The organism is Pseudomonas sp. B14-6 (assembly GCF_013260315.1).
In the GTDB taxonomy this organism is placed as follows: domain Bacteria; phylum Pseudomonadota; class Gammaproteobacteria; order Pseudomonadales; family Pseudomonadaceae; genus Aquipseudomonas; species Aquipseudomonas mandelii.
Map to the genome: position 1 here is coordinate 4,435,004 of NZ_CP053929.1, position 57,671 is coordinate 4,492,674.

The 57,671-nt window shown below is 60.2% G+C and carries 41 protein-coding genes and 3 pseudogenes (1 of these 44 cut by a window edge); 22 read left to right on the forward strand and 22 right to left on the reverse strand.

Annotation, left to right across the window (positions count from 1 at the left end; all coding sequences use genetic code 11):
- Window positions 1-474: the 3' portion of a 4-hydroxybenzoate octaprenyltransferase gene (gene ubiA / locus HP062_RS20370; RefSeq protein WP_010465303.1), read on the forward strand. 417 nt of this gene lie to the left of the window's left edge; only the last 474 of its 891 coding nucleotides appear in the window; the start codon falls outside the window, past its left edge; its stop codon occupies window positions 472-474.
- A gap of 56 nt (window positions 475-530) precedes the next feature.
- Here the strand turns inward: ubiA and HP062_RS20375 are convergent, their stop codons facing one another.
- Window positions 531-917, reverse strand: a complete 387-nt coding sequence (locus HP062_RS20375) for a hypothetical protein (protein ID WP_145306524.1) — start codon at window positions 915-917, stop codon at window positions 531-533.
- Between the two features lie 152 nt (window positions 918-1,069).
- Here HP062_RS20375 and phoB point away from each other — a divergent pair, with 152 nt between their 5' ends.
- The 3 genes from phoB (at window position 1,070) to HP062_RS20390 (ending at window position 4,591) form a co-directional block, all read left to right on the forward strand.
- Complete coding sequence (phoB, locus tag HP062_RS20380; RefSeq protein WP_008150066.1) at window positions 1,070-1,759, forward strand: phosphate regulon transcriptional regulator PhoB; 690 nt, start codon at window positions 1,070-1,072, stop codon at window positions 1,757-1,759.
- An 81-nt stretch (window positions 1,760-1,840) separates the two neighbouring features.
- Window positions 1,841-3,127, forward strand: coding sequence for a phosphate regulon sensor histidine kinase PhoR (gene phoR, locus HP062_RS20385; RefSeq protein WP_231990966.1), 1,287 nt, complete (start codon window positions 1,841-1,843; stop codon window positions 3,125-3,127).
- Between the two features lie 123 nt (window positions 3,128-3,250).
- Entirely contained in the window at window positions 3,251-4,591 is a 1,341-nt protein-coding gene (locus HP062_RS20390) for a hemolysin family protein (RefSeq protein ID WP_010465310.1), read from the forward strand.
- Between the two features lie 177 nt (window positions 4,592-4,768).
- On the opposite strand, the gene HP062_RS20395 is transcribed toward HP062_RS20390, so the two are convergent.
- The 8 genes from HP062_RS20395 to HP062_RS20430 form a co-directional block, all read right to left on the reverse strand.
- Window positions 4,769-5,665, reverse strand: a complete 897-nt coding sequence (locus HP062_RS20395; RefSeq protein ID WP_010465311.1) for a peptidoglycan DD-metalloendopeptidase family protein — start codon at window positions 5,663-5,665, stop codon at window positions 4,769-4,771.
- A 200-nt stretch (window positions 5,666-5,865) separates the two neighbouring features.
- Window positions 5,866-6,816, reverse strand: coding sequence for a response regulator (locus HP062_RS20400; protein ID WP_010465313.1), 951 nt, complete (start codon window positions 6,814-6,816; stop codon window positions 5,866-5,868).
- 167 nt (window positions 6,817-6,983) lie between these two features.
- Window positions 6,984-7,745, reverse strand: coding sequence for a phosphate signaling complex protein PhoU (gene phoU, locus HP062_RS20405; protein WP_008150055.1), 762 nt, complete (start codon window positions 7,743-7,745; stop codon window positions 6,984-6,986).
- Between the two features lie 120 nt (window positions 7,746-7,865).
- A complete protein-coding gene (gene pstB, locus HP062_RS20410; RefSeq protein WP_010465315.1) occupies window positions 7,866-8,699 on the reverse strand; it encodes a phosphate ABC transporter ATP-binding protein PstB in 834 nt (277 codons plus the stop codon).
- Between the two features lie 95 nt (window positions 8,700-8,794).
- Window positions 8,795-10,465: a phosphate ABC transporter permease PstA gene (gene pstA / locus HP062_RS20415; RefSeq protein ID WP_010465316.1), complete on the reverse strand. Its 1,671-nt coding sequence runs from the start codon at window positions 10,463-10,465 to the stop codon at window positions 8,795-8,797.
- Window positions 10,466-10,480: 15 nt separating this feature from the next.
- Window positions 10,481-12,514 (reverse strand): ABC transporter permease subunit, encoded by a 2,034-nt coding sequence (locus HP062_RS20420; protein WP_169857242.1) that lies wholly within the window; start codon window positions 12,512-12,514, stop codon window positions 10,481-10,483.
- Between the two features lie 485 nt (window positions 12,515-12,999).
- Window positions 13,000-13,998 carry a phosphate ABC transporter substrate-binding protein PstS family protein gene (locus HP062_RS20425; RefSeq protein ID WP_010465320.1) on the reverse strand — a complete coding sequence of 333 codons (999 nt, stop codon included), beginning with the start codon at window positions 13,996-13,998 and terminating at the stop codon, window positions 13,000-13,002.
- A gap of 232 nt (window positions 13,999-14,230) precedes the next feature.
- Window positions 14,231-15,529: an MFS transporter gene (locus HP062_RS20430; RefSeq protein WP_010465323.1), complete on the reverse strand. Its 1,299-nt coding sequence runs from the start codon at window positions 15,527-15,529 to the stop codon at window positions 14,231-14,233.
- 383 nt (window positions 15,530-15,912) lie between these two features.
- Between HP062_RS20430 and HP062_RS20435 the strand changes: the two genes are divergently transcribed.
- A complete protein-coding gene (locus HP062_RS20435) occupies window positions 15,913-16,317 on the forward strand; it encodes an acyl-CoA thioesterase (RefSeq protein WP_007896491.1) in 405 nt (134 codons plus the stop codon).
- A 57-nt stretch (window positions 16,318-16,374) separates the two neighbouring features.
- Window positions 16,375-17,274: a D-hexose-6-phosphate mutarotase gene (locus HP062_RS20440; RefSeq protein WP_172791940.1), complete on the forward strand. Its 900-nt coding sequence runs from the start codon at window positions 16,375-16,377 to the stop codon at window positions 17,272-17,274.
- A 135-nt stretch (window positions 17,275-17,409) separates the two neighbouring features.
- On the opposite strand, the pseudogene HP062_RS20445 reads toward HP062_RS20440, so the two are convergent.
- The 5 genes and pseudogenes from HP062_RS20445 to HP062_RS20465 form a co-directional block, all read right to left on the reverse strand.
- Window positions 17,410-17,945: pseudogene (locus tag HP062_RS20445) on the reverse strand (DUF3299 domain-containing protein).
- Between the two features lie 89 nt (window positions 17,946-18,034).
- Window positions 18,035-18,280, reverse strand: coding sequence for a GlsB/YeaQ/YmgE family stress response membrane protein (locus HP062_RS20450; protein WP_010465333.1), 246 nt, complete (start codon window positions 18,278-18,280; stop codon window positions 18,035-18,037).
- Between the two features lie 110 nt (window positions 18,281-18,390).
- Window positions 18,391-19,473: a 5-(carboxyamino)imidazole ribonucleotide synthase gene (locus HP062_RS20455; protein ID WP_077748549.1), complete on the reverse strand. Its 1,083-nt coding sequence runs from the start codon at window positions 19,471-19,473 to the stop codon at window positions 18,391-18,393.
- Window positions 19,474-19,484: 11 nt separating this feature from the next.
- Window positions 19,485-19,976 carry a 5-(carboxyamino)imidazole ribonucleotide mutase gene (purE, locus tag HP062_RS20460; protein WP_172791941.1) on the reverse strand — a complete coding sequence of 164 codons (492 nt, stop codon included), beginning with the start codon at window positions 19,974-19,976 and terminating at the stop codon, window positions 19,485-19,487.
- Window positions 19,977-20,308: 332 nt separating this feature from the next.
- On the reverse strand, window positions 20,309-21,226 hold the full coding sequence (locus HP062_RS20465; RefSeq protein WP_145306508.1) for a LysR substrate-binding domain-containing protein: 918 nt from the start codon (window positions 21,224-21,226) through the stop codon (window positions 20,309-20,311).
- A gap of 180 nt (window positions 21,227-21,406) precedes the next feature.
- Here HP062_RS20465 and aspA point away from each other — a divergent pair, with 180 nt between their 5' ends.
- From aspA to HP062_RS20500, 7 genes are all read left to right on the forward strand, one after another.
- Window positions 21,407-22,831, forward strand: coding sequence for an aspartate ammonia-lyase (aspA, locus tag HP062_RS20470; protein WP_010465341.1), 1,425 nt, complete (start codon window positions 21,407-21,409; stop codon window positions 22,829-22,831).
- Between the two features lie 521 nt (window positions 22,832-23,352).
- Window positions 23,353-24,804 (forward strand): sodium:alanine symporter family protein, encoded by a 1,452-nt coding sequence (locus HP062_RS20475; protein ID WP_010465343.1) that lies wholly within the window; start codon window positions 23,353-23,355, stop codon window positions 24,802-24,804.
- A gap of 104 nt (window positions 24,805-24,908) precedes the next feature.
- On the forward strand, window positions 24,909-25,913 hold the full coding sequence (locus HP062_RS20480; protein WP_172791942.1) for an asparaginase: 1,005 nt from the start codon (window positions 24,909-24,911) through the stop codon (window positions 25,911-25,913).
- A gap of 147 nt (window positions 25,914-26,060) precedes the next feature.
- Window positions 26,061-27,053: an AraC family transcriptional regulator gene (locus tag HP062_RS20485; protein ID WP_172791943.1), complete on the forward strand. Its 993-nt coding sequence runs from the start codon at window positions 26,061-26,063 to the stop codon at window positions 27,051-27,053.
- Window positions 27,054-27,299: 246 nt separating this feature from the next.
- Window positions 27,300-28,331 (forward strand): histone deacetylase family protein, encoded by a 1,032-nt coding sequence (locus HP062_RS20490; protein ID WP_083375438.1) that lies wholly within the window; start codon window positions 27,300-27,302, stop codon window positions 28,329-28,331.
- A 12-nt stretch (window positions 28,332-28,343) separates the two neighbouring features.
- On the forward strand, window positions 28,344-29,444 hold the full coding sequence (locus tag HP062_RS20495; RefSeq protein WP_010465352.1) for a polyamine ABC transporter substrate-binding protein: 1,101 nt from the start codon (window positions 28,344-28,346) through the stop codon (window positions 29,442-29,444).
- A gap of 151 nt (window positions 29,445-29,595) precedes the next feature.
- Window positions 29,596-34,179, forward strand: coding sequence for a dermonecrotic toxin domain-containing protein (locus tag HP062_RS20500; RefSeq protein ID WP_172791944.1), 4,584 nt, complete (start codon window positions 29,596-29,598; stop codon window positions 34,177-34,179).
- Between the two features lie 132 nt (window positions 34,180-34,311).
- On the opposite strand, the pseudogene HP062_RS20505 reads toward HP062_RS20500, so the two are convergent.
- Window positions 34,312-35,861: pseudogene (locus tag HP062_RS20505) on the reverse strand (PLP-dependent aminotransferase family protein).
- Between the two features lie 90 nt (window positions 35,862-35,951).
- On the opposite strand from HP062_RS20505, the gene HP062_RS20510 reads away from it, so the two are divergent.
- Genes HP062_RS20510 through HP062_RS20520 form a run of 3 tightly spaced genes read left to right on the forward strand, consistent with a single transcriptional unit; the run spans window position 35,952 to window position 37,720 of the window.
- Window positions 35,952-36,575, forward strand: a complete 624-nt coding sequence (locus HP062_RS20510) for an FMN-binding negative transcriptional regulator (RefSeq protein WP_102594424.1) — start codon at window positions 35,952-35,954, stop codon at window positions 36,573-36,575.
- 9 nt (window positions 36,576-36,584) lie between these two features.
- Window positions 36,585-37,031 (forward strand): GNAT family N-acetyltransferase, encoded by a 447-nt coding sequence (locus HP062_RS20515; protein WP_083375434.1) that lies wholly within the window; start codon window positions 36,585-36,587, stop codon window positions 37,029-37,031.
- A gap of 17 nt (window positions 37,032-37,048) precedes the next feature.
- On the forward strand, window positions 37,049-37,720 hold the full coding sequence (locus HP062_RS20520) for a GNAT family N-acetyltransferase (protein ID WP_172791945.1): 672 nt from the start codon (window positions 37,049-37,051) through the stop codon (window positions 37,718-37,720).
- 130 nt (window positions 37,721-37,850) lie between these two features.
- On the opposite strand, the gene HP062_RS20525 is transcribed toward HP062_RS20520, so the two are convergent.
- Window positions 37,851-38,750 carry a homocysteine S-methyltransferase family protein gene (locus HP062_RS20525; protein ID WP_172791946.1) on the reverse strand — a complete coding sequence of 300 codons (900 nt, stop codon included), beginning with the start codon at window positions 38,748-38,750 and terminating at the stop codon, window positions 37,851-37,853.
- A 111-nt stretch (window positions 38,751-38,861) separates the two neighbouring features.
- Here HP062_RS20525 and HP062_RS20530 point away from each other — a divergent pair, with 111 nt between their 5' ends.
- The 3 genes from HP062_RS20530 to HP062_RS20540 all read left to right on the forward strand — a co-directional run bounded on the left by HP062_RS20530 (window position 38,862) and on the right by HP062_RS20540 (window position 43,564).
- A complete protein-coding gene (locus HP062_RS20530) occupies window positions 38,862-39,683 on the forward strand; it encodes an ABC transporter substrate-binding protein (protein WP_077748538.1) in 822 nt (273 codons plus the stop codon).
- Complete coding sequence (locus HP062_RS20535) at window positions 39,680-40,516, forward strand: amino acid ABC transporter permease (RefSeq protein WP_010465367.1); 837 nt, start codon at window positions 39,680-39,682, stop codon at window positions 40,514-40,516. Before HP062_RS20530 ends, HP062_RS20535 begins: the two co-directional genes overlap by 4 nt.
- 84 nt (window positions 40,517-40,600) lie before the next feature.
- Window positions 40,601-43,564, forward strand: coding sequence for an autotransporter domain-containing protein (locus HP062_RS20540; RefSeq protein WP_172791947.1), 2,964 nt, complete (start codon window positions 40,601-40,603; stop codon window positions 43,562-43,564).
- A 197-nt stretch (window positions 43,565-43,761) separates the two neighbouring features.
- Here the strand turns inward: HP062_RS20540 and HP062_RS20545 are convergent, their stop codons facing one another.
- On the reverse strand, window positions 43,762-43,965 hold the full coding sequence (locus tag HP062_RS20545; protein ID WP_144443392.1) for a hypothetical protein: 204 nt from the start codon (window positions 43,963-43,965) through the stop codon (window positions 43,762-43,764).
- Between the two features lie 306 nt (window positions 43,966-44,271).
- On the opposite strand from HP062_RS20545, the gene HP062_RS20550 reads away from it, so the two are divergent.
- Window positions 44,272-46,131 carry an autotransporter domain-containing protein gene (locus HP062_RS20550; RefSeq protein ID WP_172791948.1) on the forward strand — a complete coding sequence of 620 codons (1,860 nt, stop codon included), beginning with the start codon at window positions 44,272-44,274 and terminating at the stop codon, window positions 46,129-46,131.
- A 135-nt stretch (window positions 46,132-46,266) separates the two neighbouring features.
- Here HP062_RS20550 and oadA read toward each other — a convergent pair whose 3' ends face one another.
- A complete protein-coding gene (gene oadA, locus HP062_RS20555) occupies window positions 46,267-48,075 on the reverse strand; it encodes a sodium-extruding oxaloacetate decarboxylase subunit alpha (protein WP_083375428.1) in 1,809 nt (602 codons plus the stop codon).
- Between the two features lie 11 nt (window positions 48,076-48,086).
- On the reverse strand, window positions 48,087-49,502 hold the full coding sequence (locus tag HP062_RS20560; RefSeq protein ID WP_010465373.1) for an acetyl-CoA carboxylase biotin carboxylase subunit: 1,416 nt from the start codon (window positions 49,500-49,502) through the stop codon (window positions 48,087-48,089).
- A 190-nt stretch (window positions 49,503-49,692) separates the two neighbouring features.
- Here HP062_RS20560 and HP062_RS20565 point away from each other — a divergent pair, with 190 nt between their 5' ends.
- The gene (locus HP062_RS20565) at window positions 49,693-50,655 is read left to right on the forward strand and encodes a LysR family transcriptional regulator (protein ID WP_010465374.1); all 963 of its coding nucleotides are present in this window, start codon (window positions 49,693-49,695) and stop codon (window positions 50,653-50,655) included.
- Here HP062_RS20565 and HP062_RS20570 read toward each other — a convergent pair.
- The 3 genes and pseudogenes from HP062_RS20570 to HP062_RS20580 all read right to left on the reverse strand — a co-directional run bounded on the left by HP062_RS20570 (window position 50,597) and on the right by HP062_RS20580 (window position 54,931).
- Window positions 50,597-50,806, reverse strand: a complete 210-nt coding sequence (locus HP062_RS20570; RefSeq protein ID WP_010465375.1) for a PA3496 family putative envelope integrity protein — start codon at window positions 50,804-50,806, stop codon at window positions 50,597-50,599. The two genes, HP062_RS20565 and HP062_RS20570, sit on opposite strands and share 59 nt — an antisense overlap.
- A 251-nt stretch (window positions 50,807-51,057) precedes the next feature.
- On the reverse strand, window positions 51,058-51,924 hold the full coding sequence (gene hexR / locus HP062_RS20575; RefSeq protein ID WP_008027445.1) for a transcriptional regulator HexR: 867 nt from the start codon (window positions 51,922-51,924) through the stop codon (window positions 51,058-51,060).
- Between the two features lie 134 nt (window positions 51,925-52,058).
- Window positions 52,059-54,931, reverse strand: a pseudogene (locus HP062_RS20580) (EAL domain-containing protein).
- A 258-nt stretch (window positions 54,932-55,189) separates the two neighbouring features.
- On the opposite strand from HP062_RS20580, the gene uvrD reads away from it, so the two are divergent.
- Window positions 55,190-57,373, forward strand: a complete 2,184-nt coding sequence (gene uvrD, locus HP062_RS20585; protein WP_010465377.1) for a DNA helicase II — start codon at window positions 55,190-55,192, stop codon at window positions 57,371-57,373.
- Window positions 57,374-57,671 lie beyond the last annotated feature (298 nt).

Sequence of the window (57,671 nt, forward strand, 5' to 3'; positions counted from 1 at the left end):
TTCATGAAGCGCTACACCTATTACCCGCAAGTGGTACTGGGCGCGGCGTTCTCTTGGGGCATGCCGATGGCGTTCACCGCCGAAACCGGCGAGCTGCCGGCAGCGGCATGGTTGCTGTGGATCGCCAACCTGCTGTGGACCGTGGGCTACGACACTTACTACGCGATGACCGACCGCGACGACGACTTGAAGATTGGCGTGAAATCCACCGCCATTCTGTTCGGCGATGCGGATCGGGTGATCATTTTGACGTTGCAAGGCTTGGCGCTGGGGTGTCTGTTGCTGGCAGGATCGAAATTCGAGCTCGGGGGCTGGTTCCACTTGGGATTGCTGGCGGCGGCGGGCTGTTTCGCGTGGGAATTCTGGTACACCCGCGGCAAGGACCGGATGCGTTGCTTCAAGGCGTTTTTGCACAACCACTGGGCCGGGTTGGCGATTTTTGTCGGGATTGTGCTGGATTACGCCACTCGCTGACCGCCCAAGCCGTTGCCGACGCTATGTGTCGGCAACGGCTACAGGCGTTGAGTCGTCTATTTTTGCGACTCGTGAACAACGTGCCAGACGTCTTTCATTTTGTCGCCCACCATGTCGCCGGGTTTTTTGTCCTTCACGAACGTGTAAAGAGGTTTACCGTCGTAGGCATATTGGCTCGTGCCGTCATCGCGCTTGATGACGCTCCACTTGCCTGCGGCCGTGGCACCCGCCGGTGCCATCATGGGTGGCCAGTTTTTGGCGCAATCGTCATTACACATCGACTTGCCGCCGCTGTCCTTGTCAAACGTGTACAAGGTCATGCCCTTGTGGTCGACCATCATCCCGTCCTTCATCATCGCCGGGTCGGCGGCGAAGGCCATGGTCGGCAGCGTTAGAGCTGCAGTCACTAACAATGCCTTCCAGGATTGAGCAATATGATTCATGGAAACCTTCCTTTTGTGGTTGTCAGGATTCGGACTTAGAGCTTAGTTCAGGATCATGACCACCGCCGACCTGCTAAATTGCTGTCACACGACTGCAATAATTCCGTTATCTAATGCGGCGCAAGACAGTTAAATGACAAGAGGATTAAGGCATGGTTGGCAGGAGCATTCTGATCGTCGACGACGAAGCGCCCATTCGCGAAATGATCGCCGTTGCGTTGGAAATGGCCGGCTATGACTGCCTGGAGGCCGAGAACTCCCAACAGGCCCATGCCATCATCGTCGACCGCAAACCGGACCTGATCCTGCTCGACTGGATGCTGCCCGGCACGTCCGGTATCGAGCTGGCTCGCCGTCTCAAGCGCGATGAGCTGACCGGGGACATCCCGATCATCATGCTCACCGCCAAGGGCGAAGAGGACAACAAGATCCAGGGGCTGGAAGTCGGCGCTGATGATTACATCACCAAACCGTTTTCCCCCCGTGAACTGGTGGCGCGCCTCAAAGCCGTGCTGCGCCGTGCCGGTCCTACCGATGGCGAGACACCGATCGAAGTCGGCGGCCTGCTGCTGGACCCGATCAGCCACCGTGTGACCATCGACGGCAAACCCGCCGAGATGGGCCCGACCGAATATCGTCTGCTGCAGTTTTTCATGACTCACCAGGAACGGGCCTACACCCGTGGCCAGTTGCTGGATCAGGTCTGGGGCGGCAACGTGTATGTCGAAGAGCGCACCGTCGACGTGCACATCCGCCGTCTGCGCAAAGCCCTCGGTGATGCCTATGAGAATCTGGTACAAACCGTGCGCGGCACCGGTTACCGCTTTTCTACCAAAGCCTGACCAAGAGCTTTCCCGCCCGACAAGCTGACAAGGACGCGTGTTCAATTGAACCAAAACTGGCATGGCACCCTGATCCGCCACATGCTGTTGCTGGTGACCGGGTGTCTGGTGATCGGCCTGATTACCGGCTACTACGGCTGGAGCCTCGCCGCGGGCCTGGGCCTTTACCTGGCCTGGACCCTCAAGCAATTGCTGCGGCTGCACGAATGGCTGCGGCTGCACAAACCCGACGAGGCACCACCCGACGGCTATGGCCTGTGGGGCGAAGTGTTCGACAGCATCTACCACTTGCAACGTCGCGACCAACGCGTGCGCGGACGCCTGCAAGCGGTGATCGATCGGGTCCAGGAATCCACTGCCGCGCTGAAAGACGCCGTCATCATGCTCGACAGCGAGGGCAACCTTGAGTGGTGGAACCGCGCCGCCGAAACACTGCTTGGCCTCAAGACGCCGCAAGACAGCGGCCAGCCGGTCACCAACCTGGTGCGCCATCCGCGCTTCAAGGAATATTTCGAGCAGGACAGCTACGCCGAACCGCTGGAAATCCCTTCGCCGATCAACGATCGTCTGCGCATTCAGCTGTACATCACCCGCTACGGCAACAACGAACACTTGATGCTGGTGCGCGATGTGACGCGTATCCATCAGCTGGAACAGATGCGCAAAGACTTCATCGCCAACGTCTCCCATGAACTGCGCACACCGTTGACGGTCATCTGCGGTTACCTGGAAACCTTGCTGGATAACGCCGAGGAAGTGAACCCGCGCTGGACCCGTGCCTTGCAGCAAATGCAGCAGCAAGGCGGGCGCATGCAGACCTTGCTCAACGATTTGTTGCTGCTGGCCAAACTGGAAGCCACCGATTACCCCTCGGACAACCAGCCCGTGGCCATCGACGGCTTGCTGCAATCGATCACGAGCGACGCTCAGCAGTTGTCCGGCCAGAAAAACCAGCGCATCACCCTGGAAGCCGATCCGACGATTTTGCTCAAGGGCAGCGAAGCCGAGTTGCGCAGCGCGTTTTCCAACCTGGTGTTCAACGCAGTGAAATACACGCCGGCCGAAGGCAATATCCGCATTCGCTGGTGGGGCGATGAGCAAGGCGCGCACCTGAGCGTGCAGGATTCCGGGATCGGCATCGACAGCAAACACCTGCCGCGCCTGACTGAACGTTTCTACCGCGTCGACTCCAGCCGCAATTCCAACACCGGCGGCACCGGCCTCGGCCTGGCAATCGTCAAACACGTGCTGCTGCGCCACCGCGCACGGATGGAAATCAGCAGCGTGCCGGGCCACGGCAGCACCTTTACCTGCCATTTCGCGCCCGCTCAGGTCACAAAAACCCGGGTCATCAGCACCGCCGACTGATACCGGCCAGCACTCGCCACTAGGCAATCGCCCGGTCAGCCGCTACATTGGCTGACTTGTGCCTGCCCTTCAGGCACCGCATTGACCCCCTATTCGAATACACGGAACCCGCAAAACTCCATCATGGACCCTTCCCCTGGCTTGACCCTTGCGACACTCTTCGCCGATTTCGGCATGATTCTTTTTGCTCTGATCCTGGTTTTGCTCAACGGCTTTTTCGTTGCGGCGGAATTCGCCATGGTCAAATTGCGCTCGACCCGGGTCGAGGCCATCGCTGAGAAAAACGGCTGGCGCGGACACATCCTGCGCACCGTTCACAGTCAGCTCGATGCGTACCTCTCAGCGTGCCAATTGGGTATCACCCTCGCCTCCCTGGGCCTGGGCTGGGTCGGTGAACCGGCGTTCGCACACATTCTGGAGCCGCTGCTTGAAGCCGTCGGCGTGCAGTCGCCCGAAGTGGTCAAAGGCGTATCGTTCTTCGCTGCGTTCTTCGTCATCTCGTACCTGCACATTGTGGTCGGTGAGCTGGCCCCGAAATCCTGGGCCATTCGCAAACCCGAGTTGCTATCGCTCTGGACCGCAGTGCCGCTGTACCTGTTCTACTGGGCCATGTACCCGGCGATCTACCTGCTCAACGCCAGCGCCAACACCATCCTGCGGATCGCCGGCCAGGGTGAACCCGGCCCGCATCACGAACACCATTACAGCCGTGAAGAACTGAAACTGATCCTGCACTCCAGCCGTGGCCAGGACCCGAGCGACCAAGGCATGCGTGTGTTGGCTTCCGCCGTGGAAATGGGCGAGCTGGAGGTGGTCGACTGGGCTAACTCCCGTGAAGACCTGGTGACGTTGGAGTTCAATGCGCCGCTCAAGGAAATCCTGGCGATGTTCCGTCGCCACAAGTTCAGCCGCTATCCGGTGTACGACAGCGATCGCCAAGAGTTCGTCGGCTTGCTGCACATCAAGGATCTGCTGCTGGAACTGGCGGCCCTGGACCACATTCCCGAGTCATTCAACCTCGCCGAACTGACCCGGCCGCTGGAACGCGTGTCGCGGCACATGCCGCTGTCGCAGTTGCTGGAGCAGTTCCGCAAGGGTGGCTCGCACTTCGCCCTGGTCGAAGAAGCCGATGGCAACATCATCGGCTACCTGACCATGGAAGACGTGCTTGAGGTGCTGGTCGGCGACATTCAGGACGAACACCGCAAGGCTGAGCGCGGCATTCTCGCGTACCAGCCGGGCAAGCTGCTGGTGCGCGGTGATACGCCGTTGTTCAAGGTCGAACGCCTGCTGGGCATCGACCTGGACCACATCGAAGCCGAAACCCTCGCCGGGCTGATCTACGAAACCCTGAAACGGGTGCCGGAAGAGGAAGAAGTGCTGGAAGTCGAAGGCTTGCGAATCATCATCAAGAAGATGAAAGGGCCGAAGATCATTCTGGCCAAGGTGTTGATGCTCGATTAAGCGCGACACCGGCGGCGAGCGAGCTCTTGTGGCGAGAGAGCTTGCTCCCGCCGGCCGATCCGCGCCAGGGCGTAGCAGTCGTAAACCGATGAATGCGGTGTGCGGTTGCAGGCGTTGGGGCCGCTTCGCAGCCCAGCGGGAGCAAGCTCCCTCGCCACAGTAATCGTGCTGATCCGGCTATTGCTTGCCCAACGCAAAGTTGGGCAACGCACCCACTGGCTGATTGAACTGATACGGAATCGACACCAACCCAAGCCCCGTATTGCGCTGCACCACGAAGTGCAAATGCGGCCCGCTGCTGTTGCCGGTGTTGCCCGACAGGGCCAGCGCACTCCCCACCGCTACCCGTTGCCCCTCGCGAACGCCCACCGAACCTTGCTTGAGGTGCAGGTACACGCCCATCGTCCCGTCATCGTGCAGCACCCGCACGAAATTGCCTGAAGGATCGGTGCCACGTCCGGTCTGGGCATTTTCGGTTTTCACCACCACCCCGCCCCGCGCCGCAATGATCGGCGTGCCTTCGGGCATGGCGATGTCCATGGCGTAACGGTTTTTGGCGCCGAAATGGCTGTATTGGCCGTTGGCACCCTGACTCAAGCGAAACGGCCCACCACGCCAGGGCAGCGGATACCGATAGGCCATGGCAGCCCCTGAAGGGTCGCCCAGGGAATATTCGAACCTTGGGGTGTACGTCAGCGGCCTTCCGGCCTTAGTCGCCGTGAGCAGCGCCAGACGGATGTTGCTGCGGGCCGGCATCACCCGGCGGATCGGTCGGCTCGGCGCGCCGCTGACATTGCTCAGCCCGGCAAAACTCAGCTCGATCTCGACCGGCGCATACAGGTCGTTGCGCACGTACACGTTGTCCACGCCCTTCTGCTTCTTGATCTCCAGGTACACCTGGCGCTCAAGGTGCTCGACCATGCGATCACGAAAAACGAACACCTGGGAGCCTTTCGTGGGGCGGTCGCTGTAGGAGACCACGCCATTGGCGTCTTTGGACTTGTAGATCGTCATGGCCACAGCCGAGGTGGAGGCCATGAAAAGACCACAGAAAAACAGCAGGCGCGCGAGCATGGGCAAGAGTCTGTCGAGTAAGGCCTGGGAAGGAGCCTAGCAGCTGCAATGGACCCGGGTAGTCGGCAGATGTTTCAAAATGGGCAGCAAAGGGGATGTGCGGTGAGTTTGATGGCCCCTTCGCGGGCAAGCCTCGCTCCTACAGGTCGGTGTGATCTGTCGAGGCTTGCCCGCGAAGACGGACTCTCAGGCGATGAAGATTACGCGCCAGGTACGAAATGCTTCTGCGCCGTGCCACGTGCGATCAATCGGGAGATGTAGTCGAGCTTCTGCGCATCCTGATCCACAAAGCGGAAGGTCAGTTGCAGCCAGTCGCTGTCAGGTTTCGGCTCAAACGCGACAATGGCGTGCAAGTAGCCATTGAGGCGGGCGACTTCAGCGTTGTCGCCCTGCTCCAGGTCCAGCACGGCGCTGTCGAGGACTTGCGGCAGCGTGTCGGTGCGCTTTACCACCAGCAGCGCTTCCTTGATGCTCAAGGCTTTGATCACGCACTGCTGAATGCCGCTTGGCAAACGCAGCTGGCCTTGACCCCGACCGCTGGCGGGAGCGGAAGCAGCGCCCGGCGCCTTGACCGGCGGGCTATTGAGCAAACCGCGAGACGCAGCCGGGGCAGGGGTCGGCGCGGCGGCAGCAGGTTTGGCGAACGGGTTGACTGGCGCCGCTGCAGGTGCGACCACGGCCGCCTTGCCGCCGGTCAATGCGCTCAGGGAATCGTTGCCGAAAGCCGAGTTCATTTTGGTCGGCGCACCGTTCATCAAGGCGTCGAGCTTGCCGACCTTGTTCAGCGCTTGCTTGACCTTGGTCAGCAGTTGTTCGTTGGTGAAGGGCTTGCTGACGTAGCCGGAAACGCCGGCCTGAATCGCCTGGACCACGTTCTCTTTATCGCCACGGCTGGTCACCATCACGAAGGGCATGGTCTTGAGATTGTCCTGCTCGCGGCACCAGGTCAGCAGTTCCAGGCCAGACATTTCCGGCATTTCCCAGTCGCACAGCACCAGGTCGAACGCTTCCTTGGCCAGCATGGCCTGAGCTTTTTTGCCGTTGATGGCATCTTCGGTCCGGATACCCGGGAAGTAGTTACGCAGGCACTTCTTTACCAGGTCACGAATGAACGCTGCATCGTCCACCACCAACACACTGATCTTGCTCATCCATCACCCCTCGAAAAAATCCCGGCAAGCATACCGTTTTGCTGATGGCACATTGCCAAAAACCTTCAGTCACGCCGGGACTTTTCGTTCGCGGGTGCTGCTTTTGAAGTCGAAAGCCACACACAAAAACGCCCGGCCAAAGGACCGGGCGTTTTTCTTGGGCAGTCTTACTTATCGTCAGCTTTGCCCGGAACATTAGCGGTTTCGCCACTTGTGCCTTCAACTTCTTCTTTCATGCGCTTGAGGCCCAGGTGACGCACGTCCGTACCGCGCACAAGGTAAATCACCAGTTCCGAGATATTGCGCGCGTGGTCGCCGATCCGCTCCAGCGAACGCAGCACCCAGATAATGCTCAAGACCCGCGAGATAGAGCGCGGGTCTTCCATCATGTAGGTCGCCAGCTCACGCAGTGCGGTCTTGTATTCGCGGTCGATGATCTTGTCGTACTGGGCCACCGACAACGCCAGGTCGGCGTCGAAGCGGGCAAAGGCGTCCAGCGCGTCACGCACCATGTTGCGCACCTGGTCGCCGATGTGGCGAACCTCCACGTAGCCGCGCGGGGCCTCGCCTTCTTCGCACAACTGAATGGCGCGGCGGGCGATCTTGGTCGCTTCGTCACCGATGCGCTCCAGGTCGATCACCGATTTGGAGATGCTGATGATCAGACGCAAGTCGGATGCTGCCGGCTGACGACGGGCCAGAATGCGCAGGCATTCTTCGTCGATGTTGCGTTCCATCTGGTTGATCTGGTCGTCGATCTCGCGAACCTGCTGGGCCAGGCCGGAGTCGGCCTCGATCAGCGCGGTCACCGCGTCATTGACCTGCTTTTCCACCAGACCGCCCATGGCCAGGAGGTGGCTGCGAACTTCCTCCAGCTCAGCGTTGAACTGCGCGGAGATGTGATGGGTAAGGCCTTCTTTACTAATCATTCGGTTCGCTCCGCGAAAGTTGCCAGCTTCAAGCTGCAAGCTTCAAGCAGTTATGTATAAGTCCTGATATCGCACCGCTTCCTACTTGCCGCTTGAAACTTGCGGCTTGCAGCTGTACGGCTAGCCGTAGCGACCAGTGATGTAGTCTTCGGTCTGCTTCTTCGCCGGATTGGTGAACAGCGTATCGGTGTCGCCGAATTCCACCAGTTTGCCCATGTACATGAACGCCGTGTAGTCGGAAACCCGCGCGGCCTGTTGCATGTTGTGGGTCACGATGACAATGGTGAATTTCGATTTCAGTTCGTAGATCAGTTCTTCGACTTTCAGCGTGGAGATCGGGTCGAGTGCCGAGCATGGTTCGTCGAGCAGCAGCACTTCCGGCTCTACAGCGATGGTGCGCGCGATGACCAGACGTTGCTGCTGACCACCGGACAGGCCGAGTGCCGATTCATGCAGACGGTCTTTGACTTCGTCCCACAGCGCCGCGCCTTTCAACGCCCACTCGACCGCTTCGTCGAGAACGCGCTTTTTGTTGATGCCTTGGATGCGCAGGCCGTACACCACGTTTTCGTAGATGGTTTTCGGGAACGGGTTCGGCTTCTGGAACACCATGCCGACGCGACGACGCAGTTCGGCCACGTCTTCGCCCTTGCGGTAGATGTTGTGGCCGTACAGGTTGATTTCACCTTCTACGCGGCAACCGTCGACCAGGTCGTTCATGCGGTTGAAGGTACGCAGTAGCGTGGACTTGCCGCAGCCGGACGGGCCGATGAAGGCGGTCACACGCTGTTTCGGAATGTTCAGGCTGACGTCGTACAGCGCTTGTTTGTCGCCGTAGAACAGGTTCAGGCCCGGCACTTCGATGGCCACGGTTTCCTGTTCAAGGCTCAAGCTCTGTTTGTCGCGGCCCAGGGCAGACATGTTGATGCCGTGGGTATGTGCTTCGTGCTGCATGGGGTCTCACTCCGTTCGTAGCTGCAAGCTTCTAGCTGCAAGCTGCAAGTTTTGAGCAAAAGCGGCTTATAGCTTGCCGCTTGTGGCTAATGGCTTTAGCTGTCTAGAGCTTTGTATTTTTCGCGCAGATGGTTACGGATATAAACGGCCGACAGGTTCAACGTGGCGATCACCAGCACCAGCAGCAGCGCCGTGGCGTACACCAGCGGCCGCGCGGCCTCGACGTTCGGGCTTTGGAAGCCGACGTCATAGATATGGAAGCCCAAGTGCATGATCTTCTGGTCCAGGTGGAGGTACGGGTAGTTGCCGTCCAGTGGCAGCGACGGCGCCAGTTTCACCACACCCACCAGCATCAGCGGCGCCACTTCACCGGCGGCGCGCGCCACGGCGAGGATCATGCCGGTCATCATTGCCGGGCTGGCCATTGGCAGCACGATCTTCCACAAGGTTTCAGCCTTGGTCGCGCCGAGGGCCAACGAGCCTTCACGCACGGTGCGAGGAATCCGCGCCAGGCCTTCTTCCGTGGCCACGATCACCACCGGCACCGCCAGCAGCGCCAGGGTCAGGGACGCCCAAAGCAAACCCGGTGTACCGAAGGTCGGCGCCGGCAACGCTTCCGGGAAGAACAACCGGTCAACCGAACCGCCAAGTACGTAGACGAAGAAGCCCAGGCCGAACACGCCGTAGACAATCGCCGGAACGCCCGCCAGGTTGTTCACCGCGATGCGGATAATCCGGGTCAACGCGTTCTGCTTGGCGTATTCACGCAGGTAAACCGCCGCCAACACGCCGAACGGCGTCACGATCATCGCCATGATCAAGGTCATCATGACGGTGCCGAAAATGGCCGGGAAGATCCCGCCCTCAGTGTTCGCTTCACGCGGGTCATCGCTGAGAAATTCCCAGACCTTGCTGACGTAGAAGCCGATCTTGGTGAAGGTGCCCATGGCGTTCGGCTGATAGGCGCGGACCACTTTGCCGATGCCGATCTCGATCTCTTTGCCGTTGGCATCGCGGGCGGTCAGGCTGTCGCGGTTGAACTGGGCGTGCAGGTCATTCAGGCGGGCTTCGATGTCCTGATAACGAGCATTGAGCTCAGCGCGCTCGGATTCCATGTCCGCTTGCGCGGCGGCGTCGAGCTGGCCGGCCAGTTCCAGTTTGCGACCGTGCAGACGCACACGTTCCAGACCGGCGTTGATCGCGCCAATGTCGACTTTTTCCAGGGTCTTGAGCTGTGCAGCAAGCTTGTTCACGCGATCGACACGGGCCTGCAACTCGGGCCATGCGGCTTCGCCCTCAGCAATGACTTTGCCGTCCTGCTTGACGTTGACCAGGTAGCCGTAGAAGTTGCCCCACTCGCGACGCTCGACGGCCATCAGCTCCGGCGGCGTCTTCTGGTTGGTCAGCCACTCGCCGACGATCCAGGTGAAGTCGTTGCCGTTCAGGTCGCGGTTGCCGACCTTGATCAGCTCACGGGTCATGAACTCCGGGCCCTGATCGGGCACCGGCAGACCAGCGCTTTTCAGGCGCTCGCGCGGCACTTCTTCTTTCTGCACCACTTCGCCGATGACGAGGTGGTTGGCCTGGCCCGGCACGTCATAACTGGCGTGCACCAGGTCTGCCGGCCAGAAGTGGCCCAGACCGCGCACGGCAATCACCGCCAGCAAGCCAATGGTCATGATGACCGCGATGGACACCGCGCCACCGCTGATCCAGACGCCTGGGGCGCCGCTCTTGAACCATCCTTTCAGGGAGTTCTGTTTCACAGACTTCTACCTTTCTTAAAGCGACGAGTATTTCTTGCGCAGACGCTGACGAATCAGTTCCGCGAGGGTGTTCATGACGAAGGTGAACAACAGCAGCACCAGTGCCGAGAGGAACAGCACGCGATAGTGGCTGCCGCCGACTTCCGACTCGGGCATTTCCACCGCGACGTTGGCGGCCAGCGTTCGCAGACCTTCGAACAGGTTCATTTCCATGACCGGGGTGTTACCGGTGGCCATCAGCACGATCATGGTTTCACCGACCGCACGGCCCATGCCGATCATCAGTGCCGAGAAGATGCCCGGGCTGGCGGTGAGGATCACCACACGGGTCATGGTCTGCCATGGCGTCGCACCGAGGGCCAGGGAACCGAGGGTCAGGCCGCGGGGCACGCTGAACACGGCGTCTTCGGCGATGGAGTAAATGTTCGGGATGACCGCGAAGCCCATGGCCAGACCGACTACCAGAGCGTTGCGTTGGTCGTAGGTAATGCCCAGGTCGTGGGAGATCCACATGCGCATGTCGCCGCCGAAGAACCAGGTTTCCATGTACGGGCTCATGTACAGCGACAACCAGCCCACAAACAGAATCACCGGGATCAGGATCGCGCTTTCCCAGCCGTCCGGCACTTTCAGGCGGATGGACTCAGGCAGGCGGCTGAAGACGAAACCGGCGACCAGGATGCCGATCGGCAGGAGCATCAGCAGGCTGAAGATGCCCGGCAAATGCCCTTCCACATAAGGCGCGAGGAACAGGCCGGCGAAGAAGCCGAGGATCACCGTCGGCATCGCTTCCATCAGCTCGATCACCGGCTTGACCTTGCGGCGCATGCCCGGGGCCATGAAATACGCGGTGTAGATCGCGGCAGCGACGGCCAGAGGAGCGGCCAGCAGCATGGCGTAGAACGCGGCTTTCAGGGTGCCGAAGGTCAGTGGCGACAGGCTCAGCTTGGGTTCGAAGTCGGTGTTGGCGGCGGTCGATTGCCAGACGTATTTAGGCTCGTCGTAGTTCTCGTACCAGACCTTGCTCCACAACGCGCTCCACGACACTTCCGGGTGCGGGTTGTCGAGCAGCAGCGGCTGAATCTTGCCGCCCGCTTCGACGATCACACGGTTGGCCCGTGGCGACAGGCCGAAGACACCTTGGCCGTCGACCACCTGGTCCACCAGCAAGGTGCGGTGGGCGGTGCTGTGGAACACGCCAAGCTTGCCGGAGGCGTCGAGGGCCACGAAGCCTTTGCGACGTTCTTCAGCGGTGATTTCAACGATCGGCGTAGTGCCCATCTGGAAAGTGCGGATCTGCTTCAGGCGCAACTCGCCATCCGGGTCACGGGCCATGAACCACTGGGCCAAGCCGCCTTTGGAGTCGCCGAGGATCAGCGAGATACCGCCCACCAGTTGAGTACTGGCAGTGATTTCGGCGTCACCGTTTTCCAGCAATTTGTAGCGACCGTTGAGGCTCTTGTCGCGCAGGCTGAACACGTCGGCTTGCGCACGACCGTTAATCACATACAGCCACTGCTGACGCGGGTCGACAAAGATGTTCTTCACCGGCTCGGTCATCTGCGGCAGCTCGATACGCTTCTGCTCGTTGGTCACTTCGCCGGTCATCATGTTTTCTTCGCTGGTCAGCGAGAGCACATTGAGTTGCGAACCGGTGGAGCCAACCAGCATCAGAGTGGTGTCGGTGGCGTTGAGGCTGACGTGCTCAAGCGCACCGCCCGCCTCGTTCAGCGCAATCGGAGTTTCGCCGTACGGGTATTCGACAGCTGGCGAGATGGTTTTCTTGCCGTCCGGGTAGCTGACCTTATACGTGTGGCGGAACACCAGCGCCTGGCCATTGGACAAACCTACAGCCACCAAGGGATGGCCCGGTTGGTCTTCGCCGATGGAAGTCACGGTAGTGCCGGCCGGGATCGGCAGATCGACGCGCTTGAGTTCGGCGCCACTGTCGATATCGAAGAACAGCGCCTGCCCTTTGTCGGAAACCCGCATGGCGACCTGATTCTGTTCTTCCAGGGAGATCATCAAAGGCTTGCCGGCGTCTTGCATCCAGGCAGGCGTGATGGCGTCCTTGGCAGTCAGGTCGGCCCCCTGGAACAGCGGCGCGACGACGTAGGCGAGGAAGAAAAAGATCAGCGTGATCGCGCCGAGAACGGCAAGGCCGCCCACGAGGACGTACCAGCGGGTCAGGCGATCTTTGAGCGCGCGGATGCGGCGCTTGCGTTGCAGCTCAGGCGTATTGAAATCAATTCGCTTGGGGGGATTAGTAGTCATGGTGGAATTGGCCAGATCATTCATGCGCACACCCTAGCGATCCTGTATGACAGAAAGATGACAATGCAGTGACGCAACAAATCCGCCGCCAGCGGGAACTGGCAGTGGACCGGAAATTTGGGGGCCGGCGTACCGGCATTTGCAGGATCGAAGCTTGCTCGCGAAGGCGTCATTACATTCAACGTCACGCTGACTGAACCACCGCTTTCGCGGGCAAGCCTCGCTCCTGCAGAGCCCGGGATTACCCCGGGCTCAGGGTTTTACTTTTTTGCTACGTTGCCGCCTTCTTGCAGACCCAGGTCAGCCAGTGCTTTTGCAGCAACCTTGGCCGGCAGTGGGATGTAACCGTCTTTCACTACAACTTCCTGACCCTGTTTGGACAGAATCAGTTTCACGAACTCAGCTTCCAGCGGGGCCAGAGGCTTGTTCGGGGCTTTGTTGACGTAAACGTAGAGGAAACGCGACAGTGGGTACTTGCCGTTCAGGGCGTTTTCTTCGCTGTCTTCGATGAACTCAGTGCTGCCTTTCTTGGCAAGAGCCACTGTCTTCACGCTAGCGGTCTTGTAGCCGATGCCCGAGTAACCCACGCCGTTCAGCGAGGAGCTGATCGACTGCACAACCGAAGCCGAACCTGGTTGTTCGTTGACGTTTGGCTTGTAGTCGCCTTTGCACAGGGCTTCTTCTTTGAAGTAGCCGTAGGTGCCGGATACCGAGTTACGACCGAACAGCTGAACCGGCTTGTTGGCCAGGTCGCCCGTCACGCCCAGATCACCCCAGGTTTTCACGTCGGTTTTAGCACCGCACAGACGAGTCGAGGAGAAGATCGCGTCGACTTGCTCCATGGTCATGTGCTGGATCGGGTTGTCTTTGTGTACGAAGACAGCCAGGGCGTCCACGGCAACCGGGATAGCGGTTGGCTTGTAGCCGTATTTGGTTTCGAAGGCTTGCAGCTCGTTGTCCTTCATCTTGCGGCTCATCGGGCCCAGGTTAGCGGTGCCTTCAGTCAGCGCAGGTGGCGCGGTAGAGGAGCCAGCAGCCTGAATCTGGATGTTGACGTTCGGGTATTCTTTTTTGTAGTTCTCAGCCCACAGGGTCATGAGGTTGGCCAGGGTATCGGAGCCGACGCTGGACAGGTTGCCCGACACACCAGTGGTCTTGGTGTAGCTCGGGATAGCAGGGTCAACAGCGGCAACCGCGTTGGCAGTCGCAACGCCAGCAGCGACAAAAGTCATTGCCGCCATCAAACGCTTCAGTTTCATGCCTTACTCCTAGCAGATAGGGTGTGTTAGTCGGGGCCAAGTATCAGCAGGCCGTGTGAACACTCTATGGCTGAAATATGACAATTGGATGAAAGGCCAGCATTCGAGTTTTTTGCCGGATAATTCATGCGCCCCAAATCGCTAGCAGGCTAGCCCCACATTGCAATGCAATTCAATGTGGGCGCTAGCCTGCTAGCGATAGGGCCGGTACAGCTACAGACAGTTTCGGGGATCAGCGACCCTTCTTCCAAAGATACGCACCCACCAGAATCCCGACCCCGCAAATGATCGCCACGTAGTAGGCAGGTCCCATCGGGCTTTCCTTGAGCAACAGCGTCACCACCATCGGCGTCAAACCACCGAAAATCGCATAGGCCAGGTTGTAGGAGAACGACAACCCGCTGAAGCGCACCACCGCTGGAAAGGCTTTGACCATCACGTAGGGCACTGCACCGATGGTCCCGACCAGGAAACCGGTCAAGGCGTACATCGGGAACAGCCAGTCCGGGTGGTTGAACAGGCTGTGATAGAACGTCCACGAGCTGATCAACAGCGCGGCGCTGCCAAACACAAACACTCGGCCAGCGCCGAAACGGTCAGCCAGGGCACCGGAAGCCACGCAACCTACACTCAGGAACACGATCGCCAGGCTGTTGGCCTGCAACGCGGTAGTTGGCGAGAAGTGGTAAACGGTCTGCAGCACGGTCGGCGTCATCAGAATGACCACGATGATGCCGGCGGACAGCAGCCAGGTCAGCAACATGGAAATCAGGATCGCACCGCGATGGTCACGCAGCACCGCGCGCAGCGGCACTTCTTCGGCCAGGGCCTTGCGCAGTTGCAGTTCGGCAAACACTGGGGTCTCGTGCAACCAGCGGCGCAGGTAGACCGAGAACAGACCGAACACGCCACCCAGCAGGAACGGGATCCGCCAGGCGTAATCGGACACTTCCAGTGGGGTGTAAATGCTGTTGATCGCCGTGGCGACCAATGAACCCAGGAGGATGCCAGCCGTCAGACCGCTCGTCAGGGTGCCGCAGGCATAACCGATATGTCGCTGCGGCACGTGTTCGGAAACGAATACCCACGCGCCCGGCACTTCACCGCCAATCGCCGCGCCTTGAATCACCCGCATCAACAGCAACAGGATCGGCGCCCACATGCCGATCTGCGCATAAGTCGGCAGCAGACCCATGATCAGGGTCGGCACCGCCATCATGAAAATGCTCAGGGTGAACATCTTTTTGCGGCCAAGCAGGTCGCCAAAATGGGCCATCACAATGCCGCCCAACGGACGAGCGAGGTAGCCGGCGGCGAAAATGCCGAACGTCTGCATCAGGCGCAGCCACTCGGGCATGTCCGCCGGGAAGAACAGTTTGCCCACCACCGTGGCGAAGAACACGAAGATGATGAAGTCGTAAAACTCCAGTGCGCCGCCCAGGGCAGACAGCGATAACGTCTTGTAGTCGCTACGGGTTAACGGGCGTGCGGGCTGGGTCGGCTGCGCGATGCTAGAGGGCGCTGTGGTCATGGCAAGGGCTTCTCTTATAGTCGGATCTGCAACCCCAACAACGCTGGCGAGGGCTTGGGCAGGTCCGGCACGATAGCAAATTGTTCGAAAAAGCACATAGAGGTGCGTATTTGACGGTCAAAATGAGAACCGGACGGTCGTCTCGGAGTCTACCGATCGATATACTCGCTGCGTTGCAGCATTTGTAAGGGGTTGCTGTGCGAAAACGCGCTGGATGACTGGCAAGGTCATTGCGTGGCTCAGTCGGTTTCGCAGAGTTTCCCTTTAGGCGCCTTTCGAAAAACGTGACGAACGTAGTATGTTCGGGGCTGAATCGTTTTTTCTTGAGACGGCTATTCACCTGAAGTACCAATGAAGAGTCACGGGTCAGAGGCACCCCCGGCATGATAGAGCTCGAACAAGAAGATCCAATTCCGCAAGGCGACCTTGCCCTGCAAATCACCGCGCTTCCGCGTGAAACCAACGGCTTTGGCGATATTTTCGGCGGCTGGCTGGTGGCACAGATGGATTTGGCCGGCACCGCAATGGCCAGCAAAGTTGCGGGTGGGCGCGTAGCAACCGTGGCGATTGATCGCATGGCGTTCCTGGTCCCGGTGGCGGTGGGCGCTCAGCTTTCCTTCTATACCCAGGCGCTGGAAATCGGCCGCAGCTCGATTCAGATGATGGTCGAAGTCTGGAGCGACGATCCGCTGTCCAGCGAGTGGCGTAAAGTGACTGAAGCCGTGTTTGTGTTTGTCGCGATTGATGGCAGCGGCCGTACTCGTTCGGTTCCTCCACGCGCGCGTTAAACACGGCGACCTTTCTGCGGTCCATTGCAGTCATTGTTCCTGATCGAGAGTTGCCCCATGAGCACGCCCAACGTTGAAGCCGTGAAACTGGATGAACTGAACTGCTGGCGCATCCGCCACGGTCAGGCCGAATTGCTGGTTGCCCAGCAAGGCGCGCACATCCTCAGTTATCAATTGGCCGGCCAACCGCCGCTGATCTGGCTTAACGATGAGGCCGTGTTCAAGACTGGCAAGAGCATCCGCGCCGGCGTGCCGGTGTGCTGGCCGTGGTTCGGCAATTTCAAGCGCAACCCGCAAAGCGTCCAGGCGATGCGCGTCAGCAACGAACCGCCGACTGCCCACGGTTTTGTCCGGGCGATGGATTGGGAATTGGGCGGCATAGAAACCGAGGGCGAGAGCCTGAAGGTGGAATTCGTCCTGCCCTACCCCGAAGGCGGCTTTCCTGGCTGGCCACATCAGGTGGATCTGAAGTTGAGCATCCGTCTGGATGAGCAACTGCACATCAGCTTGACCAGCCACAATCAGGGCACCGATACCGTCACCATCAGCCAGGCGTTGCACAGTTACTTCGCTGTCAGCGATGTGCGCACGGTGCATGTCGAAGGGCTGAATGGCTTGAGCTATATCGAAACGCTGGACGACTGGAAAACCGTGACCCAGACCGGCGATCTGCGCTTTACCGGCGAAACCGACCGTATCTACCTCAATACCCCGGCGAAGCTGAGCATTGTCGACCCGGCCTGGAAACGGCGCATTGAGCTGACCAGCAGTGGTTCGCGCTCGGCGGTGATCTGGAACCCGTGGATCGAACGCGCGGTGGCATTCAGCGACATGGCCGACGATGGCTGGCAGAAGATGCTGTGCATCGAGACGGCGAATGTGATGGATGATGTGGTGACGCTGAAACCCGGCGCCACCCACACTCTTGAAGTGAGCATCGCCAGCAACCCTTTATAAGCAACACCACAAAACCAATGTGGGAGCGAGGCTGCTCGCGATGACGTCATAACATCCAACATCAATATTGGCTGTTACACCGCTATCGCGAGCAGGCTCGCACACAGTGGATCTTTGCCAGTCTGGTTGGCGCTGTTACAAATCCGACTCCTGCACCACCCGCACCTTCGCCGCATCCAGCGCATACGCCGCGTCAGCCAAATCATTGTTGACCTTCTCGACCTTCAGCGTGCCGGTCACCCACAGCGGTGTGTAGATATCGTCCAGCTTCAAACCCTTCGGATAACGCACCAACACCAATTGGTTAGGTGGCGGTGGCGGCACGTGGATGCAGGCGCCCGGGTACGGGACAAGGAAGAACAGCGTGCTGTGGCCCTTGGCGTCGGACTCCAACGGTACCGGATAACCGCCGATGCGGATGTTCTTGTCGTTCATCGACGGCACGGTTTTGGTCGAATACATCACCGCCGGCAAGCCCTTGCTCTGCTTCATGCCACCTTTTTCAGTAAAGGTGCCATCGCCTTCGGGGAGTTGTGGTCGATTTCGGGCATGGCCTCGAGGGCTTTCTGGTCCGACTTGGGCATCAGTTCGAGCCAGTCGGTTTCCGGCAGTTCGCCGGCATGGGCAAGGCCCGTACCCAGTAAAAGAAAAGTCAGCAGAAAACGGCGCATGAAGGTGCTCGGCATAAGGAGAGGTCTGTGCAACGCCGAGCATTCTAGCCCTCCCCGCGTGCGGCGCGGAGAGGACTTCGTCGCTTGAATCAGTTCTTTCTGATCAAACCGTAGATCACCAGCAGCACCACCGCGCCGACCAGCGCACCGATGAAGCCTGCACCTTCGCCTGCGTGATAGATGCCCAGAGCCTGGCCGCCGTAAGTGGCCGCCAGCGAACCGCCGATACCGAGCAGGATGGTCATGATCCAGCCCATGCTGTCATCACCCGGTTTCAGGAACCGAGCCAGCAGGCCGACGATCAAGCCGATAAAGATGGTTCCGATAATTCCCATGGCACTTCCCTCTGATTGAATGGCAATGCAGAAGCCTAGTCAGACTTTCGCATCCTGCCATGAGAGAACGGCGGACCTAGAATGGTTCCGCCGCTGCCACATGAAACTGTTTATTCGGCGATGAGCGCTTCAACCTTGAGGATCTGCGCGGCCAGTGTTTCGCGGTTTGCACAACGCAGGTTGGCGTGACCGACCTTGCGGCCAGCCTTGAACGCTTTGCCATAGTGATGCAGATGGCAATCGGCGATGGCCAGGACCTTTTCAGTCTCCGGGACTTTGCCGATGAAGTTGAGCATCGCGCTCTCGCCGACCTTGGCCGTCGAACCCAGCGGCAGGCCAGCAACAGCCCGCAGGTGATTTTCGAACTGGCTGCACTCGGCGCCTTCAGTGGTCCAGTGACCCGAGTTATGCACGCGCGGGGCGATTTCGTTGGCCTTGAGGCCACCGTCGACTTCAAAGAACTCGAACGCCATAACGCCGACGTAATTCAGCTGCTTGAGCACGCGGCTGGAATAGTCTTCCGCCAAGGCTTGCAGCGGATGGTCGGTGCTGGCCACGGACAGTTTGAGGATGCCGCTGTCGTGGGTGTTGTGAACCAGCGGATAGAACCTGGTTTCACCATCGCGAGCACGCACAGCGATCAGCGAGACTTCGCCGGTGAACGGCACGAAGCCTTCCAGCAGGCAGGCTACGCTGCCCAGTTCGGCGAAGGTGCCGACCACGTCTTCCGGTTTGCGCAGGACTTTCTGGCCCTTGCCGTCGTAACCCAGGGTGCGGGTTTTCAGCACGGCCGGCAGACCGATCGACGCCACGGCAGCGTCCAGATCGGCTTGCGATTGAATGTCGGCGAACGCGGGGGTGGGAATCCCCAGGTCCTTGAACATGCTCTTCTCGAACCAGCGATCGCGGGCGATGCGCAGGGCTTCGGCGCTCGGGTAGACCGGGACGAATTGCGACAGGAAAGCCACGGTTTCAGCCGGGACACTTTCGAACTCGAAGGTCACCAGATCGACTTCATCAGCCAGCTGACGCAGGTGGTCCTGATCGCCATAATCGGCCCGCAGGTGTTCGCCCAACGCGGCTGCGCAAGCATCCGGTGCCGGGTCCAGGAAAGCGAAGTTCATGCCCAGCGGGGTGCCCGCCAACGCCAACATGCGGCCCAACTGGCCGCCACCGATTACACCGATCTTCATCGTCAACAACCTCAGGCGATGCGTGGGTCTGGATTTTCCAGGACCCTGTCTGTCTGCTCAGCGCGGAATTTTTTCAGCACCGCGTGGAACTGCGGGTGCTTGGCGCCGAGGATACTCGCCGACAGCAGGGCTGCGTTGATCGCGCCGGCCTTGCCGATGGCCAGGGTGGCAACCGGAATGCCCGCTGGCATCTGCACGATCGAGAGCAGCGAATCGACGCCCGAGAGCATCGACGACTGCACCGGCACGCCCAGCACCGGCAGATGGGTCTTGGCCGCACACATGCCAGGCAAGTGGGCCGCGCCGCCGGCACCGGCGATGATCACCTCGATGCCACGCGCCTCCGCCTCTTCGGCGTACTGGAACAGCAGGTCCGGGGTGCGGTGGGCAGAGACCACTTTCACCTCGTAAGGGATGCCGAGCTTTTCCAGCATATCGGCGGTGTGGCTAAGGGTGGACCAATCGGACTTGGAGCCCATGATCACGCCAACCAGTGCACTCATCGTCGTGCCTCTTCTCTCTGGGCGCCCGCAGGCGCGTCAAAAAACAACAAGCCACGCAAAATGCGTGGCTTGATTGTACGAATTATGGCCAGTCAAGCCGGCCGAAGGCCGCGCAGTATACCTCAATGAAGCAGATAAACAGCCCCTGAAACGACCATCTGTCATACGGCGCAAAGTGCCGGTTTTATTGACTTGAAGGTCAGCGAAAGAACACCACAAATCCCCTGTGGGAGCGAGCCTGCTCGCGAATGCAATGTGCCAGTCGCCGACACTGTTGACTGAACCACCGCATTCGCGAGCAAGCTCGCTCCCACTTTTGATCTTCAGTGGTTTCAGGAACCCGTCGTGCCTTGGGCGGCGCCACCTTCCAGTTTGCGCCACAGCAAACGAACGTTCGCCTTGCGCACCAGCGCGCAGCGATACAGTCGGATCTCCAGCGGCACATGCCATTGCGGGCCGCCGCAGACCACCAGTTCACCGCGCGCCAGTTCGGCACGCACGCTCAATTGCGGCACCCAGGCAATCCCCAACCCCTCGAGCGCCATGCTTTTCAGGCTGTCGGCCATGGCGGTCTCATAGATGGTGGTGAAGCGCAGCGCACGCTGGCGCAGCAGCATATTGACCGAACGCCCGAGAAACGCACCGGCGCTGTAAGCGAGCAGCGGCACACTGGCCTCGCCTTCCAGATCGAACAAGGGTTTGCCGTCGGCATCCGCCGCGCACACCGGCAACATCTCGGTGTGGCCAAGGTGCAGCGACGGGAAGATTTCCGGGTCCATCTGCAAGGCCGCGTCCGGGTCATAGAACGCCAGCATCAAGTCGCAACCGCCCTCGCGCAGCGCATGCACCGCGTCGCCGACGTTGGTCGCCACCAACCGCGTGGCAATGTTCAGGCCTTCATTGCGCAACTGCGCGATCCAGCGCGGAAAGAAACCCAAGGCCAAAGAGTGAGCGGCAGCCACTTGCATCACTTCGCCCTGCCCGCCTTCCAGGTGATGAAGGTGGCGCAGCACTTCGCCGAGCTGTTCAACCACGGTCCGCGCGGTCACCAAAAACAACTGCCCCGCCGCCGTCAGTTCGACCGGCGTGCGCGAGCGGTTGACCAACGTCAGCCCCAGCGCGGCTTCCAGGCTGCGGATTCGGCGGCTGAACGCGGGCTGCGTCACGAAGCGGCGTTCCGCAGCCTGGGAGAAGCTGCGGGTGGCGGCCAAGGCGCTGAAGTCCTCGAGCCATTTACTTTCCAGATTCATCACGTCCTCCCGGACACGCACCAATTTAGGTCACACGCTCGCCGCACACACGGCGTCACACCGGCATTATGCCGAATGTGCATAGGCCAGTGTTTAACAGCATTGGCCGAAAATTCTCTACAAGCCTAGCATTTGCAGCGTTCCGGCACAGACCGGGTCCTTATCGAGATGATTTCTATCATGTCCTCCGCTGCATCTTTCCGCACAGAAAAAGACCTGCTTGGCGTACTCGAAGTACCTGCTCAAGCGTATTACGGCATCCAGACCCTGCGAGCGGTGAACAACTTCCGTCTCTCCGGCGTTCCGATTTCGCATTACCCGAAGCTGGTTGTCGGCCTGGCGATGGTCAAACAGGCCGCCGCTGACGCCAACCGCGAGCTGGGTCACCTGAGCGAAGCCAAGCACGCGGCCATCAGCGAAGCCTGTGCCCGTCTGATCCGCGGCGATTTCCACGAAGAGTTCGTGGTGGACATGATTCAAGGCGGCGCTGGCACTTCGACCAACATGAATGCCAACGAAGTCATCGCCAACATCGCGCTGGAGGCCATGGGTCACCAGAAGGGCGAATATCAATACCTGCACCCGAACAACGACGTGAACATGGCGCAGTCGACCAACGACGCCTACCCGACCGCGATCCGCCTGGGTCTGCTGCTGGGTCACGACGCGCTGCTGGCCAGCCTCGACAGCCTGATCCAGGCGTTCGCTGCCAAGGGTGTTGAGTTCAGCCACGTCTTGAAGATGGGCCGTACCCAGCTGCAAGACGCCGTGCCGATGACCCTGGGTCAAGAATTCCGCGCCTTCGCCACCACGTTGAGCGAAGACCTGGCACGCCTGAAAACACTGGCCCCTGAACTGCTGACCGAAGTGAACCTGGGCGGCACCGCGATCGGTACCGGTATCAACGCCGACCCGCGTTACCAGCACCTGGCCGTTCAGCGCCTGGCCCTGATCAGCGGTCAACCGCTGGTTCCGGCGGCCGACCTGATCGAAGCCACCTCCGACATGGGCGCCTTCGTGCTGTTCTCCGGCATGCTCAAGCGCACCGCGGTCAAGCTGTCGAAGATCTGCAACGACCTGCGCCTGCTGTCCAGCGGCCCGCGCACCGGCATCAACGAAATCAACCTGCCGGCGCGTCAGCCAGGCAGCTCGATCATGCCCGGCAAGGTCAACCCGGTAATCCCGGAAGCGGTTAACCAGGTAGCGTTCCAGATCATCGGCAACGACCTGGCCCTGACCATCGCTGCCGAAGGCGGCCAGTTGCAACTGAACGTGATGGAGCCGCTGATCGCCTTCAAGATTTTCGACTCGATCCGCCTGCTGCAACGCGCCATGGACATGCTGCGCGAGCACTGCATCGTCGGCATCACCGCCAACGAAGAGCGTTGCCGTGAGCTGGTCGAGCACTCGATCGGCCTGGTCACCGCGCTGAACCCGTACATCGGCTATGAAAACGCCACCCGCATCGCCCGTATCGCCCTCGAAAGCGGCCGCGGCGTGCTGGAACTGGTGCGCGAAGAAGGCTTGCTCGACGACGAAATGCTCGCCGACATCCTGCGCCCGGAAAACATGATTGCTCCGCGTCTGGTGCCTTTGAAGGCTTGACCGAACGCAGACTCATGCTCTTTTAACGAAGAGCACCAGGAGCCACACGCTCACCAGGTCGAGGGACTAGACACCTCTCACCTTTTGAGGGCTTGGGGATTTATTCCCCAAGCCCTTTTTTTTAACTTTTGTAAGGAAAACCGTCTTCTGTAGGAGTGAGCCTGCTCGCGATGAACGATAACGCGGTGTAACTGAAATACCGCGGTGCCTGCATCGCGAGCAGGCTCACGCCTACAAAGGCCTGGCTCAAAAAGTCAGGTGTTTCAAAGGCTTCGTTTCGTCGCTTGCACCACAACCGTGCAGACGGACGGCACTCTCCTAGGTATAGTGCCGCCCCTCTTCGCGTGAGCGGTCGTCGGTAACGAGGCCCAAACCCATGCGAAACCCGAACTAATAACAAACCTGCGATATGGGCCCGGGACGAACACTCGCCTCACTGTTGTGCCACGTGCACACCGGTGTAACGCGATGTTTCTGCCTGCCCAACATTTGCCTACACAAAAAACAGCGAGGAATAATCCATGCTCGAAGTCATTAACGACTTCCTCTCAGGGAAAGTACTGATCGTGCTCATTGTCGGGCTCGGTAGCTACTTCACGATCCGCTCGCGTTTCGTTCAATTGCGCCATTTCTTCCACATGTTCGCGGTGTTCCGCGACAGCCTGAAAAGCAGCGCCGGCCAACTCAGTTCGTTCCAGGCCTTGATGCTCAGCCTCGCCGGCCGTGTCGGCGCGGGTAACATCGCCGGTGTCGGCATCGCCGTTACCCTGGGTGGCCCGGGGGCGGTGTTCTGGATGTGGGTGACCGCACTGGTCGGCATGTCCAGCAGCTTCTTCGAATGTTCCCTCGGCCAGCTCTACAAGCGCTGCGATGCCGACGGCACCTACCGTGGCGGCCCGTCCTATTACATCCAGCACGGCCTGCAGAAACGCTGGCTGGGCATGATCATGGCGTTCCTGTTGCTGGTGACCTTCGGGTTTGCCTTCAACGGCCTGCAATCCCACGCCGTGACTCACTCGCTGAACAACGCGTTCGGCCTCGACACCACCTACACAGGCCTGGCCCTGGCGGTGCTGCTCGGCCTGGTGTTCATCGGCGGGATCAAGCGCATCGCCAAGGTCGCTGACCTGCTGGTGCCGGTGAAAACCCTGGTGTACATCGGCGTGACCATCTATGTGATCGTGCTGCAGTTCGACCAGGTTCCGGGCATGCTGATGACCATCGTCAAAAGTGCTTTCGGTCTGGACCAGGCCTTCGGCGGCCTGATCGGCAGCGCAATCGTCATGGGCGTGAAACGTGGCGTTTTCGCCAACGAAGCGGGCCTGGGCAGTGCGCCGAACGTGGCGGCCGTGGCTTCCGTCGAGCACCCGGTGGCACAAGGCGTGGTTCAGGCGTTCAGCGTGTTCCTCGATACTTTCGTGATCTGCACCTGCACCGCGTTGCTGATCCTGCTCTCGGGTTTCTACACCCCAGGCTTCGAAGGCGACGGCATTGCCCTGACCCAGAACTCGCTGGCCGCCGTGGTCGGTGACTGGGGCCGTAGCTTCATTTCCGTGGCGTTGTCGTTGTTCGTGTTCACCTCGATCCTCTACAACTACTACCTGGGCGAGAGCAACCTGCGCTTCCTGATCGGTGAAAACCGCAAGGCGCTGATTGGCTACCGCGCGCTGGTGCTGGTGTTGATTTTCTGGGGCGCCATCGAAAACCTCGGCACGGTGTTCGCCTTCGCCGACATCACCATGACCATGCTCGCGTTCGTAAACCTGATCGCGCTGTTCCTGCTGTTCAAGGTCGGCATGCGCATCCTGCGTGACTATGATGACCAGCGTGCCGCCGGGATCAAGACGCCGGTGTTCGATTCGAGCAAATTCCCGGATCTGGACCTGGACTTGAACGCCTGGCCAGCCAATCCGCCGGCCGCGGCTCCAAAGGCTGAAGCCGAACTGCAAGGCGTACCCGCAGCGCAACGCTGATGGGTAAACGACGGGCGCATCCTCTGCGCCCGTCAGTTAAAGTGCACAACTTGTGGGAGCGGGCAGGCTCGCTCCCACATGTCATCTCTTGCGGAGACTTTCCCATGGTTCCCAACTCCTACCCAGCCGCCCAGCACGTCATGGTGCTCTACACCGGTGGCACCATCGGCATGCAAGCCAGCGCCAATGGCCTGGCCCCGGCGTCCGGTTTCGAAGCGCGGATGCGTGAATATCTGCACAGCCAGCCCGACGTGGTCGCGCCGCAGTGGCGCTTTCGCGAAATGTCGCCGCTGATCGACAGCGCCAACATGAGCCCGACGTACTGGCAGCAACTGCGTGAAGCGGTGGTCGACGCCGTTGATGTCCAAGGCTGCGACAGCGTGCTGATCCTGCACGGCACCGACACCCTCGCCTACAGCGCCGCCGCGATGAGTTTTCAGTTGCTCGGCCTGAATGCCCCCGTGGTGTTCACCGGCTCGATGCTGCCGGCCGGCGTGACCGACAGCGATGCCTGGGAAAACCTCAGCGGTGCGCTGGTTGCCCTGGGCCATGGCCTGGCGCCGGGCGTTCATCTGTATTTCCACGGCGAACTGCTGGACCCGACTCATTGCGCGAAGGTTCGTAGTTTCGGTCGCCATCCGTTCAAGCGCCTGGAGCGTCAGGGCGGTGGTGTGAAGGCCACGTCGCTGCCGGCTCAATTGAATTACAACCAGAGCAAGCAACTGGCGAAAGTCGCGGTGCTGCCGTTGTTCCCAGGAATCGGCGCCGAGCAGCTTGATGGCGTGCTGAACAGCGGCATCCAAGGCTTGGTGCTGGAATGCTACGGCAGTGGCACCGGGCCGAGCGATAACCCTGAGTTTCTCGCCGCTCTGGAGCGGGCACGGGACAATGGTGTGGTTATCGTCGCCGTCACCCAATGCCATGAAGGTGGCGTTGAGCTGGATGTCTACGAGGCCGGTAGCCGGTTGCGAGGCGTGGGTGTGCTTTCGGGCGGCGGCATGACCCGTGAGGCGGCGTTGGGCAAGTTGCATGGGTTGCTGGGTGCCGGGCTGGACACCTCTGAAGTCCGGCGTCTGGTCGAGCTCGACCTTTGCGGTGAACTGGTCTGATACACCGCAGGACCTGTAGGAGCGAGGCTAGCCCGCGAAGACGTCCTTGAAGGCGCCAAAAGCTTCGCGGGCAAGCCTCGCTCCTGCAAGTATTCATTCGCGGCATACAACTTGCTCGATTCCAGCATCCAATCGCTGGAACTTCCCATGCTCCACTCCCACCTCACCACCCTCAACGCCGTTTCCCTGGTGCTCAACACCTTCAAGGCCGAAGGCTTGTCCAGCGAAGCACTGCTGGCGGGAAGTGGCATCAGCGCGGCGGATCTGAGCCGGGCGGACACGCGCATCACCACCAACCAGGAGATGCAGGTGTGCGCCAACGCGGTCGCGCTCAAGCGTGATATCGGCCTGGAACTGGGCCGGCGGATGCACGTTTCGTCCTACGGCATACTCGGTTATGCACTGCTCACCTCTGCCACCTTCGGTGACGCTTTGCGCCTGGCGATGCATTATCCGGCGCTGTTGGGAACACTTTTCGAGTTGAGCCTGGAAGTCGACGGCGAGCGTGTGTGGTTCGTCGCTGCCGATTATCGAGAGAACCCGGCGCTGGCCGTGTTCAACGCCGAGTTCTGCCTGGTGTCGTTAAAAGTCATTTGCGATGACCTGCTCGGACATCCGCTGCCATTGCTCGCCGCTCGCCTGGAACATATGGCGCCGGATTATCGGGCGAGCTACGCCGAACACTTCGACTGCCCGCTGCACTTCGACGCGCGAGATAACGCCTTCGCATTCGACAAGCGCTGGCTCGACCAGCCCTTGCCGCTGGCCGATGTCATCACCCATCAGGCCATGGTCGACCGCTGCCGCAAGCAGAACACCGAATTCACCGGGCGTCAGGCGTGGTTGGGGCGGATTCGGCAGTTGCTTCGTGCGCAACTGAATGCAGCCCCGGGGCTGGAAGGTTTGGCGTTGCAGATGAATTGCTCGGCGCGCACCTTGCGCCGCCATCTCAAGGACCTGGGGTGCAGCTATCAGGAATTGCTCGATGAACTGCGCTTCGAGCAGGCCAAGCAGATGCTCTGTGAGGATCAGCTGCCGATCTACCGGATCGCCGAGGCGCTGGGCTTCAGCGAAACCGCGAGTTTCCGCCATGCGTTCGTGCGCTGGAGTGGTGTGGCACCGAGTCAGTTCCGGCCTTGACCCCCAACTCTCTGTAGGAGCGAGGCTTGCCCGCGAAGGCGTCTTCAAGTACGCCAAACGCTTCGCGGGCAAGTCTCGCGCCTACAGGTGGGTGCCCAACACCGGGGCACTTGCGCGCCAATAAAGGGCGAATTCCGGTCAGATCTTTTGGCCATATCGATCCCCTTTTGGCCTTTCCTGCCGTTCTCCGAATCGCGCTGCGCCGCAAGACTGTGTTCAACCGAATCAGCCTGCGGAGAACAAGAAATGCTGACGATCTACTCGGACGATCACCACCTGCACCACGGCCGTTGTGAATTGATGGACGGGCAACTGATGCCCTGCTTCGAAATGCCCTCGCGTGCCGACCATGTGCTGCAACGCGTACAAACGCAGAACCTCGGCCCTGTCGAAGCGCCGAAGGATTTCGGCCTCGACCCGATCGCGCGCATCCACAGCCGCGACTACCTCGACTTCTTCAAAGGTGCCTGGGCACGCTGGACCGAATTCAAAACCGACGGCGACTTGCTGCCCTACACCTGGCCAGCCCGCACCTTGCGCCGGATCATCCCCACCAGCCTGCACGGCCAGCTCGGCTATTACAGCTTCGACGGCGGCGCGCCGATCACCGCCGGCACTTGGCAAGCGGCATACAGCGCAGCGCAAGTGGCCCTCACCGCGCAAGCCGCCATCCAGCGCGGCGCTCGCAGTGCCTTTGCCCTGTGCCGTCCACCGGGACACCACGCCGCCAGCGACTTGATGGGCGGTTATTGCTACCTCAACAACGCCGCCATCGCCGCTCAAGCGTTCCTCGATCAAGGCCACAAAAAGATCGCGATCCTCGACGTCGACTACCACCACGGCAACGGCACCCAATCGATTTTCTACGAACGCAGCGATGTGCTGTTCACCTCGATCCACGGCCACCCGGAAGCCGAGTTCCCGTTCTTCCTCGGCTATGAAGACGAGCTCGGCGAAGGGGCCGGTGAAGGCTTCAACTTCAACTACCCTTTGCCGGCTGGCAGCGGCTGGGACCGTTGGAGTGCAGCGCTGGAGCAAGCCTGCAACGAGATCGAAACATACGGCGCCGACATCGTCGTCGTGTCCTTGGGCGTCGATACGTTCAAGGACGATCCCATCTCCCAGTTCAAGCTCGACAGCCCCGATTACCTGGCCATGGGCGCGCGCATCGCGAAGCTCGGCAAGCCGACGCTGTTCGTGATGGAAGGCGGCTACGCGGTAGAAGAAATCGGCATCAATGCCGTGAACGTTCTCGAAGGTTTTGAAAGCGCCCAATGAGGAATTAGAACAATGAACAGACTCACGCGTTTTATCGCACCGGTACTGTGCGCCACAGTACTCGGTGGCGCCGCCCACGCTGAAGAGCGAACGTTGCGCGTCTACAACTGGTTCGACTACATCACTCCCAAGGCGCTGGAAGACTTCAAGGCGCAGAACACCCAGACCAAACTGGTCTACGACATCTTCGACACCAACGAAGCACTTGAGGCCAAGCTGCTGACCGGTAACTCCGGCTACGACGTGGTGGTGCCGTCCAACGTGTTCCTCGCCAAGCAGATCGAAGCCGGCGTGTTCCAGCCCCTGGACCGTAGCAAGTTGCCGAACTGGAACCACCTCGATCCGAAGCTGATGAAGCTGCTCGAAGGCAACGACCCGGGCAACAAATTCGCCGTGCCGTACATGTACGGGACCATCCTGATCGGCTTCAACCCGGACAAAGTCAAAGCCGCGCTGGGCGACAAGGCGCCGGTGGACAGCTGGGACCTGATCTTCAAGGAAGAGAACATCAGCAAGCTCAAGCAGTGCGGCGTCGCCCTGCTCGACTCGCCGTCGGAAATCCTGCCCCTGGCCCTGCAACACCTCGGCCTGGACCCTAACAGCAAGAAGCCGGCGGACTACGAAAAGGCTGAAGCGCTGTTGATGAAAATCCGTCCGTACATCACCTACTTCCACTCCTCCAAATACATGGCGGACATTGCCAACGGCGACATCTGCGTCGCGGTCGGTTATTCCGGCAGCTTCTCCCAGGCTGCCAACCGCGCCAAGGAAGCCAAGAATGGTGTGGTCGTCGACATGCGCCTGCCCAAGGAAGGCGCGCCGATCTGGTTCGACATGCTCGCAATCCCCAAAGGCGCGAAGAACCCGGAAGACGCCTACACCTTCATCAACTACCTGCTGCAACCCCAGGTGATTGCACCCGTCAGCGATTTCGTCGGCTACCCGAACCCGAACAAGGACGCCACGGAACTGGTCGACCCGGCGATCCGCAACAACCCGAACCTGTACCCGACCGAAACCGCGATGGGTACGCTGTACACCCTGCAACCGTTGCCGCGCGATGCCGAACGCGCGCGGACCCGGGCCTGGACCAAGATCAAGTCCGGGACCTGATACCCGACTGAAAACCGAAGACCCGCGGCGACGCGGGTCTTTTTTTGCCTGCGATATTTATGTACCACCCGACACGGGTGGCCACCCGATACCTTCTCCCGATTCCGCGCTGCGCAATCAGCAGCGGCGCGCTCTCAGTCAGGAGACGACCATGTCCGAAACCGTTGCCCCGAGTGCAGAAGAGCTACTGACCCAACTGGTCACCGGCCCCTCGATCAGAGAAGTCGCAGCGGCCGCGCTGAGTCCTGCGCTCAACGCGCTGTATCCGCAGTTGAGGATTGACCCGACACTCGCCACGGTCGTCACCCCGACCTGGGTCGATACCGGCACCGAGGTAGTGCCCGGCCCTAACGTGTTTGAATCGCTCACCGATGTGTTGGTACGACTCGGTTTGTCAGGATCGACGGTGACGCTCATTGATGGAGAACACTTCCTGACCCTGCAACCGGGCGCGGAACCGCAGGCTCAACTGCCGGTGAAAATCGATGCCATCGGCTGCCTGCTCAATGCGCTCGCACCGCAGTTGTTTATCGCCTATCAGCAACAGCAGCTTGATTACTGGAACCAGGAGACAAGCCCTTCGACGCCGCGCTGGCATTCGCTCGCGAAATCGCTGCAGGACATCTGGAGCCCCGATCCCGCCTTGGACTGGGACGCGGATGAAAAAGCCATGGCCCAGGCCATCTTCGATCATCCGGATCGCGCAACTCGGACACAGGACAAGTACCTGACCAAGGCCTGCCTGATCGACACCGATCGGCTTGAGAACGCCGTCAGCGAACACCTGCGCGTTCTGGATATCGCCGTGTTCGTGGGCACATCGGGCGCGCGCACCCTGGTGCTGACGCACTCGATAGCCGAAGGGTTCAAGCGTTATGACTCGGTTGCCGCGCTGGGTGAAGCCGTGTTCAAACACCCTGGAACGTCAAGCGCCGAGCAGACCCTGCAATGGCGTCTGTATGAGCCCGAGGGCAATTTCTTTCACCACCAGGCCTGCGCGCTGATTGCGCTCGAGGTCGAAGCCATCGGTGCATTCGGTGCGGTCCAGCGCGCGTCAGCCACACCTCTTTCGCCACAAATCAGTGCGGCGGCAAAAAGCTTCACTGAATTTGAAGCCCTGCCGTCGTCACGCTTCAACAGGGTTCAAGGGTTGCTGACCGACTGGCTGAAAAACGCTTCGTCGGCGGACCTCTCCCGCTACAGCCGACACTTGATGGACCTGGCACAGCTGCGGGAACAGGACGCTGGAAAAACCTTCGACGAGGACATCGCGTCACTGCCGGCGTTTGCGCTGCAGACCCTGCGAGAGCAGATGATCAAGGATCATCCCGCGGCAGCGGACCTGGACCTGCAAGACATTGAAATCAGCATCACCAGCGTCGTGGTGCTCGGCGCTGTCGTGATACCCGGCAAGACGCAGACCACCACGCTGTCGCTGATGGAGCTGGCGCTGCAAAACCTGATTGCCATTCCGCTGGGAAACAAGACGGTGAACTGCAAAAACGGCGACGCAGTGCCCATCTGGATGACCCCTGCCTATCTTGAAAAGCTCGTCACACAGGTCAATATCGGTGGGGTTTACCCGGCGCTGATCAAGCGCAAGTTGCTTGACGACCCGGCAGAAACGTTGCGACGACAGACGCTCTACACCCGCCATCTGCGTATCCAGCTGCCCTTGCAGGCGCTGCAACAGAAGATGCGCGGCGAGGCGGGTATTGATGAACGTGGTTACCAGTACGTCAATGCCGTCATGCTGGAAAACGCTGCCGACCGCAGGGTAAACGGGCAGGAGATTGTCATTCGACCGCTGGCCTTTATGACCGGTGATCGCGCCAGCAGCCAAGGCGATGAAGTCGCCAACATGTTCGTCATCGGCCCCAGGCTCACCGATCAAGGACCGTGCCTGCTCTACCGACCATTGCTCACCCCCTCGTTGATGCAATACCCGAGCGAGGCCAATCTGCTGTATGCCATCAAACACGAAAAATCACTTCGCCAATCGATCCTGGCCTGGCTGGCCGACGATGTTCGGTTCAACTATTCCCAGTATGTGTTCTCGGGTGAGTTGCCATCGGTCTGGACGTTGACCCAATTGCTGGTCGATCCCACGTCAGCCCTGGGCAAGATGGGCACGGTGACGCTCAGTGCAGCAGCCCTTGATGACACGCCGCTGGCCGCCCTGTTCAAGGCCAACGCCAACGCCATGATTACCTTGGCGGACCAACAATCGGTGTCCAATGCGCAAGCCCGCTGGGCAACACTCAAGCAAGGCACATGGATGCTGTTCAATGTCGCGCTGCCCTTTCTTGGTCGCACCGCCGGGGTGGCTGCGTGGATCTGGCAGATCATGGACGACTTGCAGGACATTACCGAGGCCGCTGAGAACGATGACAGCTCACTCGCCTGGTCCGCCCTGACCGATCTGCTGTTGACCCTTGGCATGGTGCTGGCTCATCGCGCCGCCACTCGCAACAAACCCGTCTCGCGGTTGCCCGAGAAGGTCGAGCCGCCACGCGTCATACCCGAAAGCAAGCCTGCGCACACCATCACGGTGAGTCATCTGCCCGACCTCAATCAGCCTCCACCCTCCCATGAGGTAGCGATGCACGCCATCGCCACGCTGCCGCCTTCATCCCTGGGCGTCTTGCTTGATGAACTGGCCGTCGCCGAACCTAAAGGGATGGCCGCCGCCTCCAGCGAGCCCGGCCTTCGCCAACACCTCGGTTCGCTCAAGGGAAAATGGTATGCGAAGGTTGGCCAGCGATGGTTCGAGGTCACCCTCAACGACAATGACGATGTGCAGATCATTGATTCACGCCGGTCTCCCGCACGCACGGGGCCGTTGCTGATCAAGAACGCCAGGGGTGAATGGTTTATCGATACGCGGCTGAGGCTCAAGGCCGGAGGCAAGGAGAAACAACGGCTGGAGCAACAAAACCGGCAACGCCAGGCTGAACTGAAACAGCAAATGATCGCGTTCGAAAGCCAGACCCAAAGCCGCGAAACAGAGCTCAAGGAAGCTCAAAAAAACGCCCAGGCGACGACCGCCACCGACACCCATCGCCGCGTGTACCTTGAAATGCTCGACGCGCAGATGTCACTCCTCAGCATCAACATGGAACAGATGAAAGCCTTCAATGCTCGCGAGGCGATTCCCAATTACCGAAAAGCAATGATCAGTCGCCTGGATTTCCAGCTATCGCTGCTGCAAAGATGGTTCGTTCAACAGCAGTCGGTTTTCGGCAATCAAATGCGCTTTTCCCTCGATCTTCTCGACAACCCGTCAACGGAAAATACACAGACCACCCGGCAAATCCATCAACTCACCGGCGAGTTGACCGCCAGCTACATCAATAAAATCGAGTCGGCACAGGCGTGCTTCGAGCAACTGAACCTGCTCGGCAAAGAAGCCATCGAAGTTATCCGCGACGTTAAAGCCAACATGCCGTCGTTCGATTTAAAGGACCTCAAACTGTTTCAGATCACACTCGGCCAGGAGTTGTGCCTCGACAACAGCGTTGAGCCCGCACCTGAAGCGCGCCAGGCACTGGAGAGCGTTGTCGAAAATGCAGGCCTTGCGATTCAGGCCTCACTGGACCTGATCGCTGACGAAGAAGTGCTGCACTTGCCGGATCGGATCGACGGGCTCAGCGATCTGGTGGAGCAACTGACGATCACCGACCAGCGCATCGTCGATCTGCCCACGGAGTTTCCCGGTCAATTCCTGCAACCAGCCCTCGACGTGATGCGCCTACGTCTCGACGGTTTTCAACAGCGCACCGTGAAACACCTGGCGAGCTTGCTGCGGGAGCGCCAGGCACTCGAGCCGCTACCCGGCCCTTCCCGTCCACCGACCGCGCCCGCCAAGCGAATCATCAAGACCCGCTACAAAGGTACTGTGGTGGGCCAGCCTCGTGCCGACTCCATGACACACGGTTCAGAACTGATCGACGTGACCTCGGCGTTGACCGGTAAAGTCATCTCGACTTTTCATGAGAAAACCCCGGGGGTCTGGGTTGAAAGAGTGGCCCCGCCACCGGTTTCCGCCGTCGTTCTCCAACCCGACTTGAGTGCAAGCACCACTCAAGGGCAGGCGTTGCTGGAGGGATTGGAAGCGTTCATTCGTCGAACGCAAGCCCATTCAAAAGGGATGCGTCGAATCCCCGTGGAAATCGAGGAGATGTTTCATCAGCAGGCTCACCGGCTGCAGGACGCCGCCAGCGCAATCGACGCAGCGTTGGTCGCGACCAATGCCACCGAGGGCGGTCCGGGATCCGTCGTCGTTTTGGTCAAGCAGCTAAACGACGCGGCGACCAAGCTGTATAACCAGGGACGCGTCACGCGAATCAGCATGACCAAACTACAGCCGCCGACAGCGGAGCGCGTCCGCTGGCTGCAAAGCGAAGGTCAGGTCGACATCGTCAAGAATCCAGGCCGACGCTTGCTCAAAAGCCGTAAACGAGACTATCTCGAGGAATATGAGGTCCGCGATCACAGCAACCAAAGTGTTCTGTGGTATGCCCACTTCCACTATGCGGAGCCCGCTTCACCTGCACAAACCTTCACCGCGGCACACCTGAAAACCGTGCAACAACGACTGCTGGGTGGCGCATCCGAGTCCCGCCACGCCAACGACGACCTCCAGGCGATCTCGATCTACCGCAGCGAGATCAGCCCGCAACTGGCGACGTCCCTGTTCTTCGCAAAAGTACCGGCCTCGGCCTCAGGGTCATAAACCGTGCTGAACCCGAGACCTGCATTCGCGGGTCTTTTTTTACCCGCGATATCTATCTACCACCTCCAGTGGCCGACGCCTGATTACCGTCGATGCACCAAGAGGCTTTCCCGGCCTTGTCATTGCCCCCATCTAAGGACGCCAGACCTTTTCCAGTCGCCCGAGCGCGGCGCTGATGGCCGCCTCGGGCACCGCCGCGAAACCCAGGACCAGCCCCGCGCGCTGGTCCATAGGTGTTGTCGAATCCGGCAACCAATAACCGCTCAGGGCATTGATCTCGACGTCGACACTCGCCGCCTGCTCTACCAGCTCGCGCTCGCGGGCCTGTGAGTCGACCGCCACGGTCAGATGCAGCCCTGCCGCGACACTCGGCAGGCTGCCGACGCCGGGAATATTCCGCGGCCAACCGGCCAGCAAGGTATTGCGCCGGCTCAGGGCCGCGCGACGCATGCGGCGGATATGCCGCTGGAAATGCCCGGCAGCCATGAACTCGGCCATGACCGCTTGGGTACTGACCTCGGAGTGCCGGACGTCCACCGCTCGACGTTGCGAAAACGCCTGCACCAGCGTTGGTGGCAACACCAGGTAACCCAGGCGCAGCGCCGGGAAGGCAACTTTGCCAAACGTCCCGACGTACAAAACCCGGCCCTGCCGGTCGAGTGCGGCCAACGGGGCCAGTGGCGCGCCGCTGTAGCGGTATTCGCCATCGTAGTCGTCCTCGACGATCCAGCCTTGGGTACGTTCGGCCCAGGCCAGTAACTCAAGACGTCGCGCCAGGCTCATCACCACCCCGGTCGGGTATTGATGCGACGGCGTGACATACGCCAGTCGACAATCGCTGAGGCCATTCAATTCCTGGCAGTCGATGCCCTCACTGTCCACCGCCACGCCATGCAATCGCGCACCGGCCACGGCGAAGGCATGACCTGCCGCCCGATACCCCGGATTCTCGATCGCCACCCCATCGCCCGGTTCCACCAGCAGCTGTGCACAAAGGCTAATCCCCTGCTGCGCGCCGCTGGTGATCACTATTTGCTCAGCCGAACACTGCATCCCTCGTGAACTGCGCAAATACGCGGCGATCATGCCGCGCAAACGCTCGTCCCCCGCCGGATCGCCATAACACAGTTGCTGTAAATCCGGTTTACGCCAGAAAGCGGCATTCAGCTTGGCCCAGACCTCGAAAGGAAACAGATCGAACGCCGGAACACCCACCCGAAAAGCCCGCGGCGGACCGCTCGGCGGCAGGGCCAAATGGTTCTTTTCTACGCGCCCCAACGCGCCACTGTGGATAACTTTACTGGATGAAATCACAGGTAAATCCAGCCAATTTGTGGATAAGGCTGTGGGTAACCCTGTTGACAACCCTGTGGATACTTTTGTGGATAATTTTTTCCCGGATGCCGCGGTTTGAGGCAATTGCGCGACGTAAGTCCCGTCACCCACCCGCCCCTCAATAAACCCTCGGCATAGAGCTGGTCGTAGGCCCGCACCACACTGTTGCGGGAAATTGCCAACGCCGCCGCCAGATCCCGGGTGGCCGGCAATCGCGTGCCACTGGCCAGTCGTCCGTCGAGTACCCGCAGGCGCAAGGCCTGATAGAGCTGGCGACTCAGACCTTGGCGACGGTCAAGTTCGATACCCGCGGGGTTGAAGGACAATGAAAGCGACGTCTCGCTCATGACAATGGACCTATGAAATTGGTCATTAATGGCTCTTACAACAGACCAATAGCCTGCCTAGGATGGATGCATTCGCCAAGGAATATTTCCATGTACAACCCCAGCGGCTTTGCCATCAAAGATTTGCATGAACTGCAGCAGCAGATAATCGACACGCGTCTCGCCATGGTGGTCACCCACGGCGAGCAAGGTTTGCAAGCCAGTCATCTGCCGCTGTTATTCAATCCTGAGCAGGGCCCGAATGGCACCCTCTACGGCCACTTCGCCCGGGGCAATCCCCAGTGGAAGGAACTGCAGAACGGCGCCGAAGCCCTGGTGATTTTTGCCGGTGCCGACGCTTATGTCAGCCCGGGGTTTTACCCGAGCAAAGCCGAGCACGGCAAAGTCGTGCCGACCTGGAACTACGTCGCCGTGCACGCTTACGGAACCGCCGACGTGTTCACCGAGGCCGATCGCCTGCTCAACCTGGTGAGTGCGCTGACCGATCGTCACGAAGCGAGTCGCCAGCAGTCGTGGAAAGTCACCGACGCGCCCGCCGACTACATCGACGGCATGCTCAAAGCCATCGTCGGGTTTGCCCTGCCGATCCAGCGCCTGGAAGGCAAGCGCAAGCTCAGTCAGAACCGCAGCGCTGCAGACATCGCCGGTGTGCGCGAGGGGCTCGCCGCCAGCCCTGATGTGCATGACCAGGCCCTCGCCCACTTGATGCGTTAAGGAATGAACATGAGTCAGATTGAAATTCGCCCGGTCAGCGCAGACGATCACGCCGCCTGGCTGCCGCTGTGGCAAGCCTACCTGCGCTTCTACAACACCGAATTGCCCGAGGCGGTCACGGACAGCACCTGGCAGCGCATGCTCGACCCGAATGAACCGACTCACTCGGCGTTGGCCTGGGTCGATGGCAAAGCGGTCGGCATGGTGAACTTCATCTACCATCGCTCGAACTGGAGTATCGAAAACTCCTGCTACCTTCAAGACTTGTTGGTAACCCCGCAAACCCGGGGCACCGGCATCGGCCGCAAGCTCATTGAATTCGTGTATGCCACCGCCAAAGCGGATGGTTGCTGCAAGGTCCACTGGCTGACCCACGAAACCAACGCCACCGCGATCCAGCTCTACGAGCGCATCGCCGAACGCCCCGGTTTCATCCAGTTTCGCAAAGCCCTTTAAGGTTCAAGGAGAACACTATGTCGACTTCACTCGCAGACTGGAAAGGCGCCCCGGCGCCGTCGGTTCAAACCATCGAAGGGCGTTTCATCCGCCTGGAAAAACTCGACCCGTCGCGTCACGCCGAGGGTTTATGGAAAGCCCTGCAAGGCCCTGGATCAGACCCGAAACTCTGGGACTATCTGCCTTACGGCCCTTTCCCGGAGCGTAGCGCTTTCAATGATTGGCTGAACAACCATGCAGCCAACAGCGACCCGTATTTCTTCAGCGTGATCGACCGTGCCAGCGGTGATGTACAGGGCCTCCTGAGTCTGATGTCGATCGTCCCCGCCCAAGGTCGCATCGAAATCGGCCACGTCACCTTCGGCGCGCCGATGCAGCGTTCGCCGAAAAGCACCGAGGCCGTTTACTTGCTGGCCAAGGAATCCTTTGCACTGGGCTACCGGCGCCTGGAGTGGAAATGCAATAACGGCAACGCCCGCTCCAAGTACGCGGCCGAGCGGCTGGGGTTCAGCTTTGAAGGCGTGTTCCGTCAGCACATGGTGGTCAAGGGACAGAACCGGGATACGGCGTGGTATTCGATTCTGGATTCAGAATGGCCGGCGATTGGTGCGGGGTTTGAGCGGTGGCTATCCGATGAAAACCAGACGGAGTCCGGGCAGGTGAAAACACTGGCTGAATGCCGCGGTTAATTCGTCGACTGTACTGACGTTTTCGCGAGCGAGCCCGTTCCCACAGGTTCTCGGTTGACCACACTTTTGTGATCAACACATAACCCATGTGGGAGCGGGCTCGCTCCGGGCGGCGTTCCGGCGAATGGCTTCACGCCAATTTTTGCGCAAGCACCGCTATATGCTCAGGCCCAATCCCGCAGCATCCGCCCAAATGACTGGCGCCGCGCGCTTTCCAGTCCGCCGCCCACTGCAGATACCCCGGCGGGTCGAGATCCTCGCGCAACGGGTCCAGACCGTCATTGGCCGTGGCCTCTTTCGGTTGTGGCGGGAACGCATTGGCGTACGCGCCGATTTGAATCTTCACCCCCAAACGCTGAAAGGTTTCCCGCGCCGCATCGATCGCAGCGCCGATCACTTCCGGCTGACTGCAGTTGAACAGCAACACCTCGATGCCCAGTTCAACCGCCACCGCAGCGGCCTCAGCGACGGGCTCACCGGAACGTAAACGCGGCACTTCGTCCGTGTCCTCATCCTTCAAGGTAAACGAAAGCCAGAACGGCTTTCCGTCCTTGGGCAGGCCGGCGTGTATGGCCCGCGCCTCGACGATGGAGCTCTGTGTTTCGGCTAGCCACAGGTCGACATGAGGTGCCAGCCCCTTGACCAGCGGCGTCAGCAACCCAGTCACCCGAGCAGCGTCAAAAAGGTCTGGGCGATAGGAGCCGAACAACGGTGGCAACGAACCGGCCACACGCACAGCCTTGCCCGAAGCCTCCACCGCCCGCCGCGCCAACTCACCGGCCAGCGCCGCGAGAGCCTGCCCTTCCGCTGCAAAACGCTCTTCGCCGATGTGAAACGGCACCACCGCGTAACTGTTGCTGGTGATCACGCTGGCACCACTTTCGATATAAGCCGCGTGCACCGCCTCTACTGCCTGCGGCGCTTCACTCAAGGCCAGCGCCGACCATTCGGGCTGCCTGAAGGGCGCTCCAGCGCGCTGCAGTTCACGACCCATACCGCCATCCAGAATTACCGTGCTTCCTGCGCTCATATGCTTTTCACTCATATGCTTATGAAAATAACTCACTACCAAGGTAGTTCTTATAACTATTTAATACGCACCATTCGGTTAATCACAACCACTTTTTTTCAGGGATCGACTGTGAAATTTAAACCACTCCTGGCCCTGGGCCTGACGATTCTGGCTGCCTCCACCCAAGCCTTTGGCGGAGCAACGCTGGACCGCATCGAACAGAAGAAAGAACTGGTGGGCGTGTTGATGGAAAGCTATCCACCGTTCTCATTCCTCAACGACCAGAACCAACTCGACGGATTTGACGTCGATGTGGCCAAAGCCGTGGCGGACAAACTGGGCGTCAAACTGCGTCTGGAAACGCCGTCCTGGGACGTCATCGCTGCCGGTCGCTGGAGCGGCCGTTACGACATCTGCGTCTGCTCGATGACGCCGAGCAAGGCACGGGCCGAAGTCTTCGATTTCCCGGTCGAGTACTACGCTTCGCCAGCCGTGATCGTGGTCAATGCCAAGGATGATCGCATTCACAGCGCCAAGGACCTCAGCGGCAAGAAAGTCGGCCTCACCAGCGCCTCCAGCTACGAAAGTTATCTGAACAAAAACCTGGTGATCGAAGGCGCAGAAGACACCCAGTTGCAGTACCCGTTCGAGGATGTGCAAATCGCGCCGTATGACACCGATAACGTGGCGTTCCAGGACCTGGGGCTCGGGGCCGGCGTGCGACTGGATGCGATCCTCACCAACCTCGTCACCGCGCAACCGCGTCTGACCGAAGACAAGCGCTTCAAGCTGGCCGGCGAGCCGCTGTACTCGGAGCCGAACTCGGTGGCCATCGAGAAAGGTGACGCGCAGTGGGACGCCAAGGTGCGTGAGGTCTTTGCGCAACTGAAGCAGGACGGCACCCTGAGCAAGCTCTCGCAAAAATGGATCGGTGCCGACATCAGCCAATGACTTCTTTCCCGACACCTCCTCAGCCACCGCAACCGGTGGCTGAGTCGCGGCTGCAACGAATTTTCGGTTTCCGCACGCGGCTGTATCTGACGTGGGCGGCGATGTTTGGTTTGTTCGCCAGTTTCTTCCTGAGCTTCGACCTGAAGTTCTCGATCATCCTCGACAAACTGCCCAACCTGATCGGCCTGCACCTGGCACCGAACGGCTTCTTGCAAGGCGCGGCGCTGACGCTGTTTCTGTGCCTGGCCTCAATTGTGACGTCGTCGCTGCTGGGTTTCGTCACCGCTCTGGCTCGGCTGTCGAAAAGCGCCGTGGCCTTCGGCATCGCCAGTTTCTACGCCTCGTTCTTTCGCGGCACGCCGCTGCTGATCCAGATCCTGCTGATCTACCTCGGCCTGCCGCAACTGGGCGTCGTTCCAGGCGCAGTCACCGCCGGCATCATCGCCTTGTCGCTTAACTACGGCGCCTACCTGAGCGAAATCTTTCGCGCTGGCATCCTCGGTGTCGCCCATGGACAACGCGAAGCCTCCCTGGCACTGGGCATGCGCGAAACCGTGATCTTCTGGCGCGTCACCCTGCCCCAAGCCATGCGCACCATCATCCCGCCGACCACCAACCAATTCATCTCGATGCTCAAAGACTCGTCGCTGATCTCGGTGATGGGGGTTTGGGAAGTGATGTTCCTGGCGCAATCGTATGGACGGTCGAGCTATCGGTATATCGAGATGCTGACGACGGCGGCGATTATTTACTGGGTGATGTCGATTGGGCTGGAGCTGATTCAGGCAAGGATGGAGCGGCATTACGGGAAGGCGTATTTGAGTCGGAGTTAGGCTGAAGGTGCACACGCAGACATCATTCTGTAAAAACCCTCCGCTATACCAGACTGCCCGCTTATAACAAAAAGGCCGTCTCACATGCCCTTCTCCCCCCAGCGCCTGGCACTCAGCATCGCGTTGTTGATCAGCACCGGCGCCCACGCCGCACCCTTCAAGAATGTGCAGATCGACACGCCGACCACCGCTGCGCAAACCCTCGGCGGCGCAGACACGCTGACGATTTCGGCGCCGGGCAGCATCACCAACGCTGGCAAGGCAGTGAGCCTGAAAGACAGCACCAGCGGCGTGGGTGTGGTGATCGATAACTCGGGCAGGATCATCTCGACCGGCGGCCGGGCGATCGACAGCAGCGGTGACCTGACCCAGGCACGCAACTACAGCATTTATAACCGCGCGGGTGGGCAGATTCTCGGTTTCAACGACGCGTTGCGCATCGACAGCAACTTCGCCAGCGGCAGCTTGCTGATCGACAACAGCGGCATTATCCGCTCGACCACCGGCCAAGGGCTGGACCTGGATGCGCTGCGCAGTGCCGGGGTCAAAACGACGATCATCAACCGCGCAGGCGGGTTGATTCGCGGGGACGCCAGCGATGGCATGAAGACCGGCGCCAACGCGATAATCACCAACTATGGCGAGATCTCTACCGGCGACGCTCGAATCGCTGACAACAAATTCGACGGTATCGACATCGACACCGCGACCGGCGTGACGGTGACCAACTACGGCAGCATTTCCGGTGGCCGCCATGGCATCACCACTGACCTGGGCGCGACACTCACCAACTACGGTCAAATCACCGGCCGCAATGGCTCGGGCTTCGGCTCCGATGGCGACGGCACCGTCATCAACCACGGCACGATTACCGGTGCTTATTCGGGCCTGCAACCCAATGGCGACGGTGATGGCGTGGACATCGACAAGCTCGCCCACATCGAAAACTACGGCACCATTCAAGGTGTCGGTGCCGGCGGTGTCGATAAAGGGGGGTTCGCCAACGGCAGCGAAGGCATCGCGTTGGGTGGCGGCTATGTATTGAACGCCAACGGGGCGCTGATCAGCGGCGCCAACAGCGCCATTTTGGTGGACGACGGCAGCGGCGGTTCGGGCGTGGCCGCGACCACGCTGGAAAACTTCGGCACCATTCAGGGCCTCGACGGATTCGGCGTGAAGTTCGTCGGCGGGTTCGATGACAGCGTGATCAACGGCGGCACGATCAGCGGCAGCAATGGCCTGGCGCTGGACTTGGGTGGCGGCAACGACAACCTGACAGTGCGCAATGGCAGCCGCTTCGTCGGCATGGTCGACGGCGGCAGCGGTGACGACCACGTGGTGATGGACGACGCGGCGGGCGGCCATTTCGGTGCGAGTCGCAACTTCGAATGGCTGGAGGTCAGGCACGGGGCCTGGACGCTGACCGGCAGCGGTGATTTCAGCGAGGGCGGCGCGGTGCGCAATGGTGCAACGCTGATCAACCAGGGCGGCATCGCTGGCACTTTGACCGTCGATGCGGGCGGTGTATACGCAGGTGGTGGTTCGGTCGGCAACTTGCTGGTCAACGGGACGTTACGGACCAACACTCAACTCGGCACAGCAACCATCACCCACGACTTGACCATGGGCAGCGGCGCGACCCTGGCCTACGGCGTCAATGCCGATGGCAGCAGCGCGCCGATCCAGGTCGGCGGCTTAGCCAACCTGAACGGCTCAACCCTGGCGGTGAACCCTGGCAGCGGCACTTATCCGTGGCAGAGCCACTACACCGTCCTGCAAGCCGCGAGCATCAACGGCACCTTCGGCAAGGTCACCAGCGACTACGCGTTCATCACGCCGACCCTCGCTTACACCCCGACACAAGTCGACCTGACCTACACGCGCAACGATGTCGCCTTCAACCAATTCGCGGTCACGGGTAACGGCAGCAACGCCGCCAACAGCCTGGCCTCGATGGGCAAAAACAACGCGCTCTACAACGCACTGCTGAACACCACCAGCGCCACGGCCGGCGCGGCGATCGAGCAACTCGCCGGCGCCAGCAACGCTAACCTGACCAGCGCCACCCTCAGCGCCAGCAGCCAGATCGGCAGCAGCATGCTGTCGGCGATGCAGCAAATGGGCGGTGGTCCAGGATTGCTGGTCGGCCTGGATCAGCGCGACACCCCAGTACTCGCCGCCGCTGGCGTTCCCTCTGAAGCCCGCAACCTCAATGACCCGAACGCCCAAGGCCGACTCTGGCTGCAAGCCATCGGTGGCTACGGCAAGCTCGATGGCGAGCATGGCAGCAGCGGCCTGGAGCAGCGCACCAAAGGCAGCGTGCTCGGGGCCGACTGGGCGCTCAATCCGCAATGGCGATTGGGTGTTCTGGGCGGTTATTCGAAAACAGATCTGGATGCCACGGGAGTCGATGGCAATGTCGAGAGCTGGCACGCCGGCGTCTATGCCTTGCGCCAAAGCGGTCCCTTCGCTTTGCGCCTCGGCGCCGCGTACAGCGGTCATCAGGGTGAAAGCAAACGCACGGTGGCCTTCAACGGCTTCAGCGACCGCCCAAAAGGCGATTACGACGCCGACAGCCAACAGGCCTTCGCCGAACTGGGCTACGCAATGGGCAGCGGTCGACTCAGTGCCGAGCCGTTTGCCAACCTCGGCTACCAGCGTTATCACCGCGACCGCTACCAGGAAAAAGGCGACGCCGCCGCCCTTCAAGTCGATAAACAAACCCAGGACAACTTCAGCAGCACCTTCGGCCTGCGCCTGGCGCACCTGAGTTCACTGGATAACGGCATGAGCCTGACGCCCCGTATGACCGCAGGCTGGAAGCACACCTATGGCGATGTCAGCAACTCGACGCGTCAGGCTTTTGTGGTCGGGGGAACGGCGTTTAGCGTTGATGGCAGTTCACTGGACCGTGACAGTCTGGTGCTGGAAGCCGGGCTGGACCTGGGCATTTCGGCGCGGCATTCGGTGGGGATTGGGTACAGCGGAGAGATGGGGAGCAACAGCCGCAATCATGGGGTGATTGGGCAGTGGCAGATGAGTTTCTGATCCGTAAAAAACAGACCAGTCCGGAAAGGTTGTAGGCAAATACTCCACCGTGTGAAGGCCAATGCACACGTAATCTGCGGAGTAGGATTTTTGCTACAACCGAACTTCCATGGCCCTTCAAAAATGCCGGAAACGCCCGGCATTCAAGGACCAGCGCTCCCTCCTAGAGTTTGACCTTCTCAAAAACAAGGTCAAATTCAATGCCCACGCCGTCCACTTATCGCCCGCATCGACTCGCCCTGGCGATCGCCCTCTCCCTTGGCTGCATCGATGTATCGATGGCTCAGCAACCAGAGATTGATGCGGCTGTCGAAGCACCCGACAAAAAAGCTCGAACAACCGCTTGGCGAAAAAGTGATGATCTTTTGGCGATCAGGAACTTCATTGGTCCGATGCAGCATGCCGTCAAACCCGCTTCACTAAAGCCACAAGAACCGGTAATTCAGCCGCCAACTGATTCGGCTGCCCCGGAACCTGTAGATCTCGCAGCGCATCTTTACGACTTTCGCGAAACTGCCGACGATTCGCTCCCACCACCATCGCCCGCAACACCGGAAGGCGAACCCGGCCCGGTTTCGGCTGAGGTGCCAGCGAATCCTGCTCCACCTGTAGCCGCTACCACGGAACCCATCGATCCAGCGGAGCCTCTTTACGAGTTACCCGGGAACAATGATGCCCCGTTCGAAACGGTAGATAACGATTTACCGATGACGTTCGACGAATTCTCAAATGCCGATGGCGTCAAGCGCACCACTGCAGCAGGGCGGTACGAAAACATCGACGGCGTCTCACTGACACTGGGGATGGGAGATGACCTTCTTATCATCGGTAGCGGAGTCAGCTTTGCAGGAGAAATTCAGGGCGGTGGCGGGAAAAACGCAATACTGCTCGACTCCCCCGAGGGCGGCGTACTCGACAAAACCAGTAACTTTTCCGGGTTGCGAGTCGCGCAAGGCGCTTGGTCTTTGACGGGTAAAGACGACTTCGACCGCGGAGCCGAGGTATTGGACGGCGCAACGCTGTTCAACATGGGCAGCATCGCGGGTGATGCCATTGTTCGCGAAGGGGGTCGCTACGGTGGCCAAGGTGAAGTTCGCAATCTTTATGTAGACGGTACATTGCAGGTCAGCGAGCGGCTTGGCGCTCCACGCATCAAAGGAGACCTGATATTCACAGAGGGTGCCACACTCTCCTACGGCGTAACGGCTACCGGCAAGCCTCCCACCATCATCGTCGAAGGTATTGCAGCGCTTGAAAATGCCTCACTGGAGGTTGCTGCACTGCCGGGCAACTATCCCGACAGCAGTGATTACACAGTGCTGAAAGCCGGCCTGGTGGAAGGCAAATTCGGTAGCGTCACGAGCAATCTGGCGTACATGACGCCGAAGCTGTCTTACTCCAAGACTGATGTGGTGCTCAACTACGCTCGCAATGAAGTACCGATAGAGGATTTCGCCGCAGACGACAATGCTCGAGCGTTTGGCCAAAGCGTGGCCGAGCCGACGGCTAAAACAAGTGAGTCCAATGCGGCCGTCACCGCCCTGCTCACCACCGACAAATCCACCGCCACCTACGCTCTTGAGCAACTGGCCGGTGACAGCAATGCCAACCTCGCCAAGGCAACCCTCAACAGCGACAGCCCCGTCAGCGCCTCCTTGCTCTCGACCATGCGCCAACTGGACCGCGCCAGCGCGTACAACCCACGCGGCAACCGTTCCAACTCGCCACGACTCGCCGCCGGCAGCCCGGAAAACGGCAGGGTCTGGCTGCAAGCCTTGGGACACGGTGGAACGCTGGATCGCGACCACTACGCTCTGCAAACGTCGACCAAAGGCCTCGTTCTGGGCGCAGATTGGGGTGTCGATGAGGAATGGCGTGTCGGTGTGATGGGTGGCAAGTCTGAGACTCGCCTGGACAGCCGCGAACTAGACGGCGATCTCGACAGCTGGCACTTGGGCGCCTATGCCCTGCGCCAGAGCGGCCCCATGTCGCTGCGCCTGGGCGCGACCTACAGCAATCACGACGCCAGCACTAAACGTCGGGTTGCCTTCAACGGTTTCAGCGACCGCCCCGAAGGCCGTTATGCTGCCAGCACCCAGCAGGCCTTCGCGGAAGTGGGTTACAACCTGGGTCGAGCCAATGTCAGCATCGAACCCTTTGCCAGCCTTGGCTACCAACGCTATCAGCGCGACGGTTACACGGAAAAAGGTGGCGCGGCAGCGTTGAAAGTCCACGGCCAGACCCAGAACAACCTCAACAGCACGTTCGGCCTGCGACTGGCGAAGATCAACACCCTGGATAACGGCATGCAACTGACCCCGCGGTTCAGTGCCGGCTGGAAACACACCTACGGGGATATCGACATCGACACCCGTCAGCGACTGGCAACGGGCGGAAAGAACTTCACCGTTTCCGGTGCGCCGCTGGACCGTGACAGCTTGCTGGTTGATGCAGGTCTGGACCTTGGCTTGTCAGCGAAACATACGTTGGGGGTCGGCCTTAACGGCGACATCGGCACTGACAGCCGCAATCACGGCGTAATGGGACAGTGGCGGATGGCGTTCTGATCAACCATTGATTCACCGCAGTCCCAGTGGGAGCGAGCAGGCTCGCTCCCACATGTTCAAACGCGAAACTGCGGGCAAAAAAAAAGGGGAGCACATGCCCCCCGAGGTTTAAAACGGTGTATCGAGGCTGTTATCTCAGCCTTCGATCTCGATCAGGATTTCGCCCGGGTTCACCCGGTCGCCCTTGGCCACATGGATGGCGGTGACTTTACCGGCGATGGCCGCCTGGACTTCGGTTTCCATCTTCATCGCTTCGGTGATCAGCACGGCCTGGCCGGCTTTCACGGTATCGCCTTCCTTGACCAGCACGTCGACGATGTTGCCCGGCATGGTGGTGCTGACGTGGCCCGGAGCTGTGGCTTGCTTGCGCTTGCTGCTGCCGCCGCTGACGAATTCGTTGAGCGGTTCGAACACCACTTCTTCCGGCATGCCGTCGATCGACAGATAGAAGTGACGCTTGCCTTCAGCCTTGACGCCAACACCGGTAATGTCGACGCGGTAGGTTTCGCCGTGAACGTCGATGACGAACTCGGTCGGCACGCCTTCACCACCGGCCGAGGTCACACCGCCGGCTTCAGGAATCGGCAGCAGCACTTCTGGCGTCAGGGTGCCGGCCGCGCGTTCTTCAAGGAATTTGCGGCCGATGTCCGGGAACATGGCGTAAGTCAGCACGTCTTCTTCAGACTTGGCCACGGCACCGATCTCGGCACGCAGCTTGGTCATTTCCGGCTTCAGCAAATCGGCCGGACGCACGTCGATCACGTCTTCGCTACCAATCGCCTGACGACGCAGTTTCTCGTTCACAGTGCCCGGCGCCTTGCCGTAGCCGCCTTGCAGGTAGAGCTTCACTTCGTTGGTGATGGTCTTGTAGCGCTCGCCGGCCAGCACGTTGAAGAACGCCTGGGTGCCAACGATTTGCGAGGTCGGGGTCACCAGCGGCGGGAAACCAAGGTCTTCACGAACTCGCGGGATTTCGGCCAGCACCTCGGCCATGCGGTTCAGGGCCCCCTGCTCTTTCAGCTGGTTGGCCAGGTTGGAGATCATCCCGCCCGGTACCTGGTTGACTTGCACACGGGTATCGACTGCGGTGAACTCGCTTTCGAACTGGTGGTATTTCTTGCGCACGGCGTAGAAATACAGACCGATCTCTTGCAGCAGTTCCAGGTTCAAACCGGTGTCGAACTCGCTGCCTTTAAGGGCGGCGACCATCGACTCGGTGCCTGGGTGGCTGGTGCCCGAAGCGAAGCTGGAGATCGCGGTGTCGATGTGGTCGGCACCGTTTTCGATGGCCTTGAGTTGGCACATCGTGGCCAGGCCAGCGGTGTCGTGGGAGTGGATGAACACCGGCAGCGATTGCTCGGATTTCAACGCCTTGACCAGTTCGCCGGTGGCGTATGGCGTCAGCAAACCGGCCATGTCCTTGATCGCCACCGAGTCGCAACCCATGGCTTCCATTTGCTTGGCTTGAGCCACGAACGCGTCAATGGTGTGCACCGGGCTGGTGGTGTACGCGATGGTGCCTTGGGCATGTTTGCCGGCCGCTTTTACGGCTTCGATGGCGACGCGCAGGTTACGCACATCGTTCATGGCATCGAAGATGCGGAATACGTCGATGCCGTTGACCGCGGCCTTGGCGACGAAAGCCCTGACCACATCGTCGCTGTAATGGCGGTAGCCCAGCAGGTTCTGGCCACGCAGGAGCATTTGCAGGCGCGTGTTAGGCAGCGCGGCGCGCAGTTGGCGCAGACGCTCCCACGGGTCTTCTTTGAGGAAGCGTACGCAAGCGTCGAAAGTCGCGCCGCCCCAGCATTCCAGCGACCAGTAGCCGACTTTGTCGAGCTTGTCGCAGATCGGCAGCATGTCTTCGGTGCGCATGCGGGTGGCGAGCAGCGATTGGTGGGCGTCGCGCAGGATGGTGTCGGTTACAAAGATCTTCTTGCTCATTCTTATATTCCTCACAGGCCTGCGTGGGCGGCGATGGCGGCGGCGATGGCCAGGGCCAGCTCTTCGGGTTTGCGCTTGATCGAGTAGTTGGTCAGTTCAGGGTGGCTATCAACGAAGCTGGTATTGAACTGGCCGCTACGGAATTCAGGGTTACGCAGGATTTCCTGGTAGTACGCGGCGGTGGTCTTGACCCCTTGCAGACGCATGTCGTCGAGGGCGCGCAAGCCACGGTCCATTGCTTCTTCCCAAGTCAGCGCCCACACCACCAGTTTCAGGCACATGGAGTCGTAGAACGGCGGAATGGTGTAGCCGGTGTAGATGGCCGTGTCGGTGCGCACGCCGGGGCCGCCGGGCGCGTAGTAACGGGTGATCTTGCCGAAGCTCGGCAGGAAGTTGTTTTTCGGGTCTTCGGCGTTGATCCGGAATTGCAGCGCGAAACCGCGGTGCTGGATGTCTTCCTGTTTCACCGACAGCGGCAGGCCGGACGCAATGCGGATCTGCTCACGGACGATGTCGATCCCGGTGATTTCTTCGGTGATGGTGTGTTCCACCTGCACCCGGGTGTTCATCTCCATGAAGTACACCTCGCCCTCGGCGAGCAGGAACTCCACGGTGCCGGCGTTCTCGTAGCCCACGGCCTTGGCTGCGCGCACAGACAGGTCGCCGATGTAGGCGCGCTGTTCCGGGGTCAGTTGCGGGCTTGGCGCGATTTCGATGAGCTTCTGGTTACGGCGCTGGATCGAGCAATCACGCTCGAACAGGTGCACCACGTTGCCAAAGCTGTCGCCGAGGATCTGCGCTTCGATGTGTTTCGGGTTGACGATGCATTTTTCCAGGAACACTTCCGCCGAACCGAAGGCCTTGGTGGCTTCGGAAATGACGCGCGGGAAGGCTTGTTCGAGTTCTTCACGGCTGTCGCAACGACGAATACCCCGGCCACCACCACCGGACGTGGCCTTGAGCATGACCGGATAACCGATGCGGTCACCTTCGACCAAGGCTTCGGCGATGTCCGCGACGTTGCCTTCGGTCCCCGGGGTGACGGGTACGCCTGCCTTGATCATGCTGCGACGGGCTTCGGTTTTGTCGCCCATGCGGCGAATCACTTCAGCCGATGGGCCGATGAACTTGATGCCGCGCTCGGCGCAAATGTCCGCCAGTTCAGCGTTTTCCGACAGGAAACCGTAGCCGGGATGCAGGGCATCACAACCGGTTTCGACCGCCAGATTCACCAGCTTGCGCGCATTCAGGTAACCGGCCAATGGCTCGGCACCGATGCTGTGGGCCTCATCCGCACGCTTCACATGCAAGGCATGGCGGTCGGCGTCGGAATAGATCGCGACCGAGCGAATGCCCATCTCGGCGCAGGCACGCACGATTCGTACGGCAATCTCACCACGGTTGGCGATCAGGATCTTTTTTATCACTTGGAGGTTCCCTTGAGCCGGTGGTACCCACGACCTGCTAGACCAGGTCGACGCGTGACTAAATGTTTCGACTTAGTCGCAGCCCCACACTAGCCCCCACAAGGGATTAACAAAAATGATTAATAATTGGGTTAGCCATAAGTAAAGACTTATAGTTGATCCATCAGCTTGTGGCGAGAGTGCTTATAAAATGCGTAAGTCATTGATGCGTATGACATTGCGTCAATTGCAGATCTTCAATGAGGTCTGTGATTTGAGGTCGTACAGCCGGGCAGCCGATGAAATGTCCCTCACCCAACCGGCCGTCAGCTTGCAGATTCGTCAGCTCGAGGAGCTGATTGGTCAGCCTTTGTTCGATTACGTCGGCAAAAAACTCTACATGACGGAAGCCGCCGAAGCACTACAGCGTGCCAGTCGAGACATTTTCGGGCGCCTGGAAAACCTCGATATGCAGCTGTCGGACATGCAGGGATCGTTGCAGGGACAGCTGAAACTGGCGGTGGAATCCAGCGCCAAGTATTTCGTCCCGCACTTGTTTGCTGCGTTCAAGCGTCAGCATCCGGAAGTGAATCTGCAACTGACGGTGGTCAACCGAGGGCAGGTGATCCGTCGATTGTCTGATAACCGCGACGACCTGGTGATCATGTCCATGGTGCCGCAGGACATGGGGCTGGAATTCCTGCCGTTCCTCAACAACCCGATCGTGGCCGTGGCGCCACCGGACCATCCGCTGTGTCACATGGGGCCGCTGCGCCTGCAAGACCTCGAGCCTTACACCCTGCTGCTGCGCGAGCCCGGCTCTGGAACGCGTATGGCGTGCGAAGAGTATTTCAAAGAGAAGCGCGTGCACTTCAACCAGACGCAGGAGGTCTCATCGGCCGAAGCCCAGCGTGAATGTGTGCTGGCGGGTCTGGGCGTCGCGCTGTTGACGCGCCACGCCCTGAACCTTGAGTTGGCGACCGGCGGATTGATCGAGTTACCGGTCGAAGAACTGCCGCTGTACCGCAGCTGGTGCCTGGTGCAGGCCAAGGCCAAACGGCTGTCGCCGGTGGCCCACGCATTCCTTGCGTTTATCCGCAGCGAACGGGTGCAGATCAGCGCCCTGGTTGAGCGTTTCGACGGGAAGTTGCGGGAGCTGCCTGCCAGTAGTTGAGTTCCAGATCAGAAAAATCGCCGATCTCGGCCAGCAACTGGCGGCGCTCGCAGCGATCTTCGATGGCGCGGCGAAATTCCATGCGGCGCTGGTCTTCTTGCTGGCGACGGGTTTTGACGGCGCTGTTGCGTTCTTCGTAGGGCTGGGCCATTTCGAGTCTCCCAAGGCGATTACGGGAGTTTCAAGATAGGCGCGAGGGATGACGGTTTGGCGGCGGGTGGGTTACAGAACGATGAAACTCGCAGACTGACCGCGAACCTGTGGCGAGGGAGCTTGCTCCCGCCCGGCTGCACAGCCGTCGTAATGAGCCTGATGCGATTGGTCAGAACATCGCTGTGAATGGTTTGGGGCCGCTCCGCAGCCCAGCGGGAGCAAGCTCCCTCGCCACAATTCCAGCCATTATCAGTCGTCCAGCGCTTTCACCGACTTGGGCGACAGCCGCAAGCTGCGCAGACTGCGTTTGACGCTCTTGAGGTGGTTGACCAGGCTCGGCCCGCGCGCCATGGCCACGCCCATCGCCAATACGTCGATTACCACCAGGTGAGCGATTCGCGAGGTCAACGGCGTGTAGATTTCAGTGTCTTCATGCACATCAATCGCCAGGTTGACGGTCGACAGCTCGGCCAACGGCGTCTGGCTCGGGCACAACGTGATCAACGAGGCGCCGCTCTCGCGCACCAGGTTAGCGGTGATCAACAAATCCTTGGAGCGCCCGGACTGGGAAATACAGATCGCCACATCGGTCGGTTTCAAGGTGACCGCAGACATCGCCTGCATGTGCGGATCGGAATACGCCGCCGCAGTCAGCAGCAAACGGAAGAATTTGTGCTGGGCATCCGCCGCCACCGCGCCCGACGCGCCAAAGCCGTAGAACTCGACGCGTTGGGCCTGGGACATCAGCGACACAGCCCTCTGCAATTCCACCGGATCGAGCTTCTCGCGAACCTCCATCAAGGTGTGCAGGGTGGTGTCGAAGATTTTCAGGCTGTAGTCCGCGACCGAATCGTCTTCATGGATCGCAAACTGACCAAAACTCGCACCTGCCGCAAGGCTCTGCGCGAGCTTGAGTTTCAAGTCCTGGAAACCGGAACAACCGATGGCGCGGCAGAAGCGCACGATGGTCGGCTCACTGATGCCCACACTATGGGCCAGGTCGGCCATGGAGCTGTGCATCACCGCCGCCGGATCAAGCAGCACGTGGTCGGCGACCTTGAGCTCCGACTTGCGTAAGAGGTGGCGTGACTGGGCGATGTGTTGCAGCAGATTCAAAGGTCTGGACTCTTTGTTATTGGCAGGGCCGGGGATGTAGCAAGCTTGTAGTTATACTACATGAATCGGCTTTTTGCCTGCTCAATGCGTAACTCGATGTCCCCATTCCACGCCACATACGCTTGATGTAGCACTTACAAGGGTTTTGCGTCCTCACCTAAAAGCGCCGCCAGGTCATCGGCCTCGACTGGACGGCTGATCAGGTAACCCTGCACTTCATCGCAGCGCTCGGCTTTCAAGAATTCCAGCTGCTCTGCGCGCTCCACACCTTCAGCCACCACTTTCAGCGACAAGCCATGCGCCATGGCGATGATCGCCCGGGTGATCGCTGCGTCCTCGCTGCCCTGCCCCAGACCGCGGATAAACGCCTGATCGATCTTCACGTAATCCACGGGAATGCGCTTTAGATAACTCAGGGACGAATAGCCCGTGCCGAAATCGTCGATCGCCAGTTTCACGCCCAGATCCCGCAGCTGCTGGAACGTCGCGATGATGTGCTCGACGCTGTCCAGCAACTGGCTTTCGGTGAGTTCGAGCTCCAGGTAGTGCGGCGCCAGGCCGGTTTCTTCCAGTACCTGCCGCACCAGGCTGACCAACTTGCCCTGGCGCAATTGATGCACCGACAAATTGACCGACACGCGAATCGGCTCAAGCCCCTGCCGTTGCCATTCGCAGGCCTGCCAACAGGCTTGGCGCAACACGAACTCGCCGATCGGACCGATCAGCCCGGTTTCCTCCGCCAGACCGATAAATTCAGCGGGTGGCACACGCCCCATGGTCGGATGATCCCAGCGCACCAACGCTTCGGCAGCGTTCAGGCGTCCGGTGGCGAGGCAAAGTTTCGGTTGGTAATAGACTTGCAGCTGCTTCTCTTCGATCGCTTTGCGCAGCTGATTTTCAAGCTGCAATCGCTCAAGGGTGCTGGCCTGCAAGCTCTCGGTGTAGAACTGGAAGTTGTTGCCGCCCAAGTGTTTGGCGTGCTGCATGGCAATGTTCGACTGGCTGACCAGCGCGGAAATTTCCCTGGCGGTGTCCGGCAACATGCTGATGCCCATCGAGGCGCTGACCACCAGTTCATGGCCATCGACGGTGATCGGCAAACGCAGTTTGGTCGACAACCGGGTCGCCACGCGCGCCAGGCTCGACAGGTTGCCGTAGGCATCGAATATCACCGCAAATTCGTCACCGGAAAGCCGCGCGATGGTGTCCGCCTCGGGCAATGCGTTGACCAGCCGCCGGGCCATTTTCTGCAGCAACTGGTCAGCGACTTCATGCCCAAGGCTGTCATTGAGCAGCTTGAAACGATCCAGGTTGATATGCAGCAGCGCCAGGCTGCGACGCCCGCCCTGACGCACCCGCTGATGAGCCTCGCGCAGCCGTTCACGGAACAGCGAACGGTTGGCCAGGCCCGTGAGTTCATCGTAATGGGTCAGATAGCGCATGCGCTCTTCGGATTCCCGTCGAGCGGACAGATCGGCGAAGAAGCCAACAATATGGCTCACCTTTCCCCGAGCATCCCGAACAGCGTTGAGTTGCAGCCACTGTGGATAGAGCTCGCCGTTTTTGCGGGTCTCCACCAGCTCGCCCTGCCACGTGCCGTGCTGTTCCAGCGCATGATGGATCGCGCCGTAGTGCCTGCGCGCATCGCGGCTGCACGGCAACTCGACGACGTTGCGCCCGATCATGTCGTCGATGTCGTAGCCGGTGACCCGGCTGAAAGCCTGATTGACCGCGATCAGCGCGTAATTGGGGTCGAAAATCACGATGCCTTCGCTGGCCGCCTCAAACACCGTCGCCGCCAGTTGGCGCTGTTCTTCCTGGCCCTTGCTCGCGCTGATGTCGCGGCGGGTGCCGACCATGCGGATCACCCGACCATTTTCGCTGCGCTCGACCGCTCGTCCACGGTCCTCGATCCAGACCCAGTGACCGTCGCCGTGCCGCACCCGGTATTCGATCTGGTAATCCTCGCTGCGGCCTTTCAAATGCTCGACCAGGGCACGACGCAGCGACGGCAAGTCTTCGGGGTGAAGGCGAGGCTTGAGGTGGCTGAGCATCGCGGTGACGAATTCCGGTTCCAGGCCGAACAACTCTTGAAGTTGGGTGTGATGGACTTCGTCAGTTTGCAGGTTCCAGTCCCACAGCCCGAGTTCACTGGCCTTCAACGCCAGCGCCAGTCGCGCTTCGCTCTTGCTCAGGGCCTGGTTGGCCGCGTCCAGTTCGAGGCTGCGCTGGGCGACCCGGTTTTCCAGCTCGACCTGGGCTTCGCGCAATTTGTCTTCGGCGCACCGGCGATGATCAATCTCTTTGGCCAACTCGTGATTGAGCTGGTCGCCGCAGCTCTGCGCCTGCTGCAGATGCTCGATCAGGGCCTGATTCTGAAAGCGCCGTAGCAAGCCGCTGTCGATCAACCTGTTGACCTGCCAGGCCACCACGCTCAACGCGCCCAATAAAATCAGCCCGAACCAGCCCCAACCCTGGCCTTGTTCATCTCCCCCCAGAAGAGATAGGCGATGGCCGGCAACAGGCAGGGCAAGGTAAAGGACAGGAATGCCGGCAGGCTGACCGCATACGCAACGCTGGCCGACAGGGCGGCGGCGCCGATCAGGCCGAATACCCAGGCTTGCTGCATGAAATTATCAGCGGGAACCAGAGCGATACCGGCACCGGCCAGGGTCAGGCCTGTCATGGCGGAGCCCAGCAGGAACATGCGACGCCAGACCGGATGGGCCTGGCGATTGGGAATGGCCGAATCGAAGGCCGCGACTTGAATCACCCGCAGGGCCACCAGCGATAGAAGCCAGATCAGCCAGACGCTGACGATGAAGTAGCGCTGCGGACTCCAGAGCAGTGCGGCACAGACCAGCCCGTTGATCAGCATGAACAGCGTAGGCAGCAGCGAGCCCTGGTAGAGCAGGCGCGTGCGCTCGACCGCCATTTCCATGGCGTACTGTTTGCGGATAACCCGGGGCTCCACAGAAGGGCCCGACAGGTCGGAGCTGAGGGTCATAGGCAATGTTCTTGTTCTTATAATGGTGAGCATGAGCCCGAAACGTGGACGGAGCATACACAAGCCGATGCCCTTACCAAACTGCCCCGGATCATAAAATCGACAAAATTTCAGCCCCCCGCCGCCGCCTGAAAACCCTTGGAGCGAGCCCCGCCAACGCTTGCAGCCAGTGACTGACCGGTCGTCATTCGTGCTTCTTTCATCGGCTAATGCAAAGCTCGGTTTGCCCGGTGTGACGGCGCACCCTAGAATGCCCCGATGCGCGATGATCTCTCCCTTCTGCTGAACTCCCTCAACGATGCCCAACGCCAGGCCGTAGCTGCCTCCGTGGGTCGTCAGTTGGTCCTGGCCGGTGCTGGTTCCGGTAAAACCCGAGTGCTAGTGCACCGTATCGCCTGGTTGATCCAGGTCGAGAACGCCTCGCCCCACTCGATCCTGTCGGTGACCTTCACCAATAAGGCCGCTGCCGAGATGCGTCATCGCATCGAGCAGCTGATGGGTATCAACCCGGCCGGCATGTGGGTCGGCACCTTCCACGGCCTGGCGCACCGCTTGCTGCGGGCGCACTGGCAGGAAGCCGGCCTGAGCCAGACCTTCCAGATTCTCGACAGCGACGACCAGCAACGGCTGGTCAAGCGGGTGATCCGCGAGCTGGGGCTGGACGAGCAACGCTGGCCGGCCCGCCAGGCTCAGTGGTTTATCAACGGGCAGAAAGACGAAGGTCTGCGCCCACAACACATTCAAGCCAGCGGCGACCTGTTCCTGGCGACCATGCGCAGCATTTATGAGGCCTACGAGGCCGCTTGCCTGCGCGCCGGTGTTATCGACTTCTCCGAATTGCTGCTGCGTGCCCTCGACCTGTGGCGCGATCACCCGGGCCTGCTGGCTCATTACCAGAAGCGCTTCCGGCACATTCTGGTGGACGAGTTCCAGGACACCAACGCCGTTCAGTACGCCTGGTTGCGTCTGCTGGCCAAGGGCGGCGACAGTTTGATGGTGGTGGGCGACGACGATCAGTCGATCTACGGCTGGCGTGGCGCGAAAATCGAGAACATTTATCAGTATTCCGACGATTTCCCGGATGCCGAGACCATTCGTCTGGAGCAAAACTACCGCTCCACCGCCGGGATTCTCAAGGCTGCCAACGCCCTGATCGCCAACAACACCGGGCGCATGGGTAAAGAACTGTGGACCGATGGCGGCGAAGGCGAAGCGATCAATCTGTACGCCGCGTTCAACGAGCACGATGAAGCACGCTACGTGGTGGAAACCATCGAAAGTGCGCTGAAAACCGGCTTGGCACGTAGCGATATCGCGATTTTGTACCGCTCCAACGCCCAATCGCGCGTTTTGGAAGAAGCGTTGCTGCGCGAGCGCATTCCGTACCGCATCTATGGTGGGCAGCGATTCTTCGAGCGGGCCGAAATCAAGAACGCCATGGCCTACCTGCGTTTGCTGGAAGGTCGCGGCAACGATGCGGCGCTGGAGCGGGTCATCAACGTTCCGGCCCGTGGCATCGGCGAGAAAACCGTTGAAGCGATTCGCGACCATGCGCGCCACAGTGACGTATCGATGTGGGAAGCCATGCGCTTGCTGGTCGCCAATAAAGGCCTGACCGGGCGTGCCGCTGGCGCGCTCGGCGCATTTATCGAGCTGATCGAGAACCTTGCCGCCAAGTGCATGGAAATGCCGCTGCACCTGATGACCCAGACGGTTATCGAACAGTCGGGGCTAATTGCCTACCACGAAGCGGAAAAAGGCGAGAAAGGCCAGGCCCGGGTAGAGAACCTTGAGGAACTGGTCAGCGCCGCGCGCAACTTCGAAAACGCTGAAGAAGATGAAGACCTGACGCCATTGGCGGCGTTCCTCGGCCACGCGTCGCTGGAGGCCGGTGATACCCAGGCCGACGAGCACGAAGACAGCATTCAGCTGATGACCTTGCACAGCGCCAAGGGCCTGGAATTCCCTTACGTGTTCCTCGTGGGCATGGAAGAAGGCCTGTTCCCGCACAAGATGAGCCTGGAAGAGCCGGGGCGTCTTGAAGAGGAGCGCCGTCTGGCTTACGTCGGCATTACACGGGCGATGCAGAACCTGGTGATGACCTACGCGGAAACCCGACGCCTGTACGGCAGCGAGACCTACAACAAGGTGTCGCGTTTCGTGCGTGAAGTGCCAAAAGGCCTGATCCAGGAGGTGCGGCTGTCCAACAGCGTCAGCCGTCCGTTCGGCGGTGGTCAGCAACAGAGCTCCAGCAGCCTGTTTGGCGGCAGCGAGATTCCGGACACCGGGTTCAGCCTCGGTCAGGCCGTGCGGCATTCTGTGTTTGGCGACGGCGTGATCCTCAACTTCGAGGGCGCCGGTGCTCAGGCCCGGGTGCAGGTGAACTTCAGCGAAGGCAGCAAGTGGCTGATGCTCGGTTACGCCAAGCTGGAAGCTATTTAGGCGCCCATGATCGTTCCCACGCTCGGCGTGGGAATGCATCCCGTGACGCTCCGCATCACAGTGGACGCAGAGCGTCCATGGCGGCATTACCACCCAGAGCGTGGGAACGATCTATCTGCGCCGCGCCCGCTACGGGCATTCCTACAGAACTTATCTCCTCGTCCTACAGACCAAAGTTAACAGGCCCGATTGCGCTGACCGAAGCTGAACGCAACCTGTCAGGCAAAAGCCCGAAACACTCTGCCGCTAGCCAGTAACACTTCAGCTGTGCAACATGGCGCGCGTGCCATCCACAAAT

Coding starts and splice junctions, on each gene's coding strand:
- HP062_RS20375 (WP_145306524.1), bottom strand. CDS start 917: ATGAATCATATTGCTCAATCCTGGAAGGCATTGTTAGTGACTGCAGCT.
- phoB (WP_008150066.1), top strand. CDS start 1,070: ATGGTTGGCAGGAGCATTCTGATCGTCGACGACGAAGCGCCCATTCGC.
- phoR (WP_231990966.1), top strand. CDS start 1,841: ATGCTGTTGCTGGTGACCGGGTGTCTGGTGATCGGCCTGATTACCGGC.
- HP062_RS20390 (WP_010465310.1), top strand. CDS start 3,251: ATGGACCCTTCCCCTGGCTTGACCCTTGCGACACTCTTCGCCGATTTC.
- HP062_RS20395 (WP_010465311.1), bottom strand. CDS start 5,665: ATGCTCGCGCGCCTGCTGTTTTTCTGTGGTCTTTTCATGGCCTCCACC.
- HP062_RS20400 (WP_010465313.1), bottom strand. CDS start 6,816: ATGAGCAAGATCAGTGTGTTGGTGGTGGACGATGCAGCGTTCATTCGT.
- phoU (WP_008150055.1), bottom strand. CDS start 7,745: ATGATTAGTAAAGAAGGCCTTACCCATCACATCTCCGCGCAGTTCAAC.
- pstB (WP_010465315.1), bottom strand. CDS start 8,699: ATGCAGCACGAAGCACATACCCACGGCATCAACATGTCTGCCCTGGGC.
- HP062_RS20420 (WP_169857242.1), bottom strand. CDS start 12,514: ATGCAAGACGCCGGCAAGCCTTTGATGATCTCCCTGGAAGAACAGAAT.
- HP062_RS20425 (WP_010465320.1), bottom strand. CDS start 13,998: ATGAAACTGAAGCGTTTGATGGCGGCAATGACTTTTGTCGCTGCTGGC.
- HP062_RS20430 (WP_010465323.1), bottom strand. CDS start 15,529: ATGACCACAGCGCCCTCTAGCATCGCGCAGCCGACCCAGCCCGCACGC.
- HP062_RS20435 (WP_007896491.1), top strand. CDS start 15,913: ATGATAGAGCTCGAACAAGAAGATCCAATTCCGCAAGGCGACCTTGCC.
- HP062_RS20440 (WP_172791940.1), top strand. CDS start 16,375: ATGAGCACGCCCAACGTTGAAGCCGTGAAACTGGATGAACTGAACTGC.
- HP062_RS20450 (WP_010465333.1), bottom strand. CDS start 18,280: ATGGGAATTATCGGAACCATCTTTATCGGCTTGATCGTCGGCCTGCTG.
- HP062_RS20455 (WP_077748549.1), bottom strand. CDS start 19,473: ATGAAGATCGGTGTAATCGGTGGCGGCCAGTTGGGCCGCATGTTGGCG.
- purE (WP_172791941.1), bottom strand. CDS start 19,976: ATGAGTGCACTGGTTGGCGTGATCATGGGCTCCAAGTCCGATTGGTCC.
- HP062_RS20465 (WP_145306508.1), bottom strand. CDS start 21,226: ATGAATCTGGAAAGTAAATGGCTCGAGGACTTCAGCGCCTTGGCCGCC.
- aspA (WP_010465341.1), top strand. CDS start 21,407: ATGTCCTCCGCTGCATCTTTCCGCACAGAAAAAGACCTGCTTGGCGTA.
- HP062_RS20475 (WP_010465343.1), top strand. CDS start 23,353: ATGCTCGAAGTCATTAACGACTTCCTCTCAGGGAAAGTACTGATCGTG.
- HP062_RS20480 (WP_172791942.1), top strand. CDS start 24,909: ATGGTTCCCAACTCCTACCCAGCCGCCCAGCACGTCATGGTGCTCTAC.
- HP062_RS20485 (WP_172791943.1), top strand. CDS start 26,061: ATGCTCCACTCCCACCTCACCACCCTCAACGCCGTTTCCCTGGTGCTC.
- HP062_RS20490 (WP_083375438.1), top strand. CDS start 27,300: ATGCTGACGATCTACTCGGACGATCACCACCTGCACCACGGCCGTTGT.
- HP062_RS20495 (WP_010465352.1), top strand. CDS start 28,344: ATGAACAGACTCACGCGTTTTATCGCACCGGTACTGTGCGCCACAGTA.
- HP062_RS20500 (WP_172791944.1), top strand. CDS start 29,596: ATGTCCGAAACCGTTGCCCCGAGTGCAGAAGAGCTACTGACCCAACTG.
- HP062_RS20510 (WP_102594424.1), top strand. CDS start 35,952: ATGTACAACCCCAGCGGCTTTGCCATCAAAGATTTGCATGAACTGCAG.
- HP062_RS20515 (WP_083375434.1), top strand. CDS start 36,585: ATGAGTCAGATTGAAATTCGCCCGGTCAGCGCAGACGATCACGCCGCC.
- HP062_RS20520 (WP_172791945.1), top strand. CDS start 37,049: ATGTCGACTTCACTCGCAGACTGGAAAGGCGCCCCGGCGCCGTCGGTT.
- HP062_RS20525 (WP_172791946.1), bottom strand. CDS start 38,750: ATGAGCGCAGGAAGCACGGTAATTCTGGATGGCGGTATGGGTCGTGAA.
- HP062_RS20535 (WP_010465367.1), top strand. CDS start 39,680: ATGACTTCTTTCCCGACACCTCCTCAGCCACCGCAACCGGTGGCTGAG.
- HP062_RS20540 (WP_172791947.1), top strand. CDS start 40,601: ATGCCCTTCTCCCCCCAGCGCCTGGCACTCAGCATCGCGTTGTTGATC.
- HP062_RS20545 (WP_144443392.1), bottom strand. CDS start 43,965: ATGCTGCATCGGACCAATGAAGTTCCTGATCGCCAAAAGATCATCACT.
- HP062_RS20550 (WP_172791948.1), top strand. CDS start 44,272: ATGACGTTCGACGAATTCTCAAATGCCGATGGCGTCAAGCGCACCACT.
- oadA (WP_083375428.1), bottom strand. CDS start 48,075: ATGAGCAAGAAGATCTTTGTAACCGACACCATCCTGCGCGACGCCCAC.
- HP062_RS20565 (WP_010465374.1), top strand. CDS start 49,693: ATGCGTAAGTCATTGATGCGTATGACATTGCGTCAATTGCAGATCTTC.
- HP062_RS20570 (WP_010465375.1), bottom strand. CDS start 50,806: ATGGCCCAGCCCTACGAAGAACGCAACAGCGCCGTCAAAACCCGTCGC.
- uvrD (WP_010465377.1), top strand. CDS start 55,190: ATGCGCGATGATCTCTCCCTTCTGCTGAACTCCCTCAACGATGCCCAA.